61 protein-coding genes and 1 riboswitch (2 of these 62 running past the window's edge) are annotated in these 53,647 nt (G+C 64.2%); of the genes, 43 read left to right on the forward strand and 18 right to left on the reverse strand.

Annotation, left to right across the window (positions count from 1 at the left end):
• The 9 genes from ACIQYU_RS03190 to recX all read left to right on the forward strand — a co-directional run.
• A protein-coding gene (locus ACIQYU_RS03190) for a hypothetical protein (RefSeq protein ID WP_402798248.1) crosses the window boundary here: on the forward strand, nt 1-1,035 show its 3' portion. Its footprint begins 1,032 nt before the window's first position; the window shows 1,035 of its 2,067 coding nt (coding positions 1,033-2,067); the start codon falls outside the window, past its left edge; the stop codon is at nt 1,033-1,035.
• 9 nt (nt 1,036-1,044) lie between these two features.
• Nucleotides 1,045-1,890 carry a phage tail protein gene (locus tag ACIQYU_RS03195; RefSeq protein WP_402798249.1) on the forward strand — a complete coding sequence of 282 codons (846 nt, stop codon included), beginning with the start codon at nt 1,045-1,047 and terminating at the stop codon, nt 1,888-1,890.
• The gene (locus ACIQYU_RS03200; RefSeq protein ID WP_233687932.1) at nt 1,865-2,071 is read left to right on the forward strand and encodes a tail protein X; all 207 of its coding nucleotides are present in this window, start codon (nt 1,865-1,867) and stop codon (nt 2,069-2,071) included. Before ACIQYU_RS03195 ends, ACIQYU_RS03200 begins: the two co-directional genes overlap by 26 nt.
• A 4-nt stretch (nt 2,072-2,075) precedes the next feature.
• The gene (locus ACIQYU_RS03205; RefSeq protein WP_233693950.1) at nt 2,076-3,110 is read left to right on the forward strand and encodes a phage late control D family protein; all 1,035 of its coding nucleotides are present in this window, start codon (nt 2,076-2,078) and stop codon (nt 3,108-3,110) included.
• Nucleotides 3,111-3,134: 24 nt separating this feature from the next.
• Nucleotides 3,135-3,683: a glycoside hydrolase family 19 protein gene (locus ACIQYU_RS03210; protein WP_207829389.1), complete on the forward strand. Its 549-nt coding sequence runs from the start codon at nt 3,135-3,137 to the stop codon at nt 3,681-3,683.
• Nucleotides 3,677-4,162, forward strand: coding sequence for a lysis system i-spanin subunit Rz (locus ACIQYU_RS03215; protein ID WP_402798252.1), 486 nt, complete (start codon nt 3,677-3,679; stop codon nt 4,160-4,162). Before ACIQYU_RS03210 ends, ACIQYU_RS03215 begins: the two co-directional genes overlap by 7 nt.
• A gap of 91 nt (nt 4,163-4,253) precedes the next feature.
• The gene (locus ACIQYU_RS03220; RefSeq protein WP_207829378.1) at nt 4,254-4,736 is read left to right on the forward strand and encodes a CinA family protein; all 483 of its coding nucleotides are present in this window, start codon (nt 4,254-4,256) and stop codon (nt 4,734-4,736) included.
• 103 nt (nt 4,737-4,839) lie between these two features.
• Nucleotides 4,840-5,907, forward strand: coding sequence for a recombinase RecA (recA, locus tag ACIQYU_RS03225; protein ID WP_085626456.1), 1,068 nt, complete (start codon nt 4,840-4,842; stop codon nt 5,905-5,907).
• A gap of 21 nt (nt 5,908-5,928) precedes the next feature.
• Complete coding sequence (gene recX / locus ACIQYU_RS03230; RefSeq protein ID WP_046616639.1) at nt 5,929-6,399, forward strand: recombination regulator RecX; 471 nt, start codon at nt 5,929-5,931, stop codon at nt 6,397-6,399.
• Nucleotides 6,400-6,561: 162 nt separating this feature from the next.
• Here the strand turns inward: recX and ACIQYU_RS03235 are convergent, their stop codons facing one another.
• On the reverse strand, nt 6,562-7,680 hold the full coding sequence (locus ACIQYU_RS03235; RefSeq protein WP_025337997.1) for an LOG family protein: 1,119 nt from the start codon (nt 7,678-7,680) through the stop codon (nt 6,562-6,564).
• A 162-nt stretch (nt 7,681-7,842) separates the two neighbouring features.
• Here ACIQYU_RS03235 and ACIQYU_RS03240 point away from each other — a divergent pair, with 162 nt between their 5' ends.
• Nucleotides 7,843-8,052 carry a hypothetical protein gene (locus ACIQYU_RS03240; protein WP_233687931.1) on the forward strand — a complete coding sequence of 70 codons (210 nt, stop codon included), beginning with the start codon at nt 7,843-7,845 and terminating at the stop codon, nt 8,050-8,052.
• A 5-nt stretch (nt 8,053-8,057) separates the two neighbouring features.
• Here the strand turns inward: ACIQYU_RS03240 and ACIQYU_RS03245 are convergent, their stop codons facing one another.
• Nucleotides 8,058-8,477, reverse strand: coding sequence for a quorum-sensing-regulated virulence factor family protein (locus ACIQYU_RS03245; protein ID WP_333957470.1), 420 nt, complete (start codon nt 8,475-8,477; stop codon nt 8,058-8,060).
• 220 nt (nt 8,478-8,697) lie between these two features.
• On the opposite strand from ACIQYU_RS03245, the gene ACIQYU_RS03250 reads away from it, so the two are divergent.
• From ACIQYU_RS03250 to ACIQYU_RS03260, 3 genes are all read left to right on the forward strand, one after another.
• Nucleotides 8,698-9,408, forward strand: coding sequence for a tRNA-uridine aminocarboxypropyltransferase (locus ACIQYU_RS03250; protein WP_013971344.1), 711 nt, complete (start codon nt 8,698-8,700; stop codon nt 9,406-9,408).
• A 78-nt stretch (nt 9,409-9,486) separates the two neighbouring features.
• The gene (erdR, locus tag ACIQYU_RS03255) at nt 9,487-10,137 is read left to right on the forward strand and encodes a response regulator transcription factor ErdR (RefSeq protein WP_016715442.1); all 651 of its coding nucleotides are present in this window, start codon (nt 9,487-9,489) and stop codon (nt 10,135-10,137) included.
• A gap of 73 nt (nt 10,138-10,210) precedes the next feature.
• A complete protein-coding gene (locus ACIQYU_RS03260) occupies nt 10,211-10,576 on the forward strand; it encodes a diacylglycerol kinase (RefSeq protein ID WP_015269218.1) in 366 nt (121 codons plus the stop codon).
• Here ACIQYU_RS03260 and finR read toward each other — a convergent pair.
• On the reverse strand, nt 10,573-11,499 hold the full coding sequence (gene finR, locus ACIQYU_RS03265; RefSeq protein ID WP_004375481.1) for a LysR family transcriptional regulator FinR: 927 nt from the start codon (nt 11,497-11,499) through the stop codon (nt 10,573-10,575). The genes ACIQYU_RS03260 and finR overlap by 4 nt on opposite strands.
• A gap of 121 nt (nt 11,500-11,620) precedes the next feature.
• On the opposite strand from finR, the gene fpr reads away from it, so the two are divergent.
• Nucleotides 11,621-12,400 (forward strand): ferredoxin-NADP reductase, encoded by a 780-nt coding sequence (gene fpr / locus ACIQYU_RS03270; protein ID WP_003252381.1) that lies wholly within the window; start codon nt 11,621-11,623, stop codon nt 12,398-12,400.
• 187 nt (nt 12,401-12,587) lie between these two features.
• Here fpr and ACIQYU_RS03275 read toward each other — a convergent pair whose 3' ends face one another.
• Together ACIQYU_RS03275 and ACIQYU_RS03280 are read right to left on the reverse strand one after the other, a co-directional pair.
• Nucleotides 12,588-13,082, reverse strand: coding sequence for a SprT family zinc-dependent metalloprotease (locus tag ACIQYU_RS03275; RefSeq protein ID WP_085602071.1), 495 nt, complete (start codon nt 13,080-13,082; stop codon nt 12,588-12,590).
• Between the two features lie 128 nt (nt 13,083-13,210).
• A complete protein-coding gene (locus ACIQYU_RS03280; RefSeq protein ID WP_087501431.1) occupies nt 13,211-13,810 on the reverse strand; it encodes a Yip1 family protein in 600 nt (199 codons plus the stop codon).
• A gap of 262 nt (nt 13,811-14,072) precedes the next feature.
• Between ACIQYU_RS03280 and ttcA the strand changes: the two genes are divergently transcribed.
• Nucleotides 14,073-14,897, forward strand: coding sequence for a tRNA 2-thiocytidine(32) synthetase TtcA (ttcA, locus tag ACIQYU_RS03285; RefSeq protein WP_012270926.1), 825 nt, complete (start codon nt 14,073-14,075; stop codon nt 14,895-14,897).
• Nucleotides 14,898-14,901: 4 nt separating this feature from the next.
• The gene (locus tag ACIQYU_RS03290) at nt 14,902-15,573 is read left to right on the forward strand and encodes a DNA-3-methyladenine glycosylase I (protein ID WP_402798259.1); all 672 of its coding nucleotides are present in this window, start codon (nt 14,902-14,904) and stop codon (nt 15,571-15,573) included.
• Nucleotides 15,574-15,675: 102 nt separating this feature from the next.
• On the opposite strand, the gene ACIQYU_RS03295 is transcribed toward ACIQYU_RS03290, so the two are convergent.
• The 3 genes from ACIQYU_RS03295 to arsC are packed head-to-tail and all read right to left on the reverse strand — an operon-like array spanning nt 15,676 to nt 17,037.
• Nucleotides 15,676-16,089, reverse strand: a complete 414-nt coding sequence (locus ACIQYU_RS03295) for a DUF2069 domain-containing protein (protein ID WP_207829369.1) — start codon at nt 16,087-16,089, stop codon at nt 15,676-15,678.
• A complete protein-coding gene (gene wrbA, locus ACIQYU_RS03300; protein WP_063911533.1) occupies nt 16,082-16,687 on the reverse strand; it encodes an NAD(P)H:quinone oxidoreductase in 606 nt (201 codons plus the stop codon). Before wrbA ends, ACIQYU_RS03295 begins: the two co-directional genes overlap by 8 nt.
• Entirely contained in the window at nt 16,684-17,037 is a 354-nt protein-coding gene (arsC, locus tag ACIQYU_RS03305; protein ID WP_061551299.1) for an arsenate reductase (glutaredoxin), read from the reverse strand. The genes wrbA and arsC overlap by 4 nt, the downstream gene beginning before the upstream one ends.
• Before the next feature lie 85 nt (nt 17,038-17,122).
• Here arsC and ACIQYU_RS03310 point away from each other — a divergent pair, with 85 nt between their 5' ends.
• Nucleotides 17,123-17,587, forward strand: coding sequence for a TlpA disulfide reductase family protein (locus ACIQYU_RS03310; protein ID WP_063911535.1), 465 nt, complete (start codon nt 17,123-17,125; stop codon nt 17,585-17,587).
• Between the two features lie 35 nt (nt 17,588-17,622).
• Here ACIQYU_RS03310 and ACIQYU_RS03315 read toward each other — a convergent pair whose 3' ends face one another.
• The 4 genes from ACIQYU_RS03315 to ACIQYU_RS03330 form a co-directional block, all read right to left on the reverse strand.
• Nucleotides 17,623-18,027: an META domain-containing protein gene (locus tag ACIQYU_RS03315; RefSeq protein ID WP_402798261.1), complete on the reverse strand. Its 405-nt coding sequence runs from the start codon at nt 18,025-18,027 to the stop codon at nt 17,623-17,625.
• The gene (locus ACIQYU_RS03320) at nt 18,024-18,461 is read right to left on the reverse strand and encodes a hypothetical protein (protein ID WP_004375491.1); all 438 of its coding nucleotides are present in this window, start codon (nt 18,459-18,461) and stop codon (nt 18,024-18,026) included. The genes ACIQYU_RS03315 and ACIQYU_RS03320 overlap by 4 nt, the downstream gene beginning before the upstream one ends.
• Nucleotides 18,462-18,492: 31 nt before the next feature.
• On the reverse strand, nt 18,493-19,482 hold the full coding sequence (locus ACIQYU_RS03325) for a 2-hydroxyacid dehydrogenase (RefSeq protein ID WP_233693953.1): 990 nt from the start codon (nt 19,480-19,482) through the stop codon (nt 18,493-18,495).
• Between the two features lie 136 nt (nt 19,483-19,618).
• Nucleotides 19,619-22,375 carry a response regulator gene (locus ACIQYU_RS03330; RefSeq protein WP_207829362.1) on the reverse strand — a complete coding sequence of 919 codons (2,757 nt, stop codon included), beginning with the start codon at nt 22,373-22,375 and terminating at the stop codon, nt 19,619-19,621.
• Nucleotides 22,376-22,568: 193 nt separating this feature from the next.
• Here ACIQYU_RS03330 and ACIQYU_RS03335 point away from each other — a divergent pair, with 193 nt between their 5' ends.
• From ACIQYU_RS03335 to ACIQYU_RS03365, 7 genes are all read left to right on the forward strand, one after another.
• Nucleotides 22,569-23,288, forward strand: a complete 720-nt coding sequence (locus ACIQYU_RS03335; protein WP_402798262.1) for a response regulator transcription factor — start codon at nt 22,569-22,571, stop codon at nt 23,286-23,288.
• Between the two features lie 3 nt (nt 23,289-23,291).
• Nucleotides 23,292-24,683: a sensor histidine kinase gene (locus ACIQYU_RS03340; protein ID WP_207829360.1), complete on the forward strand. Its 1,392-nt coding sequence runs from the start codon at nt 23,292-23,294 to the stop codon at nt 24,681-24,683.
• A 159-nt stretch (nt 24,684-24,842) separates the two neighbouring features.
• Nucleotides 24,843-25,742: a cysteine synthase CysM gene (gene cysM, locus ACIQYU_RS03345; protein ID WP_043936067.1), complete on the forward strand. Its 900-nt coding sequence runs from the start codon at nt 24,843-24,845 to the stop codon at nt 25,740-25,742.
• Entirely contained in the window at nt 25,743-27,101 is a 1,359-nt protein-coding gene (gene rlmD / locus ACIQYU_RS03350) for a 23S rRNA (uracil(1939)-C(5))-methyltransferase RlmD (RefSeq protein WP_233687924.1), read from the forward strand.
• A 96-nt stretch (nt 27,102-27,197) separates the two neighbouring features.
• Nucleotides 27,198-29,438, forward strand: coding sequence for a GTP diphosphokinase (gene relA, locus ACIQYU_RS03355; RefSeq protein WP_207829349.1), 2,241 nt, complete (start codon nt 27,198-27,200; stop codon nt 29,436-29,438).
• Nucleotides 29,439-29,562: 124 nt separating this feature from the next.
• Nucleotides 29,563-30,396: a nucleoside triphosphate pyrophosphohydrolase gene (gene mazG / locus ACIQYU_RS03360; RefSeq protein WP_233687923.1), complete on the forward strand. Its 834-nt coding sequence runs from the start codon at nt 29,563-29,565 to the stop codon at nt 30,394-30,396.
• 26 nt (nt 30,397-30,422) lie between these two features.
• Complete coding sequence (locus ACIQYU_RS03365) at nt 30,423-30,962, forward strand: DUF2058 domain-containing protein (protein ID WP_063911543.1); 540 nt, start codon at nt 30,423-30,425, stop codon at nt 30,960-30,962.
• Between the two features lie 46 nt (nt 30,963-31,008).
• Here ACIQYU_RS03365 and ACIQYU_RS03370 read toward each other — a convergent pair whose 3' ends face one another.
• The 4 genes from ACIQYU_RS03370 to purM form a co-directional block, all read right to left on the reverse strand.
• The gene (locus ACIQYU_RS03370) at nt 31,009-31,191 is read right to left on the reverse strand and encodes a hypothetical protein (protein ID WP_063911544.1); all 183 of its coding nucleotides are present in this window, start codon (nt 31,189-31,191) and stop codon (nt 31,009-31,011) included.
• Nucleotides 31,192-31,395: 204 nt separating this feature from the next.
• The gene (locus ACIQYU_RS03375; RefSeq protein ID WP_063911545.1) at nt 31,396-32,106 is read right to left on the reverse strand and encodes a DUF3108 domain-containing protein; all 711 of its coding nucleotides are present in this window, start codon (nt 32,104-32,106) and stop codon (nt 31,396-31,398) included.
• Nucleotides 32,107-32,114: 8 nt separating this feature from the next.
• Nucleotides 32,115-32,768, reverse strand: coding sequence for a phosphoribosylglycinamide formyltransferase (purN, locus tag ACIQYU_RS03380; RefSeq protein WP_063911546.1), 654 nt, complete (start codon nt 32,766-32,768; stop codon nt 32,115-32,117).
• A complete protein-coding gene (purM, locus tag ACIQYU_RS03385; RefSeq protein ID WP_013971366.1) occupies nt 32,768-33,826 on the reverse strand; it encodes a phosphoribosylformylglycinamidine cyclo-ligase in 1,059 nt (352 codons plus the stop codon). Before purM ends, purN begins: the two co-directional genes overlap by 1 nt.
• A gap of 340 nt (nt 33,827-34,166) precedes the next feature.
• Here purM and ACIQYU_RS03390 point away from each other — a divergent pair, with 340 nt between their 5' ends.
• The 5 genes from ACIQYU_RS03390 (at nt 34,167) to ACIQYU_RS03410 (ending at nt 38,642) form a co-directional block, all read left to right on the forward strand.
• A complete protein-coding gene (locus ACIQYU_RS03390; RefSeq protein ID WP_402798266.1) occupies nt 34,167-35,234 on the forward strand; it encodes a DUF2066 domain-containing protein in 1,068 nt (355 codons plus the stop codon).
• Nucleotides 35,235-35,246: 12 nt separating this feature from the next.
• Complete coding sequence (locus tag ACIQYU_RS03395) at nt 35,247-36,320, forward strand: AI-2E family transporter (RefSeq protein ID WP_207829327.1); 1,074 nt, start codon at nt 35,247-35,249, stop codon at nt 36,318-36,320.
• 162 nt (nt 36,321-36,482) lie between these two features.
• Nucleotides 36,483-37,190, forward strand: coding sequence for a DnaA regulatory inactivator Hda (gene hda / locus ACIQYU_RS03400; RefSeq protein ID WP_003252443.1), 708 nt, complete (start codon nt 36,483-36,485; stop codon nt 37,188-37,190).
• A 125-nt stretch (nt 37,191-37,315) separates the two neighbouring features.
• Nucleotides 37,316-37,969: a C40 family peptidase gene (locus ACIQYU_RS03405; RefSeq protein ID WP_063911548.1), complete on the forward strand. Its 654-nt coding sequence runs from the start codon at nt 37,316-37,318 to the stop codon at nt 37,967-37,969.
• A gap of 139 nt (nt 37,970-38,108) precedes the next feature.
• Nucleotides 38,109-38,642 (forward strand): C40 family peptidase, encoded by a 534-nt coding sequence (locus ACIQYU_RS03410; RefSeq protein WP_207829325.1) that lies wholly within the window; start codon nt 38,109-38,111, stop codon nt 38,640-38,642.
• Between the two features lie 114 nt (nt 38,643-38,756).
• Here the strand turns inward: ACIQYU_RS03410 and ACIQYU_RS03415 are convergent, their stop codons facing one another.
• Nucleotides 38,757-40,064 carry a sorbosone dehydrogenase family protein gene (locus ACIQYU_RS03415; RefSeq protein WP_207829316.1) on the reverse strand — a complete coding sequence of 436 codons (1,308 nt, stop codon included), beginning with the start codon at nt 40,062-40,064 and terminating at the stop codon, nt 38,757-38,759.
• A gap of 712 nt (nt 40,065-40,776) precedes the next feature.
• Here ACIQYU_RS03415 and ACIQYU_RS03420 point away from each other — a divergent pair.
• Together ACIQYU_RS03420 and ACIQYU_RS03425 are read left to right on the forward strand one after the other, a co-directional pair.
• On the forward strand, nt 40,777-41,088 hold the full coding sequence (locus tag ACIQYU_RS03420) for a hypothetical protein (protein WP_402798269.1): 312 nt from the start codon (nt 40,777-40,779) through the stop codon (nt 41,086-41,088).
• 289 nt (nt 41,089-41,377) lie between these two features.
• The gene (locus tag ACIQYU_RS03425) at nt 41,378-41,641 is read left to right on the forward strand and encodes a DUF3077 domain-containing protein (RefSeq protein WP_112252663.1); all 264 of its coding nucleotides are present in this window, start codon (nt 41,378-41,380) and stop codon (nt 41,639-41,641) included.
• Between the two features lie 223 nt (nt 41,642-41,864).
• Here ACIQYU_RS03425 and ACIQYU_RS03430 read toward each other — a convergent pair whose 3' ends face one another.
• Nucleotides 41,865-42,443: a hypothetical protein gene (locus ACIQYU_RS03430; RefSeq protein WP_063911550.1), complete on the reverse strand. Its 579-nt coding sequence runs from the start codon at nt 42,441-42,443 to the stop codon at nt 41,865-41,867.
• A gap of 167 nt (nt 42,444-42,610) precedes the next feature.
• Nucleotides 42,611-42,831, forward strand: a riboswitch (cobalamin riboswitch).
• Nucleotides 42,832-42,950: 119 nt separating this feature from the next.
• Here ACIQYU_RS03430 and cobO point away from each other — a divergent pair.
• The 12 genes from cobO to ACIQYU_RS03490 form a co-directional block, all read left to right on the forward strand.
• Nucleotides 42,951-43,562, forward strand: coding sequence for a cob(I)yrinic acid a,c-diamide adenosyltransferase (gene cobO, locus ACIQYU_RS03435; RefSeq protein ID WP_063911551.1), 612 nt, complete (start codon nt 42,951-42,953; stop codon nt 43,560-43,562).
• Nucleotides 43,559-44,854 carry a cobyrinate a,c-diamide synthase gene (locus tag ACIQYU_RS03440; RefSeq protein ID WP_063911552.1) on the forward strand — a complete coding sequence of 432 codons (1,296 nt, stop codon included), beginning with the start codon at nt 43,559-43,561 and terminating at the stop codon, nt 44,852-44,854. The genes cobO and ACIQYU_RS03440 overlap by 4 nt, the downstream gene beginning before the upstream one ends.
• Nucleotides 44,851-45,501 carry a 5,6-dimethylbenzimidazole synthase gene (gene bluB / locus ACIQYU_RS03445; RefSeq protein ID WP_085593449.1) on the forward strand — a complete coding sequence of 217 codons (651 nt, stop codon included), beginning with the start codon at nt 44,851-44,853 and terminating at the stop codon, nt 45,499-45,501. The genes ACIQYU_RS03440 and bluB overlap by 4 nt, the downstream gene beginning before the upstream one ends.
• Entirely contained in the window at nt 45,498-46,406 is a 909-nt protein-coding gene (gene cbiB, locus ACIQYU_RS03450) for an adenosylcobinamide-phosphate synthase CbiB (RefSeq protein ID WP_207829314.1), read from the forward strand. Before bluB ends, cbiB begins: the two co-directional genes overlap by 4 nt.
• Nucleotides 46,399-47,391 carry a threonine-phosphate decarboxylase CobD gene (cobD, locus tag ACIQYU_RS03455; protein ID WP_402798274.1) on the forward strand — a complete coding sequence of 331 codons (993 nt, stop codon included), beginning with the start codon at nt 46,399-46,401 and terminating at the stop codon, nt 47,389-47,391. The genes cbiB and cobD overlap by 8 nt, the downstream gene beginning before the upstream one ends.
• Complete coding sequence (locus ACIQYU_RS03460) at nt 47,388-48,842, forward strand: cobyric acid synthase (protein ID WP_343587869.1); 1,455 nt, start codon at nt 47,388-47,390, stop codon at nt 48,840-48,842. The genes cobD and ACIQYU_RS03460 overlap by 4 nt, the downstream gene beginning before the upstream one ends.
• 1 nt (nt 48,843) lies before the next feature.
• On the forward strand, nt 48,844-49,365 hold the full coding sequence (gene cobU / locus ACIQYU_RS03465; protein WP_402798276.1) for a bifunctional adenosylcobinamide kinase/adenosylcobinamide-phosphate guanylyltransferase: 522 nt from the start codon (nt 48,844-48,846) through the stop codon (nt 49,363-49,365).
• A 412-nt stretch (nt 49,366-49,777) separates the two neighbouring features.
• Nucleotides 49,778-50,833, forward strand: coding sequence for a nicotinate-nucleotide--dimethylbenzimidazole phosphoribosyltransferase (gene cobT, locus ACIQYU_RS03470; RefSeq protein WP_207829292.1), 1,056 nt, complete (start codon nt 49,778-49,780; stop codon nt 50,831-50,833).
• Nucleotides 50,830-51,396 (forward strand): histidine phosphatase family protein, encoded by a 567-nt coding sequence (locus ACIQYU_RS03475; protein ID WP_207829281.1) that lies wholly within the window; start codon nt 50,830-50,832, stop codon nt 51,394-51,396. The genes cobT and ACIQYU_RS03475 overlap by 4 nt, the downstream gene beginning before the upstream one ends.
• A 1-nt stretch (nt 51,397) precedes the next feature.
• Entirely contained in the window at nt 51,398-52,120 is a 723-nt protein-coding gene (locus ACIQYU_RS03480) for an adenosylcobinamide-GDP ribazoletransferase (RefSeq protein ID WP_241106344.1), read from the forward strand.
• Between the two features lie 231 nt (nt 52,121-52,351).
• Nucleotides 52,352-53,473, forward strand: a complete 1,122-nt coding sequence (locus tag ACIQYU_RS03485) for a glycoside hydrolase family 5 protein (protein ID WP_402798524.1) — start codon at nt 52,352-52,354, stop codon at nt 53,471-53,473.
• A gap of 162 nt (nt 53,474-53,635) precedes the next feature.
• Nucleotides 53,636-53,647 carry the beginning of a MarR family winged helix-turn-helix transcriptional regulator gene (locus ACIQYU_RS03490; protein ID WP_207829276.1) on the forward strand. It continues 393 nt past the right edge of the window, so 12 of the gene's 405 nt are visible here — the first part of the coding sequence; it begins with the start codon at nt 53,636-53,638; the stop codon falls past the right edge of the window.

The raw sequence follows: 53,647 nt of genomic DNA on the forward strand, positions 1-53,647 counted from the left end.
CCTTTGGCGGCCGAGGCGCAAGCTGCTTCCGAGAGGGGGGCTTCGCTACCTTTGATCGCCACAGGCAGGCAGCTGCCATTGGCAGGAACGCTGTTCAAGCGCGCGCCACTGACGGCAGTGCTGGATACCTCGCTGCAGGTGGCCGATATCTACCAGGGCGACGCCACGCCCGAAGAGAAGCTGGAAGGCTATGGCGAGGCTTTCGGCGGGCTGGGTGGCAGCTTGGCCGGCTCTTCGGCCGGATGGCTCGGTGGCGCGGCAGCCGGTGCCATGATCGGTTCGGTGGTGCCCGGTTTAGGAACAGTGATCGGCGGCGCCATCGGCGGCCTGCTGGGGAGCCTGGGTGGTGGTTATCTGGGCGGCATGGGCGGTGAATTCGTCGGCGGCGCGTTAGGCAAGGCTGTGGCATCCGTGGCCGGCTCCGATGCGCCAGGGATGAGCAAGGGCGTTACCGGCTCCCCTGACCAGACAGCCCGATTGCAGAAAAATGTCAGCACTCCGGCAGCGTTGACCGCGACTTCGAGCGCGCAACGGGTCGGCAGCTTGGCCGGTTCATCGGTCGGTGGGCTCGGTGGTGCGGCAGCGGGCGCCATGATCGGCTCTGTGATACCGGGTATGGGTACAGTGATCGGGGGCGCGGTCGGCGGCCTGCTGGGGAGCCTGGGCGGAGGGTACCTGGGCGGCATGGGCGTCAAGTGGGGCGGGGGCGCGTCAGGCAAGTCCCTGGCATTCGTCTCCGGCTTCGATGCGACTGGGGCGAGCCAGGACGTTGCCGGTTTCCCCGACCAGGCAAGCCGATTGCAGAAAAGCGTCACGCCTGCACCGCCAGCTATTTCGACACCGCCATCACCGGCTGTGGCTACGCCCCCCATCAACCAGCAATTCACCTTCACCGCCAACATGCCGGTGACCTTCAACAACAGTTTCGATGACCCGACCACCCTGCAACAACTGGAAGCCATCGCCCGGCGCGTGCTCGACGACTTGATGCGTCAGGCGCGCGCGGTGCAGATGGTCGATCAACCACAGCCATGAGGAGAACCCATGACCTACCTGGAACAGCTGCAAGGTGGCCTGCATGCACTGGTCAAGGCGGGCGAGGCGGGGCGTCGGCGTGCCGACGCCATGCTCGAGCCGATGAACCAGGCGGTCGGCCACACCAGGGAGGCGGCCGCTGAGCTCGAAGCCCTGCCATGGATCGGCCCGGTGATCGGCAAGCGCCTGCAACGCACCCTGCGCGCCATGGACTCGGCCAGGCAGCGCGTCGACAAGGTGATCGCCAAGTACGACCAGACCCTTGATGTGGTGCGCAAGGTGCGCGATCGCGTTGGGGCCTTCACCGAACAGCTGGGCAAGGCCGGAGCGGCAGTGCGGCGGGTGATTGGTGATGTGCGTTCGGTCGCCAGCGGTGTACTGTCGACCTTTGGCCTCGCGCCTGACGCCACACCTGCGGCGCTAGCGATCACGCCGTTCCCGCACCTGCTGGTACTGCAGCCGCTGAAGGCCAACACAGCGCCGTATTACTTCAACCTCGACACCGCAGCCTTCGATCAACTGCGCCGGCAAACGCGCTTTCGCTGGGCTGGGCAAGAACGTTTGAGCCGCGAGAATGCCCAGCAGGCGGTGGGTCTGGGGGAAGAGACCATCAATATCCGTGGCGCGATCTTCCCGGGCTTCAAGGGCGGACTGGGCCAGTTGCAGGCCCTGCGTGGCATCGGCCGCCAACTGCTGCCCCTGTCATTGACCACCGGCTATGGCGAAGTGCTTGGCACCTGGTGCCTGACCCGCATCGAGGAAGAGCAGGGCGCCTTGCTGGCTGGCGGCATTGCGCGCAAACAAGGTTTCTCACTGGAGTTCGTCAGTTATGGACAAGACTTGCAAAACGTCTGAGGGCGACCTGCTCGACACCCTCTGTCACCATTATTACGGGCATCTCGATGGCAGCGTTGAAGCGGTGTTGCAAGCCAACCAGGGGTTGGCCGATGAGTCTCAGCCATTTCGCAGCGGCGTGACGCTCCGCTTGCCGGCGCTGGCGCTGTCACCGGCCAACGCCATACACCTGTGGGGCTGATGCCATGCAGCCACAATTTCGCATCCACGCCGACGGCAAGGACATCACTGCGCTGATCAACGATCGCCTGTTGCTGCTGCGTTCCACTGACAGGCCGGGCATGGAATCGGATGACTTCGAGCTGCGCATCGATGCACGAGACGGCACTGTGGCCGTGCCGGCTCGTGGCGCCCTGATCGAGGTGCATCTGGGTTACGCCGGCCAGCCGTTGACCCGGCTGGGGCGTTACACCGTCGATGAAGTCGAGTTGCTCGGCCCACCCGACACCCTGGTGATCCGTGGCAAGGCCAGCGATCTGCGCGGCAGTGGCCGGACCATCCGCAACGGGAGCTGGGAGGCCGTACCCTTGCAGCGCATCGTCGCCGAAATCGGCGCACGCAATGGCTGGCAGGCAATCTGCCCGGTGTCCACGCTGGTGCCGCGGGTGGATCAGGTCAACGAATCGGACTTCAATTTCATCACCCGCCTGGCGCGCCAATTCGACAGCACCGCCAAGGTGGCAAATGGCCAATTGCTGGTGCTGCCGCGCCAGAGCGGGCAGAGCGCCAGTGGCAAATCCCTGGGCGTGGTCGGCATCGCCCGTGGCGAAGTCAGCCAATGGTACTTCCGCCTCGATGACAAGGCTGCGCGCAAGGCTGTGCGCACCCGTCATCTTGACGTAGCCAGTGGCGAGGTGCGGACCATCGAGCTGGTCAACGATGAGGCCGCTGAGGGGCAACGGCCGGTGCATACCGACCGTCACCTTTACCCCAACCGTGCTGCCGCCGAGCAGGCAGCCAGGGCTCGCTTGGCCAGCTTCAACCGCGATACCGCCCATGTGCGCCTGGACTTGCCCGGGCGCACCGACCTGTTCGCCGAGCGCAGCATCGACTTGCAAGGTTTTGTCGATGGCCTCGACGGGCAGTACCAGATCGACTCGGTGGAGCACGTGTTCACCAGCTCGGGCTGGCGCACCACCGTGCAAGGCAATGGCGGCAAGTCAGGCAAGGTAAAGACCAAGGGCGCAGCGCCCCACCGCCAGGCCGCCATCAAGGCTTGAGGGTGATGCAAAGGAGTGTCAGACATGCTCACTGAAGCGCAATTGCTACACATTTTGCCGAACGCCCGCCCTGTAGCGGGCGTTTTTCTTTCTGCACTGAACCTAAGCCTGCCACGTTGGGAAATTGACAACCCCAAGCGCGTGGCGGCGTTCATCGCCCAGGTCGGCCATGAGTCAGGCCAGTTCCGTCATGTGAAGGAGCTGGGCAATGACCGCTACCTGGCCCGCTATGACACCGGCAGCCTGGCCCTGCGCCTGGGTAATACACCCCAGGCTGATGGCGATGGCCAGCTGTATTGCGGGCGCGGTCTGATCCAGGTTACCGGGCGCAACAATTACCTGGCCTGCAGCCGCGCGTTGTTTGGCGATCAGCGCTTGCTGGCGCAACCGCAACTGCTCGAACAACCACGCTGGGCCTGTGAATCAGCGGCATGGTTCTGGCATTCGCGTGGGCTCAATGCCCTGGCTGACCGGGGCGAGTTCAATCGCATCACGCGCCATATCAATGGTGGGCTCAATGGGCTGGATGATCGCCTCAAGCTTTGGGCGCGGGCCCGCGAGGTGTTGTGTTGAGCCGGTGGCAACTGGTGCTGGGCGGGGGCTTGCTTCTGCTGTCCGCAGCGCTGGCCTGGCAGGTTCAGGGTTGGCGCTATGGCCAGCAGCTGGCGCAACAGGCGCAAGCCCAGGCGGACGCCGAGGCTTCCCGGCTGCTCGCCGAACGTGAGCGGCGTCAGATGTTCGAACGACGCCTGGAAGAAAGTGAAACCCGTCATTTCAAGGAACTTGCCGATGTTCAGCAGTCTCAGGCTCGCCTGCGTGATCGCCTTGCTACTGCCGATCTGCGCCTGTCGGTCCTGGTCGAACGCGACACCCTCCTCGACACAGTGTCTGCCGCCGCCAGCGCCGGCGGCGTGGATCATGCAACCGTACGTGCCGGACTTGAGCCGACGCATGCTCGACGAATTATCGCCATCACCGATGAGGGGGACCGGGGATTGATTGCGTTACGGGCCTGCCAGGCTTATGTGCGGGAGGTGCGTGGTGAGCTTTAGTGCCTGTCTCGACGCGTCTGGCGCCTGTAAGGCTTGCACTCGAAAGCCGCAAAAATGCTACGGTGTCCCACTCCCGTCAAGGAACCCCGACATGGACCCGATCACCGTCCTCGCCACCCGCCTAGGCGAACATTTGCGCCGCTTCAACGCGCAGGTCACCACTGCTGAGTCCTGCACCGGCGGAGGCATAGCCGAAGCCATCACCCGCGTGCCCGGTAGCTCTGCCTGGTTCGAGGCTGGCTATGTGACCTATTCCAATGCCCAGAAAACTCGCCAGTTGAACGTGCCTGCGGCGCTGTTCGCCGAGGTTGGCGCAGTCAGCCAGGAAGTGGTCGAGGCCATGGTCCGTGGTGCCCAGGCAGCCAGCGGCGCGCGCTTTGCGGTGGCGGTGAGCGGGGTTGCCGGGCCGGACGGTGGTTCGCCGGCCAAACCGGTGGGTACCGTGTGGCTGGCCTGGGGTGACGGTAGCCGCGTGTTCAGCGAGCGGCGCCAGTTCGATGGCGACCGCGAAGCGGTACGCCGACAGACGGTGATCGCCGCGTTAGACGGCTTGTTACAGCTTGGTGCCGAGTAAATCGAAGACAGGGGTTTGCGCGGGCGCTTGCCTGTGGAATAATACTGGCTACTTATACAGGTATTCCGGCCGTCAGGGCCAAGTCGAACACGTGAGGATTTCAATGGACGACAACAAGAAGCGCGCCTTGGCTGCGGCCCTGGGTCAGATCGAACGCCAATTCGGCAAGGGCGCGGTCATGCGCATGGGCGACCACGAGCGCCAGGCTATCCCTGCCATCTCCACCGGCTCGCTGGGGCTGGACATTGCCCTGGGCATCGGCGGCCTGCCAAAAGGCCGTATCGTCGAGATCTACGGTCCGGAATCGTCGGGTAAGACCACGCTGACCCTGTCGGTCATCGCCGAAGCCCAGAAAAACGGCGCCACCTGCGCCTTCGTCGACGCCGAACACGCCCTCGACCCTGAATACGCCGGCAAGCTGGGCGTCAACGTCGACGACCTGCTGGTTTCGCAGCCGGACACCGGCGAACAGGCCCTGGAAATCACCGACATGCTGGTGCGTTCCAACGCTGTTGACGTGATCATCGTCGACTCCGTGGCTGCCCTGGTACCCAAGGCCGAGATCGAAGGCGAGATGGGTGACATGCACGTGGGCCTGCAGGCGCGCCTGATGTCCCAGGCGCTGCGCAAGATCACCGGTAACATCAAGAACGCCAACTGCCTGGTCATCTTCATCAACCAGATCCGTATGAAGATCGGCGTGATGTTCGGCAGCCCGGAAACCACCACCGGCGGTAACGCCCTGAAGTTCTACGCCTCGGTGCGTCTGGATATCCGCCGTACCGGCGCGGTCAAGGAAGGCGACGAGGTGGTCGGTAGCGAAACCCGCGTCAAGATCGTCAAGAACAAGGTCTCGCCGCCGTTCCGTCAGGCCGAGTTCCAGATCCTCTATGGCAAGGGCATCTACCGTAACGGCGAGATCATTGACCTGGGTGTTTCCCAGGGCCTGGTCGAGAAGTCCGGTGCCTGGTACGCCTACCAGGGCAACAAGATCGGTCAAGGCAAAGCAAACGCTGCCAAGTACCTGGCTGAGAACCCGGCTATTGGTGCCGAGATCGAGAAGCAGATTCGCGAGAAGCTGCTGACTGCTGGTGCTGTTGCGGCTGCTGGTAAGGCTGCTGCTGTCGAAGCTGATGCCGACGACATGGCCGACGCTGACGCCGGCTATTGATTGCTCGGTAGATAGCCGAACATGTCCGCCGTACTCGACACCCCCGTCGCCATCCGTCGGACAGCCATGGACCTGCTCGCGCGACGTGAGCACGGTCGCGTCGAGCTGACGCGCAAGTTGCGTCAGCGCGGCGCTTCGGACGAGCTGATCGAGCCTGAACTCGACCGGCTCGCCGAAGAAGGGCTGCTTAGCGAAGCCCGCTACCTGGAAAGTTTCATCCGGTACCGTTCCAGCTCCGGTTACGGCCCTGCGCGTATTCGCGAAGAGCTAGGCCAGCGCGGTTTGGCGCGTGCTGATATCGAGCAGGCGCTACGCGAGAGCGAGGTGGACTGGGGCGAGCGCATGCGTGACGTATGGCAGCGCAAATTTGCCGGGCAGCGCCCGCAAGATCCGCGCAGCCGTGCCCAGCAGACCCGGTTTCTGGCTTACCGGGGTTTCCCCATGGACATGATCGGCCGCCTGCTCAGTGGGCGTGATCTTGACGATTACTGAAGGCTGAGGCTGCGGTCTGGCACGGACCCTGTGGGAGCGGGTTTACCCGCGAACACCGGCGTAGCCGGTGCCATGCACCGCGTTGGATTCTTCGCGGCGGTTCGACGCCTCGATGAACCCGCTCCCACAGGGTGAATTGCGCCCCTGACGTTGGGCACGGAATCAACTGACCTTCAACGCCTCCCTGGCCCGCTGCGTGGTATGCATGGGCTGCGGCTTGGCCCAGTTCTCTGGCAGGTTGATGAAATCCACCAGCTCGCGCAGCCTGCCTTGATCCCGGCCATTGAAGGCAAATGACAAACGGGTCAGGTGACTGAAATTGCCCACTTCGTGCTCGGCACTGCTATCAGGTTGCTGGTGATATTTGCCACTCAGGCGCAAGTCGGCAAAGCCTTCCTGGATGTCATACAGCGCCGCCTCGCTGAGCGGGTGGTGCATGCGGATCACGAACTGGCTCTTCAGCCAGCGGCTGGAGTGGTAGTTGCTGTAGAACTGGTTGATTTCCTCCACTGCCTCGTCAGCGCTGTGCACCAGGCGCAGCAATTTCAGGTCGCTGGGCAGGATGTAGCGGTTTTCCTCCAGCTGGCGGCTGATGAAGTCCAGGCAGTCGCGCCAGAAGCTGCCGCCCGGCGAATCCAGCAGCACCACCGGCACCAGCGGGCTCTTGCCGGTCTGGATCAGGGTCAGCACCTCCAGCGCTTCATCCAGGGTGCCGAAACCGCCTGGGCACAGTACCAGGGCATCGGCTTCCTTGACGAAGAACAGCTTGCGGATGAAGAAGAAGTGGAACGGCAGCAGCTTGTCGGTGCCGTCCACCGTGGGGTTGGCGTGTTGTTCGAAGGGCAGGGTGATGTTGAAACCCAGGCTGTGGTCGCTGCCGGCGCCTTCATGGGCTGCAGCCATGATACCGCCGCCGGCACCGGTGATGACCATCAGGTCGGAGCGCGCCAGGGTTGCGCCCAGTTCGCGGGCCAGGGCGTACATCGGGTGTTCCAGCGGGGTGCGCGCCGAGCCGAACACGGTCACCTTGCGCCGGCCCTTGTAGCGTTCCAGGGTGCGGAACGAATGGTCCAGTTCGCGCAGGGCCTGCAGGGTGATCTTGGCGCTCCAGCGGTCGGTGTCGTCATGGGCCATGCGCAGGATGGTCAGCATCATGTCGCGGTACAGCGGCAGGTTGGGGCTGTTCGGTGCTACCAGTTGCAGTTGTGCGTCGATGTTGCTCAGGTCGATGTTGTTGTCGCGGAAGTGGCTGAACAGCAGTTCACTCGATTGGTAAGGCATGCAACGTCTCCTTCTGCACCAATACCTCTGACCTCAATCTAGACCCTTGGGCCCAATCGTGCCGGGGGTGTTCGGCACAGCCGCCCGTCGGCATGCAACCACGGGTGATGCGGGTTTGGTTAACTGGGTAAAGCGAAACGTGTCGATGCAGGAGGTGGCGGTATGCATCGCTTGATCATCGAAGTGGACCGGCAGCTTTACCAGCAGCTGGAGACTGCGGCGCAGGTGCATCACCTGAGCCTGGAGGCCGAGTGCCGGCGCAGGCTGTCTGGGCATGAATGCCAGTCGCGCTACTTGCAGGCGCTGCTGGCAGAGATCCGCGCCGACGCCGCTGAAGGGCGCTGGCGCGCCCGTGAAGACGAGAAGGTGTAGCTTGGTTACTTCTTCTTGTTGCCGGCCAGGCAGCTGGCATTGTCGAACGCCTGGTCCATGATCGGCTGGTTGGTCTTGTAGACCGTGAAGCGGTAGACCATGACCGCGCCTTTGGACATCAGGTTGCGGAACCCGCTGTTGCGGCAGACGCTGTCACCCAGCTGGCTGCGTACCTGTTCGGGGTTGGCCTGCATGCGCACGGCATGGTCCTGGCGCACGCTGAGATGGTTGACCAGTGCCTTGCCTTCCACCGTATAACCCTGGTCGAGGATATCCTCGTTGATGGCTCGCGGGGTGCCGACGCTGCTCTCTTTGGCAACCTTCTGCAGCATGTTGTTCAGGTCGTATTCCTGCTTGGAAGCCGCCTGGGCTGCCAAGGGAAGGGCAAGCAACAGGCTCAGGGCGGGGACGATACGGCGCAGCATGAATCTCTCCTGGTTCGATGACTGGCGCTTTGACATGCGCCGGTCGACGGCGTTCCCTGAAAATCGCGCAGGCGCGAGGCTGGGGTACGGTAAAAACAGCGATTATAGGGTCCGCGCCGCCACCTGCACAGCAATTGTCCCCCGTTCTGGTAGACTGGCAACCTTGTTTTCTCTGAGTCATCCTTGTGTCCATTCCCAACCTTTCCAGAGGCCTGCCGGCATGAGCCATGCGGTAGCGCGCCTGCGCGCCGAACGCCTGGCCCGCAGCAACAAGCCCTTCATCGCCCGTGGTTCGCGTGCCGAACGCTGCCCCGATTGCCGGGTCATCGCCACGCATTGCCTGTGCGCCTGGAAGCCCCGGGTGCAGGCCGAGTCCGGTGTGTGCCTGCTGATGCATGACACCGAGCCGCTGAAGCCTACCAATACCGGCTGGTTGATCGCTGACCTGATCGAGGACACTTCGGCCTTCGGCTGGCTGCGCACGTCGGTCGACGAACGCTTGCTGGCCTTGCTGGACGACCCACGTTGGCAGCCCTACATCGTCTTCCCCGGCGAATTCGTCGCCCAGGAGCGGGTGGTCAGCGAGGTGGTGCGTGAACCGGGCAAGCGCCCGCTGTTCATCCTGCTGGATGCCACCTGGACCGAAGCGCGCAAGATGTTCCGCAAAAGCCCGTACCTCGACCGCTTCCCGGTGTTGAGCCTGCAGGCCGAGCAGATGTCCCGCTATCGCCTGCGCCGCTCCAAGCGCGATGATCACTTCTGCACCGCGGAAGTTGCGGCCATGTGCCTGGACCTGGCCGGTGATACCCAGGCCTCGCAGGCGCTGGACGCCTACCTGGATGTGTTCAGCCTGCATTACCTGAGCGGCAAGCGGCGTCTGCCGCTGGACGAGCAGGACGACACCCACCAGCGTTTGCATACCTTCCTATAGTCCAAGGGGCACAACCCCTGCTTTGGTTCATAATGACCCTTACCCGAGTGCCCGACACAGAACAGGATCCCCAGATCGATGGCCACTTACGAAATCCTGATTGCCGATGACCACCCGCTGTTCCGTGGCGCCTTGCGCCAGGCCGTTACCCTCGGCCTGGGCCCGGATGTACGCCTGGTTGAAGTCGCCAGCATTGCCGAACTGGAAACCCGCCTGAGCGAAAAAGCCGACTGGGACCTGGTGTTGCTGGACTTGAACATGCCGGGTGCCTACGGTTTTTCCGGGCTGGTGCTGCTGCGCGGGCAATACCCGCAGATACCCGTGGTGATGGTATCGGCGCAGGAAGAGGCGGCAGTAGTGGTCAAGTCCCGCGAGTTCGGCGCCAGTGGCTTCATTCCCAAGTCCAGCACCCTGGAAGTGATCCAGGATGCGGTGCGCAAGGTGCTCGACGGCGAGGTCTGGTGGCCGCCGCAGGCGTTCGAAAAGGTCGATGTCTCGGCCGAGGCCAAGGCCGCCAGCGAAGGCCTGGCCAGCCTCACGCCGCAGCAGTTCCGCGTGCTGACCATGGTCTGCGAAGGCTTGCTGAACAAGCAGATCGCCTATGAACTGAACGTGTCGGAAGCGACCATCAAGGCCCATGTGACCGCGATCTTCCGCAAGCTGGGTGTACGTACCCGTACCCAGGCCGCGTTGCTGCTGCAACAACTTGAATCGGTTGCCAGTAACTGAATGCGCGTGGCTTCACGCTTTTTTGACCCGTGCCGGTCTAGTCTGCTGGCCTTTCTGTTGTGAAGTGACTCACATGACATCGCCATTCAAGGGCCAGACCGGTCTCAAACGTATTCTCAACGCCGCCGGCTATTCGCTGGACGGCCTGCGCGCCGCCTTCAAGGGCGAGGCCGCGTTCCGCCAGCTGGTGCTGCTCAACGTGCTGCTGGTGCCGATCGCCTTCTGGCTGCCGGTCAGCCGTGCGGAGCGGGCGATCATGATCGCCGTATGCCTGTTGGGCTTGATCGTCGAGCTGTTCAACTCGGCGGTGGAGGCAGCCATCGACCGCATTTCGCTGGAGCGCCACCCTCTGTCGAAAAACGCCAAGGACATGGGCAGCGCCGCGCAACTGGTGGCACTGACCATGGTGGCGCTGGTGTGGGGTGTGATCCTGCTTTAAGCGATTGGTGGCAACACGATCTCGTCACTGCGGGTGAAGCCCGCAGTGAAGTTGCGGCACAGTTCGAGAAATTCGCGCATGGCCGAGGTCTGGTACTTCTGTTTGTGCCAGATGAAGTAGAACTGGCGCATCAGGTCCAGCTCCGGGGTTTCCACTGCTACCAGGCTGCCGCGGCGGAAGGCGTCGCGCAGGGCCAGGCGCGAGATGCAGCCGATGCCCAGGCCCGACTCCACCGCGCGCTTGATTGCTTCGGTGTGTTCCAGCTCCAGGCGGATGTTGAGGTTGGTGCGGTGGTGGCGCATGGCCTGGTCGAAGGTCAGGCGCGTGCCTGAGCCTTGTTCGCGCAGGATCCATGCTTCCTGGGACAAGGTCTGTACATCGGCGCGGCCCAGCTTGGCCAGCGGGTGCTGCGGCGCGCAGAACACCACCAGTTCGTCCTCGACCCAGGGCTGCACTTCCAGGTCCGGGTGGTTGCAATCGCCTTCGATCAGACCCAGATCAATTTCGTAGTGCGCGACCTGTTGCACGATGTGCGCAGTGTTCTGCACATGTAGCTTCACCTGGCTTTCCGGGTGCACCTGCATGAAACTGCCGATAAGCAGGGTGGCCAGGTAGTTGCCGATGGTCAGCGTGGCACCGACTGCCAGCGAGCCGAAACCGGACTTGCCGTTGAGCAGGTCTTCGATTTCCTTGGCCTGGTCGAGCAGGGCCACGGCTTGGGGCAGCAGTTGCTGGCCCAGGGCATTGAGGCTCAGGCGCTTGCCGGCGCGGTCGAACAGCTGGCAGCTGGACTGACGCTCAAGCTCGGTGATCGAGGTGCTGGCGGCCGACTGCGACAAGGCCAGCACACTGGCGGCGCGGGAAACGCTCTGGTGCTGGGCCACGGCAACGAAGACTTGCAGCTGACGAAGTGTAAATCGCATATCGATATAACCGATAACACATATCTTGATAATCCAGTTAACAGATATTGTCGCTGCCCCTAAACTATCGCGCAACTGCGCGTCTTGCGCGCGCCGCGTCTTTCTTCAGGAGCCCCATTAGATGAGCAACATGAACCACGAACGTGTCCTCAGTGTTCACCACTGGAACGACACCCTGTTCAGCTTCAAGTGCACCCGTGACCCGGGCCTGCGCTTCGAGAACGGTCAGTTCGTGATGATCGGCCTGCAACAGGACAACGGCCGTCCGCTCATGCGCGCCTATTCCATCGCGTCGCCAAACTGGGAAGAGCATCTGGAGTTCTTCAGCATCAAGGTGCCGGACGGCCCGCTGACCTCGCAGCTGCAGCACCTGAAGGAAGGCGACGAGATCATCATCAGCAAGAAGCCTACCGGTACCCTGGTGCTCGACGACCTGAACCCGGGCAAGCACCTGTACCTGCTGAGCACCGGTACTGGCCTGGCGCCGTTCATGAGTGTCATCCAGGACCCGGAAACCTACGAGCGCTTCGAGAAAGTGATCCTGGTGCACGGTGTGCGCTACGTGAACGAAGTGGCCTACCGCGAGTTCATCACCGAGCACCTGCCGCAGAACGAATTCTTCGGTGAGTCGGTTCGCGACAAGCTGATCTACTACCCGACCGTAACCCGCGAACCGTTCGAGAACCAGGGCCGCCTGACCGACCTGATGCGCAGCGGCAAGCTGTTCAGCGACATCGGCCTGCCACCGATCAACCCGCAGGACGACCGCGCGATGATCTGCGGCAGCCCGAGCATGCTCGACGAGACCAGCGAAGTGCTGGACAGCTTCGGCCTGAAGATCTCCCCGCGTATGCGCGAGCCGGGTGATTACCTGATCGAGCGTGCATTCGTCGAGAAGTAAGGCGCAGGCTGAGGCAAAGAAGGCGACCCTTGGGTCGCCTTTCTTGTGCCTGGGATTCATCTATCGCCTGTGCCGGCCCTTTCGCGGGCTTGCCCGCTCCCACAGGGATATCACTGCCCTCAAGCCTTGTGATATCCCTGTGGGAGCGGGCAAGCCCGCGAAGAGGCCGGAACAGGCAAGGCACAATCTACTCGACGCGCGTCTCGCCGCTATACACCAATATTTCCCGACACCGCTTGCACAGGTAGCGCCGCCCCTGGCGCACCAGCTTGTGCCGCTGGGCGGTAAACGGGAAGTCGCTCTGCGGGCACGGGCAGCGGTAGATGTAGCGAGTGGCCACGCGCCGCTGCACTTCGTAGTTGTGGCAACGGTTGGGCGGCAGTTCATACACCCCGCGCATGATCAGCTGCCACTCCTCGCCATGGGCCTGGATACGGTCGCCGAACAGCTGGTGGGCCACCAGATGCGCCACTTCATGGGCCACGGTCTGGCGCAGGAAGTCTTCCTGGTTTTCGCGGTAAAGCTGCAGGTTGAAGCGCAGCAGGTTCTCGTGCAGGTGGGCGACACCGGCTTTTTGCCCGCGCAGCTTGAAGCTGACTTCCGGGCGCGGGAAGGGGCGTTTGAAGAAGGTTTCGGCTTGCTGGTAACAGGTTTCGACGCGTTGTCTGAGCAGCTCGGGCATGGCGGGGTGGTTCTCCTGACCGGGCATTATGCCGCAACCCCGGGCAGCCTGCGAGCCACTGGTCAGCACAGCCAGAGGCCGCCTTGCGGCGGCCTCAGGTTGATGCCCCAGTGTTGGTCGAGTCTGTTCTAGTTGGTGTAGACGGGCCCCACGCCCAGTCCCCAGATGATCACTGTGGCGGCCATGATCGCCACCAGTACCACAAGGCCCACCGCCAGCACCGAGCTGGAGAACAGGAAGCCTTCGTCGGACGGTATGTTCATGAACGTCGGCAAGCCGACGTACAGCAGGTACACCGTGTAGCAGATGGCGGCGGTGCCAACCAGCATGCCCAGCCACAGGTGTGGGTACAGCGCCGCCAGGCCGCCGATGAACAACGGGGTGGCGGTGTAGGTGGCAAAGGCGATGCACTGTGCCATGGATGGGTTGGCATCGTAGGTGCGGGCCATCCAGTGGATGAACGCCCCCATTACCGCCACCCCGGCAAGCATCGCCAGGTACGACATGATGCTCATCCAGATGGCGCTTTCCATGGTCAGCATCACCGCTGGCCGGTCGCCGATCACCCAGCCGACCTGGGTGGTACCGATGAACGCCGAAACGGCGGGGATCGCAGCCAGGATCAGGGTGTGCGTCAGGTACATGTGGCTGATGGTTTCTTCTTCGCCACGAATTTCCCGCCATTCCTGGTCGGGATGGGTAAACAGCCCCACAACGTGATGAATCATGCCGGTCACTCCTCTCAATGTTGCCAAACGCCCCCCAGATGGAGCGCAAGCGGCCCGAGGCCCGAACACCGATGCAAGCGGTAATGTGGCCTTATGTCGCAGTATAGGAAGCCGTTACCCGCATAAACCACGCTTTTTAGAGCAAATTGCGCTGTAAGGCGTGCTGCTGATTACATTGAAGTCTTTATCGGAATGCCTACAGCGGCGCCGCGTTTGTGCGTAAAATAGCCGGCTTTTGTCACACCTCGCGGATCCAAGCGCTATGGGCACCCTCTCGGTCAACCAGAACAAACTGCAAAAACGCCTGCGTCGTCTCGCCGGCGAAGCCATCACCGACTACAACATGATCGAGGATGGCGACAAGGTCATGGTCTGCCTGTCCGGCGGCAAGGACAGCTACACCATGCTCGACGTTCTGTTGCACCTGCAGAAGGTGGCACCGATCAAGTTCGAGATCGTCGCGGTGAACATGGACCAGAAGCAGCCGGGGTTCCCCGAGCATGTGCTGCCGGCTTACCTCAAGGAACTGGGCGTCGAGTACCACATCGTCGAGAAGGACACCTACTCGGTGGTCAAGGAACTGGTCCCTGAGGGCAAGACCACCTGCTCGCTGTGTTCGCGCCTGCGCCGTGGCACCCTTTACACCTTCGCCGACGAAATCGGTGCGACCAAGATGGCGCTTGGCCATCACCGCGACGATATCGTCGAAACCTTCTTCCTCAACATGTTCTTCAATGGCGCGCTCAAGGGCATGCCGCCGAAGCTGCGCGCCGACGATGGCCGCAACGTGGTGATCCGCCCGCTGGCCTACTGCAGCGAGAAGGATATCCAGGCCTACTCGGACATGAAGGAATTCCCGATCATCCCGTGCAACCTGTGCGGTTCGCAGGAAAACCTGCAGCGCCAGGTGGTCAAGGACATGCTGGTGGAGTGGGAGCGCAAGCACCCGGGCCGTACCGAGAGCATCTTCCGCGCCTTGCAGAACGTGGCACCGTCGCAGCTGGCCGACCGCAACCTGTTCGACTTCACCAGCCTGAAGATCGACGAAAACGCCACCCCGCGTTTCCTTGACGTGCTGAACATCTGAGCCCATGCGCGATTACCAGTGGCTGCATGAGTACTGCCTGAACCGCTTCGGCTCGGCCCAGGCCCTGGAGGCCTTCCTGCCGCAGCCGAGCACGCCGGCGCAACTGCGCGATATCAGCGACGACCGCTACCTGTCGACCCTGGCCCTGCGGGTGTTCCGCGCCGGGCTCAAGCACAGCCTGGTGGATGCCAAGTGGCCGGCGTTCGAGCAGGTGTTCTTCGGCTTCGACCCGCAGAAGGTGGTGCTGATGGGCGCCGAGCACCTCGAGCGGCTGATGCACGACGAGCGCATCATCCGCCACCTGGGCAAGCTCAAGAGCGTGCCGCGCAATGCACAGATGGTCCTTGACGTGGCGAAGGAGAAGGGCAGTTTTGGTGCCTTCATCGCCGACTGGCCGGTGACCGATATCGTCGGTTTGTGGAAGTACCTGGCCAGGCACGGCAACCAGCTGGGCGGCTTGTCTGCACCGCGCTTCTTGCGCATGGTCGGCAAGGATACGTTCATCCCTACCGATGACATGGCGGCGGCGCTGATTGCGCAAAAGGTGATCGACAAGCCGCCGACCAGCCAGCGGGATCTGGCCTTGGTGCAGCAGGCGTTCAACCAGTGGCATGCAGAAAGTGGGCGACCGCTGTGCCAGTTGTCGGTGATGCTGGCGCATACCGTCAACCATTGAGATTTGTGTCGACCTCTTCGCGGGTATGCCCGCTCCCACAGGTACAGCGCAGGCCTCAAGTGTGGTGCGATCCCTGTGGGGGCGGGCAAGCCCGCAAAGAATCTAACTGCCTTCGCCCGCCATGCGCCGCTCATGCTGGAACTTCCAGCGTACATACAGCAGCCCGGCAATGAACAGCCCCAGGCTTACCAGCACTTCAACCCAGCCAAATAGTGCCCGCGCCGGGTCGAACGCCGCCAGCACGCCTTTGATGAAATAGATATTCACCACGAAGCAGGTCCAGGCATGAGCCCGGGCGCTGCCCGTCAGCATGCCCGGCAGCAACAGCAGCAAGGGTACCAGTTCGATCGCCAGGATCACCTCGACCCGTGCCCCGTGCAGGTTGGCGAACCACAGGTTGTTCACCACCAGCAGGGCGATCAGGCCGAAGAAGAACGCCAGGCTCAACGCCCGCGTCAGGCGCAGGCGCGGTGCCAGCCACTCCAGCGCCGGCAATACCTTGGGCTTCTTAGCCACGTGCTGCCTCCAGGGCCTTGGCGGTGGTCGCCAGGCGTTGGCCAAGGGCGCGGCACAGGGCTATCTCGTGCTGGTCGAGCTCGCGCTTGCCATCGGCGCCAGCATGATGGCTGGCGCCATACGGTGTGCCGCCGCCACGGGTCTCGAGCAATGCCGATTCGCTGTACGGCAGGCCCATCACCAGCATGCCGTGGTGCATCAGCGGCAGCATCATCGACAACAGGGTGGTTTCCTGGCCGCCGTGCAGGCTGGCGGTGGAGGTGAATACGCCCGCCGGCTTGCCGACCAGCTCACCGCCCAGCCACAGGCTGCTGGTGCCATCCAGGAAGTACTTGAGCGGCGCCGCCATGTTGCCGAAGCGGGTCGGGCTGCCCAGTACCAGGCCGGCGCAGTGGCGCAGGTCGTCCAGGGTGGCGTACAGCGCGCCACTGGCCGGGATGTCCGGGGCTACCGCTTCGCACTCGGTGGAAATCGCCGGCACGGTGCGCAGGCGGGCCTCCATGCCGGCCAGCTCGATGCCGCGGGCGATGTGCCGGGCCATCTCGCTGGTCGAACCATGGCGGCTGTAGTACAGCACCAGGATGTAGGGCTGGTTCACGGCAGGATCTCCAGGACTTTCTCGGGCGGGCGGCCGACCACGGCCTTGTCACCGGCGACCAGGATCGGCCGTTCGATCAGCTTGGGGTGCCGGGCCATGGCCTCGATCAGTTGTGCGTCGGTCAGCGCCGGGTCGGCCAGGTTCAGTTCCTTGTACTCGTCCTCGCCGGTACGCAGCAGCTGGCGCGGGGCGATGCCCAGCTTGCCGAGCAGGGCCTTGAGGGTGGCGGCGTCGGGCGGGGTTTCCAGGTAACGCACGATGGTCGGCGCCAGGCCGCGAGCCTCGAGCAGTTCCAGGGCGCCGCGGGATTTCGAGCAGCGCGGGTTATGATAGAGCGTGAGGTCGGTCATGTCGGGTCGCATCCAGCAGGGTGTGGCGGCTATTCTAACCGCAGCGACTGACCAATTTGCTTTAAAACTCGAGAAGGATTGACCCATGGCAAGGCGTCTGGCAGCAGTACTGGCCATCACCGCGAGCTTGTTGCTCGGTGGTTGCGGTGCCGATTATGGCGTGGACCAACACGGTAATACGGTTAAGGCCGAGCAGATCGACGGGCACTGGCTGGTGCTTAACTACTGGGCCGAATGGTGCGGGCCGTGCCGTACCGAAATCCCTGAACTGAACGCGGCAGCCAAGCAGTGGGCGGCCGACGGTATCAAGGTGGTGGGGGTGAACTTCGATGGCTTGCAGGGGCAGGAGCTGAAACAGGCTGCCGAAACCCTGGGTATCGCTTTCACCGTATTGGCGCAGGACCCGGCCGAGCGCTATGACCTGCCGCGCAGCGAGGCGCTACCGGTGACCTACATCATCGATGACAAGGGCAAGGTGCGGGAACAGCTGATGGGCGAGCAGACCCGGGAAGGGCTGCAGGCGAGGATCAAGGCCCTGAAGGGCGCCTGATGCATTTTGGGGCCGCAAAGCGGCCCCGGCAATATTCAGCCTTCCTCAGGCCAGAAGCGCAGCGGCTTGCCTTCGGCCGGCCAGAAACGCATCTGCTCGATAGGCGACACATCCCAGCGCTGTACCGTTTCCAGCGTCTGCAGGAAGCGCTTCTCCTGCTCCATCAACGCCGGTGTGCACAGCTTGCGGGTCTTGCCGACCTTGCCGAAGCTCAGGTGCTCGCCGTCCAGTGTGTACGGCGCAAACCAGTGGTTGCAGCCGCCATTGCCATAGGCACGGCCATCGCTGGCAAGGGTAAGGGTCAGGTGGCTGTAGTCGATCAGCGGCCGTTCGCCGATCCACTCCAGCACGTAGCTGCGCTCCTGCTGCAGTTTGGGAGGTTCCGCGGCGCAGCCGAGCAGGCCGGTGGCAATCAGCACGCCGGTCAGCAGATTCTTCACTCGGCGCTCTCCTGGCAACGCGGGCACAGGTGCTTCTCGCCACGGCTGGCCCAGCCCAGCTCGGCAACGCGCGCGCTGGCGGCCGGCTGGCGGGCTTTCTTGCCCAGCTTGGCGTCTACCGCGAACTCGAAGTCCAGCACGGCGTCGCAGCTGTCGCAGGCGACCTGCCAGGTGAGGATTTCCAGTTCGTTGAACACCGGGCCGCTGGCCACGGCAACCCATTGGCCGCGCGGGTTGATCAGGTGACGCACGCTCTCCACCGTCAGGCGCATGGACAAGTCCTTGCTGCCCTTGAGGGTGACCAGCAGGGTGTCGCCTTTGTGCATCGAACCGCCATTGCCGGTGACCTGGTAACGGCCCGGCACCAGTGCACGGCACTCGATCAGGGTGTGTTGCGGGTTGAAAAGGGTGTAGCGGAAATCGTGCTCGACCATGGGTCCTCCAGAAATGCCGCGTATCCTAGCACTAACCCGTCACCAGATTCTGTGGATTGCCTGCCGCCCAGCAGTTGATGTTGTCCAGCGTGGTAGCGGCGATGGCATCCAGTGCCTCGCGGGTAAGGAAAGCCTGGTGGGCGGTGATGATCACGTTGGGGAAGGTCAGCAGGCGGGCCAGTACGTCGTCCTGCAGCGGCAGGTCGGAGCGGTCCTCGAAGAACAGCTGGGCTTCTTCTTCGTAGACGTCCAGGCCCAGGTAGCCGAGCTGGCCGCTCTTCAGCGCGTCGATCAGCGCCGGGGTGTCGACCAGCGCGCCGCGGCCAGTGTTGATCAGCATGGCGCCGGGCTGCAGCTGGGCCAGGCTTTGCGCATTGATCAGGTGCCGGGTGTGCTCGGTCAGCGGGCAGTGCAGGCTGATGACGCGGGCTTCGCGCAGCAACTCGGGCAATGGCAGGTAGCGCGCGCCCAGGGCCAGCAGCTCGGGGTTGGGGTAGGGGTCATAGGCCAGCAACTGGCAGCCGAAACCGGCCATGATGCGGGCGAAGGCGGTGCCGATCTGGCCGGTACCGACCACGCCGACGGTCTTGCCGTGCAGGTCGAAGCCGGTCAGCCCGTGCAGGGTGAAGTCACCCTCGCGGGTGCGGTTGTAGGCCCGGTGCAGGCGCCGGTTGAGGGCCAGGATCAGCGCCACGGCGTGCTCGGCCACGGCGTGTGGCGAGTAGGCCGGCACCCGCACTACGGTCAGGCCCAGGCGCCGGGCGGCGGCCAGGTCGACATGGTTGTAGCCTGCCGAGCGCAGGGCGACCAGGCGCGTACCGCCTGCGGCCAGGCGTTGCAGCACCTGGGCGTCGAGTTCGTCATTGATGAAGGCGCAGACCACCTCGTAGCCATCGGCCAGGGCAGCGGTATCGAGGGTCAGGCGGGCGGGCTGGAAGTGCAGGTCCAGGGTGGTGCCGCTGGCGGCTCGGGTGAAGCTTTCCTGGTCGTAGTGCTGGCTGCTGAACAACAGGGCGCGCATGGTGGGTTCCTTTTTCCACTGCAGGAGGTACAGCATACCTTGAATATGGCGCGGGCCACTGTGGGAGCGGGCGTGCCCGCGAAGAAGACTTCGCGGTGGATGGCACGGGCTTCGCCCGCTCCCACAGGGAACTGTGTCAGGCGCTCAATCTGGCCTGCGCCGCCAAGCGATTGATTGCCGCATCCAGTTCATCCAGCGCCTGCTGTGCCTGCGGGTTCTCCTGCTTGAGCAAGGTTTCGCTGCGCTGGCAGGCGGCCCGCAACTGCGGTACGCCGCAATAACGCGAGGCGCCGTTCAGGCGGTGCACCTGCTCGATCAGGCTGCTGCGGTCGTCGGCCTCGCGGGCGGCGCGTATGGCTTGGCGGTCGGCCTCCAGCGAGGTCAGCAGCATGCTCAGCATGTCGGCCGCCAGGTCCGCCTTGCCAGCGGCCAGGCGCAGCCCTTCCTCGGGGTCAAGCACCTTCAGTTCTTCGCCGTTGGCCAGTTGTTCGCCCAGCCGCTCCTGCTGCGGTGCTCCCAGGCTCAGGCCGGTCCATTTCATCACCACCTGGGCCAACTGCCGCTCGCTGATCGGCTTGGTCAGGTAGTCGTCCATGCCACCGTGCAGCAATGCGCGTTTCTCGTTGGCCATGGCGTGGGCGGTGAGGGCGACGATCGGCAGCGGGTTGCCGCTTTGGGTGTTTTCCCACAGGCGGATCTGCTCGGTGCAGGCGCGGCCGTCCATGCCGGGCATCTGCACATCCATCAGCACCAGGTCGAACGGCTCGCTCTGCACCGCCTGCACCGCCGCATAGCCGTTATCGACCGCCAGCACCTCGGCGCCCAGGTCTTCGAGCAGGGTCTGCACCAGCAGCAGGTTGGCGGCGTTGTCGTCGACGCAGAGGATTTTCGGCTGGCGCTGGCCGTTGACGCTGTTCGCCTCGCCATGCGGGCGGCGCGGTTGCACCAGTTCCAGCAACAGGCGGCGCAGTTTGCGTGTGCAGGTCGGCTTGGACAGCAATTGGCCATGGCCGTTGGGCAGGTAAGGGTGGTACAGCGCCTGCTCGGTGGTCGGGCACAGCACCACACACTGGCAATGGTAGCGTTCGAGCTGCTGGTGGTAATGGCCCAGTTGCTCGGGTGACAGGTTGCCCAGGTTGGCCCCGAGCACGGCGAACTCGAACGGCTGGCCGGCCTGGCTGGCGGCCTGCACGCCCTGCAGCAACTGGTCGTAGGAGGCGAACAGGCTGACGCTGAGGCCGCAGTCTTCCAGTTGGTGTTCCAGTGCCTGGCGCGCCAGTTCGTGGCCATCGACGATGGCCGCGCGTCGGCCCAGCAGCGGTTGCAGCGGCATCTCCTCGACACCGTCGTGGGCTTTGGGCAGGTTGAGGCTGATCCAGAACTGCGAACCCTCGCCCGGGGTGCTGTCGACGCCGATTTCGCCGCCCATCTGCTCGATCAGGCGCTTGGAAATCACCAGCCCCAGGCCAGTGCCGCCAGGTTGGCGGGCCAGCGAGTTGTCGGCCTGGCTGAAGGCCTGGAACAGCGTACGCACATCTTGCGGCGACAGGCCGATGCCGGTGTCCTGCACGCTGATGCGCAGCTGCGCGCTGTCTTCGTGCTCGTCGTCGAGCATGGCGCGCACGACGATGGTGCCTTCGCGGGTGAACTTGATGGCGTTGCTGACCAGGTTGGTAAGGATCTGCTTGAGCCGCAACGGGTCGCCGATCAGCGACGACGGGGTATCGCGGTAGATCAGGCTGAGCAGCTCCAGCTGCTTGGCGTGGGCGGCCGGGGCGAGGATGGTCAGGGTGTCCTGGATCAGGTCGCGCAGGTTGAACGGGATGCTGTCGAGCACCAGCTTGCCGGCCTCGATCTTGGAGAAGTCGAGGATCTCGTTGATGATCCCCAGCAGGTTGTCGGCGGACTTCTCGATGGTGCTCAGGTAGTCCAGCTGGCGCGGGGTCAGCTCGCTTTTCTGCAGCAGGTGGGTAAAACCGAGGATGCCGTTGAGCGGGGTGCGGATTTCGTGGCTCATGTTGGCCAGGAATTCCGACTTGATGCGGCTGGCCTCCAGGGCCTCCTTGCGCGCCATATCCAGCTCGATGTTCTGGATCTCGATGGTTTCCAGGTTCTGGCGCACATCCTCGGTGGCCTGGTCGATGCTGTGCTGCAGCTCTTCGTGGGCGTTGTGCAGGGTTTCGGCCATGCGGTTGATACCGCGCGCCAGTTCGTCCAGCTCATGGCTGCCCATGGCCGGTAAGCGTTCTTCGAGGTGGCCGTCCTTCAGCTGGTTGACCGCGTGCTTGATGCGCTTGATAGGGTCGTTGATGGTGCGGCTCATGCGCAGTGCCAGCAGGCCGCTGAGCACCAGGCAGGCAAGGATCAGCAGCAGGCTGGTGAACAGGTTGCGGTAGCCGCGCAGCAGGGTGCCGTCGTGGGACAGCTCGATCTCGACCCAGCCCAGCAGGCGTTCGGCTTCGGCCGGCACGGCATCGGTGGCCAGGTCGCGGTGGTGGCCGAATACCGGCATCAGGTAGCGGGTGGCGTCATTGCCGCTGCGCTGCAACAGCTGGGTGCCGGTGCCGCCGCTGGGCGGCTCGTTGAGCATGCTCGGGCCAGCGTGGGCCAGGCGCGTGCGGTCCGGGCCCAGGAAGGCGACGGCGCGCACATCGGCCTGCTCCAGGGTTTGCGCGGCAATGCGCTCCAGCTGCGCCGGTGCCAGTTTGGCCATGGCGGGCGCGGCCAGCGGCGCCAGTTGCTCGGCGATCATCTTGCCGCGTTGTAGCAGCTGGGTGCGCAGGTCGTTCTGTTGCAGCCAGGTGAAGTAACTACCCAGCACCACGGCCATCAGGCCGGCCGGCAGCAGGGCCAGCAGCAGGACCCGGCTGCGAATTCCCAAGCGATCGAGCACACTCGCCTCCTGTCATGTGCCTGGACGCCGTCAAGCGATGACGGCCAAGCCGGGAAGTTACTCCGCCTGCCGTGCTATTGCACCTTTTAAGTACGTGTTTTGCGCCCTTGCAGGGGCATTGGGCGCAGGGCGGTTGCCTGGCAGGCGCTGCATGCTCAATAATTGCGTAATTGAGAATGTATGGCAGTTGCCAATGAATCCTGTATCTATTCACAGCTCCAATATTCTTGCCATCGAGGATGACCCGGTCCTGGGTGCCTACCTGCACGAAGAGTTGCAGCGCGGCGGTTTCCGGGTGACCTGGTGCCGCAATGGCCTGGAGGGCCTGGAAACGGCAGGGCGCCAGGCTTTCGATGTAGTGCTCCTGGACATCCTGCTGCCCGGGTTCAACGGTCTGGATGCCTTGGCACAGTTGCGCAAGCGCAGCGCCACGCCGGTGATCCTGATGTCGGCGCTGGGCGCCGAGGCCGACCGCATCAGCGGTTTCCAGCGCGGTGCCGACGACTACCTGCCCAAGCCGTTCAGCATGGCCGAGCTGCAGGTGCGCATCGAGGCTATCCTGCGCCGCGTGGCCCTCGAGCGGCGCCATCAAGCCCCGCAGGTGCAGGCCGCCAATGGTGAGTTGCAATATGACGAGGCGCTGTGCGACGTGCGCCTGGATGGCCGCCTGGCCGGCCTGACCCCCAGCGAATACCGCCTGCTCGATATCCTCAGCCGCAACCTCGACGAAGTGCTGAGCAAGCCGTTCCTTTACCAGCAAGTGCTGCAGCGAGGCTATTCGCGGCATGACCGCAGCCTGGACATGCACGTCAGCCAGATACGCCGCAAGCTCAAGGGTATCGGCTATCACGAGCGGCAGATTCGTACCGTGTGGGGCAAGGGTTACGTGCTCAGTGCCAGCGAGGCGGAGTAACCCATGCTCGACCGCCACTCGCTGTTCTGGAAGCTGGCGATCCTGCTGGTGGGCTTTTGCCTGCTGATGATCGGCCTCAGTTACACCTGGGGCCGGCACATGGAGACCCAGAATGCCTTCCTCTCGGAGCCTGCGCGGCAGGCCTTGCGTGGCTATGCCGCCGAGGCCGAGCAGGCCTGGCGCAGTGGTGGGCGGGCAGGGCTGGACCGCTGGGTGGCGGCGATGCACCAGCGCGAACGCGGCTGGATTGGTGTGTTCGACCTCAACCTGCGGCCGCTCGACAGCGCCAGCGTCGGCCCACAGACCATGCAGCGGCTGACCCGCCTGCGCGGTGTCGACTGGCCGATGAGCCGGCGCAGCGTCGAGCAGCCGTGGCTGCGCATACCGTTCCCGGGGGCACCGGAGCAGGGCATGCTGGTGATCGAGCTGCCGCAGCGCTTCAACCCCGGCCAGTACCGGGTGCTGTGGCGTATCGTCACCAACGGCATCATCCCCGGTCTGTTCACCCTGCTGTTGTGCGTGGGGCTGTACCGCATGCTGATCGTGCCGTTGAACCAGTTGCGCGAGCAGGCCAATGCCTGGCGCGCCGACCAGTTGTCCGCTCGCCTCGACCCACGCACCATCGCCCGGCATGACGAGCTGGGCGAACTGGCCCGTGCCTTCGACCAGATGGCCGAGCGGCTGCAGGGCACGGTAGCCATGCAGCAGCAGTTGCTGCGTGACCTGTCTCACGAAATGCGGACGCCACTCAGTCGGCTGCGGGTGGCCTGCGATGGCGAAACCGACCTGCAGCGCCTGCGCGAACGCCTGACACGGGAGGTGGACTGCATGCAGCAACTGGTCGAGGATACCCTGCAACTGGCCTGGCAGGATGCCGAACGTGCGCCGATGAACCTGGAGCCGATCGAGGTGCAGGCGCTGTGGGAGCTGCTGGCCGAGAATGCCAGCTACGAAAGCGGCTGGGCACCGGCGCGGCTGCGCTGCGAAGTGCCGGCCGACTGCTGGGTGCAGGGCAACCTCAACCACCTGGCCCAGGCGCTGGAGAACATGTTGCGCAATGCCATTCGTCACTCGCCGGCCGAGGGTGTGGTGCGCCTTGGTGGGCAGCGTGAGGGCAGTTATTGGTGGCTGTGGCTGGAGGATGAGGGCGGAGGCGTGGCCGAAGAAGACCTGGAGCGGATTTTTGCACCGTTCTCGCGGCTGGACGGTTCGCGCCCAGGGGATGGCGGTTTCGGTCTGGGGCTGAGCATCGCCCGCAGTGCCATCCAGCGCCAGGGTGGCACCTTGTGGGCGCAGAATGGCAAGCGCGGGCTGCGACTGTGGATGCGCTTGCCATTACATGTGCCGGCCCCTTCGCGGGTGAACCCGCTCCCACAGGTTCATCACTACTCTTGAGGCCAGTGGAGTCCCTGTGGGAGCGGGTTCACCCGCGAAAGGGCCGGTACAAGCTATCGATATAGCTTGTAGCTATATCCACCACAGATTGCGTGATATGGCGACGAAGGGTTTGCCGGTATGATAGGCACCCCTGCCGTCCGGATTGTGAAATACGCCATGACCTTGCAGTACCCAACCATCGCCGATTGCGTCGGCAATACGCCCCTGGTTCGCCTGCAGCGTATCGCTGGCGAAACCAGCAACACCCTTCTGCTCAAGCTCGAAGGTAACAATCCCGCCGGCTCGGTGAAGGATCGCCCGGCATTGTCGATGATCACCCGCGCCGAACTGCGCGGCCAGATCAAGCCCGGCGACACCTTGATCGAAGCCACTTCCGGCAACACCGGCATCGCCCTGGCGATGGCGGCGGCGATCAAGGGCTACAAGATGATCCTGATCATGCCCGACAACTCCACCGCCGAGCGCAAGGCCGCCATGACCGCCTACGGCGCCGAGCTGATCCTGGTGACCAAGGAAGAGGGCATGGAAGGCGCCCGTGACCTGGCCGAGAAGCTGCAAGCCGAAGGCCGTGGCCTGGTACTGGACCAGTTCGCCAACGGCGATAATCCGATCGCCCACTACAACAGCACCGGCCCCGAGATCTGGCAGCAGACCCAGGGCACCATCACCCATTTCATCAGTTCCATGGGTACCACCGGTACCATCATGGGCTGCTCGCAGTACCTCAAGGAACAGAACCCGGCGGTGCAGATCATTGGCCTGCAACCAATGGAAGGTTCTGCCATTCCAGGCATCCGCCGCTGGCCCGAGGAATACCTGCCGAAAATCTTCGACGCCAGCCGCGTCGACCGCGTGGTCGACATGTCGCAGCAGGAAGCCGAGGAAACCACCCGCCGCCTTGCCCGTGAAGAGGGCATTTTCTGCGGCGTGTCTTCCGGTGGTGCAGTCGCGGCCATGCTGCGCCTGTCTCGCGAGGTGGAAAATGCCACGATGGTCGCGATCATCTGCGACCGCGGCGACCGTTACCTGTCCACCGGCCTGTTCGACCCGAGCTAAATGTCCAAGAAGAAAAGCAACAGCGGCCTGCGCTTTCAGCCGGCCGGCGGCAACCGCAGCCCCCAGGTCCCCGTGGGCAAGAAGCAGCGCCTGGAAATCGAGCGCCTGGCCGGTGATGGCCGGGGTATAGCCTTCCACGAGGGGCGCACCTGGTTCGTCAGTGGCGCCCTGGCCGGCGAGGCCGTGGAGGCGCGGGTGCTCAATGCCCGTGGCAAAGTGGTCGAGGCCCGCCTGGAGCGCCTGTTGCAGGCCAGCCCCGAGCGCCGTCAGGCACCGTGCCGGTATTACGAGCGCTGCGGTGGCTGCAACCTGCAGCACCTGCCGCACCAGGCGCAGCTGGCGCTCAAGCAGCGCACCCTGGCCGAACAGCTGCAGCGGGTGGCCGGTGTGCAGCCCGACGAGTGGGCTGCACCGCTGAGCGGGCCGGAATTCGGTTACCGGCGCCGCGCCCGCGTGGCCGTGCGCTGGGACGTCAAGGCGCGCCAGCTGGAGGTCGGCTTCCGCGCCGAAGCCAGCCAGGACATCATTGCCATCGACGATTGCGCAGTGCTGGTACAGCCCTTGCAGTCGATTCTGCGCCACCTGCCGACTGTGCTGCGCTCGCTGAGCAAGCCGCAGGCGCTGGGCCATGTGGAACTGTTCAGCGGCACCGCCGAGGCGCTTTTGGTGCGCCATGTCGCACCGCTGCCGGCCGAAGACCTGGCCAGGCTGCAGGCGTTCTGCGAGCAGGCCAATGCCCAGTTGTGGCTGCAGGGCGAAGGTGAGCCGGCGCCAGTGGAGCCGGCCGCGCAACTGGGCTTTGCCCTGGCACCGTGGCAGCTGGAACTGGCCTGGCGCCCAGGTGATTTCGTGCAGGTGAATGCCCAGGTCAACACGGCGATGATCGAGCAGGCCCTGGCCTGGCTCGCACCGCAGGCCGACGAGCGCGTGCTGGACCTGTTCTGCGGCCTGGGCAACTTTGCCCTGCCACTGGCTCGCCAGGCGCGTGAAGTGGTAGCAGTGGAAGGTGTGCAGGCCATGGTCGATCGGGCCGCGGCCAATGCCCGGAACAACAATGTGCATAACGCACGGTTTTTTCAGGCCGATTTATCGCAGCCTTTGGCAGGCGCCGGATGGGCCGCCGAGGGCTTTTCTGCGGTACTCTTGGATCCACCGCGCGACGGTGCTTTCGAGGTGGTGCAAGGCATCGCCCGCCTCAAGGCCAGAAGGCTGGTCTATGTATCGTGCAACCCGGCCACGCTGGCGCGAGACGCCCAAGTGCTGGTCGGCCAGGGGTACCGGTTAAAAAGGGCCGGGATTCTCGACATGTTTCCTCAGACGGCGCATGTCGAGGCCATGGCGTTATTCGAAGCGGGCTAGCTGACTGGCCCCTTGGTGCGGCTTGCACGGAATGGTGGCCGCACGGTGATTGCCAGCGCACCCGCGTGGTGTGCTGTATGGAAAGGTAAAACAAAGATGGTACAGGTGAGAGTGCACCAGCCGGTCAACACCGACGGCAGTATCAATCTCGAAGCATGGTTGGACCATGTGGTAAGCGTCGATTCGGCACTGGATCGCGCAGCGCTGAAAGAGGCCTGCGAGTTTGCCCATGAGGTCGAGAAAAAGGGCAACCCGGCCAAGCATTCCTGGGCGGACGGTACGTCCAGCTTCCAGGCGGGCCTGGAGATCGCCGAAATCCTCGCCGACCTCAAGCTCGACCAGGACTCCCTGGTGGCGGCGGTCATCTACCGCTCGGTGCGCGAGGGCAAGGTCACCCTGGCCGAGGTCAGCCAGCACTTTGGTCCGGTGGTGTCCAAGCTGATCGACGGCGTGCTGCGCATGGCCGCCATCAGTGCCAGCCTCAGCCCACGGCAGTCGCTGGTGCTGGGCTCGCAGGCGCAGGTCGAGAACCTGCGCAAGATGCTCGTGGCCATGGTCGACGACGTGCGCGTGGCGCTGATCAAGCTGGCCGAACGCACCTGTGCGATCCGTGCGGTCAAGGCCGCCGACGACGAAAAACGCCTGCGTGTCGCGCGCGAGGTGTTCGACATCTATGCGCCGCTGGCGCACCGCCTGGGTATCGGCCACATCAAGTGGGAGCTGGAGGACCTGTCCTTCCGCTACCTGGAGCCTGACCAGTACAAACAGATCGCCAAGCTCCTGCACGAGCGCCGGCTGGACCGCGAGCGCTTCATCAGCGAGGTGATGAACCAGCTGCAGAACGAGCTGCTGGCCACTGGCGTCAAGGCCGACATCAGCGGCCGGGCGAAACATATCTATTCGATCTGGCGCAAGATGCAGCGCAAAGGCCTGGAATTCAGCCAGATCTACGACGTGCGTGCGGTACGCGTGCTGGTGCCGGAAATCCGCGACTGCTACACCGCACTGGGCATCGTGCACACCCTTTGGCGGCACATCCCCAAGGAGTTCGACGACTACATCGCCAACCCCAAGGAGAACGGCTATCGCTCGCTGCATACCGCGGTGATCGGCCCCGAGGGCAAGGTGCTGGAGGTGCAGATCCGTACCCACGGCATGCACGAGGAAGCCGAGCTTGGGGTTTGCGCCCACTGGCGCTACAAGGGCACCGACGTCAAGTCCAGCTCCAACCATTACGAAGAGAAGATCTCCTGGCTGCGCCAGGTGCTGGAATGGCACGAAGAGCTGGGCGACATTGGTGGCCTGGCCGAGCAGCTGCGGGTCGACATCGAGCCGGACCGGGTCTACGTATTCACCCCGGACGGCCACGCCATCGACTTGCCCAAGGGGGCCACGCCGCTGGACTTCGCCTACCGCGTGCATACCGAAATCGGCCACAACTGCCGCGGCGCCAAGATCAACGGGCGCATCGTGCCGCTCAACTACAGCCTGCAGACCGGCGAGCAGGTCGAGATCATCACCAGCAAGCACGGTAACCCCAGCCGTGACTGGTTGAACTCCAACCTGGGCTACGTCACCACCTCGCGGGCGCGGGCCAAGATCGTGCACTGGTTCAAGCTGCAGGCACGCGACCAGAACGTCGCCGCCGGCAAGACCTTGCTCGAACGCGAGCTCAGTCGCCTGGGCTTGCCGCAGGTGGATTTCGAGCGCCTGGCCGAGAAGACCAACGTCAAGACCGCCGAGGACATGTTCGCCTCGCTCGGTGCCGGCGACCTGCGCCTGGCGCATCTGGTCAACGCCGCCCAGCAGTTGCTGGAGCCCGAGCGCATCGAGCAGATCGAACTGGTACCGCGCAAACCTACCGGGCCGCGTACCGGCAAGCGTGGTGACATCCAGATCCAGGGGGTCGGTAACCTGTTGACGCAGATGGCCGGCTGCTGCCAGCCGCTGCCGGGCGACGCCATCGTCGGCTACATCACCCAGGGCCGCGGCGTGAGCATCCACCGCCAGGACTGCGCCTCGGTGCTGCAGTTGGCGGGCAAGGAGCCGGAGCGCATGATCCAGGTGAGCTGGGGGCCGATCCCGGTGCAGACCTACCCGGTCGACATCGTCATCCGTGCCTACGACCGCCCGGGGTTGCTGCGCGACGTGTCGCAGGTATTGCTGAACGAGAAGATCAACGTGCTGGCGGTGAACACCCGCTCGAACAAGGAAGACAACACCGCGCTGATGTCGCTGACCATCGAGATTCCGGGCCTGGATGCGCTGGGGCGCCTGCTGGGGCGGATCTCGCAGTTGCCGAACATCATCGAGACGCGGCGTAATCGTACCCCTTGAGACCGCGGTGCCTGCTTCGCGGGTAAACCCGCTCCCACAGGGATGGTGCAAATCTTCAGATGTGCACTTTATCTGTGGGAGCGGGTTTACCCGCGAAGAAGCAACCGCCGAAGGACCTGCTTACATGATCTACACCCTCGAAGACCTGCTGCACCTCATGGCCCGCCTGCGCGACCCGCAGTACGGCTGCCCGTGGGACCTGAAGCAGAACTACGCGAGCATCGTCCCGCACACCATCGAAGAGGCCTACGAGGTTGCCGACACCATCGAGCGCGGCGATTTCGAGCACTTGCAAGGTGAACTGGGCGACCTGCTGTTCCAGGTGGTCTACTACAGCCAGCTGGCCCGCGAGGAGGGGCGTTTCGAGTTCGATGGCGTGGTCGACAGCATCACCCGCAAGCTCATTCGCCGTCACCCGCACGTGTTCCCCACCGGCGAGCTGTACGCGCCGGTAGACACCCCCAGCCTGAGCGAGGCCCAGGTCAAGTCACGCTGGGAAGAGATCAAGGCCGAAGAGCGCGCGGAAAAGAGCCAGCCCGAACAGCTGTCGCTGCTCGACGACGTGCCGGCAGCATTGCCGGCGTTGTCGCGGGCAGCCAAACTGCAAAAGCGCGCGGCCACGGTCGGTTTCGACTGGCCTGCGGCATTGCCGGTGCTGGACAAGGTCCGCGAAGAGCTGGATGAAGTGCTGCAGGCCATGGCCAACGGCGATGCCGATGCGCTCGAGGATGAAATCGGCGACCTGTTGTTCGCCACCGTCAACCTGGCCCGCCACCTCAAGCATGATCCGGAACATGCCCTGCGCCGTGCCAATCGCAAGTTCGAGCGGCGTTTCCGCTTCATCGAACAGGCATTGCGCGACAGTGGCCGACCCATCGAAGATTGTAACCTTGACGAACTGGATGCCCTTTGGGGTGAAGCCAAACGTCAGGAAAAGAACCTGCCCAGCTGCGGCTGAGCTGTTGCATAAGTGAGTGAACATTCATGAGCCTTTCCCTTCGCGACCAATTGCTCAAAGCCGGTCTGGTCAACCAGAAACAGGTTTCCCAGGCCAACAAGGCCGAGAAGAAACAGAAACGCCTGGAACACAAAGGCCAGGTCGAGGTGGACGACAGCCAGCAGCGTATGGCCAAGGAAGCCATGGCCGAGAAGGCCAAGCGTGACCAGGAACTGAACCGCCAACAGCAGGAAAAAGCCGAACAGAAGGCGCGGGCCGCGCAGATCAAGCAACTGATCGAAGCGACTCGCCTGCCGAAGCTGAGCACCGAGGACTACTACAACTTCGTCGACGACAAGAAGGTCAAGCGCATTGCCGTCAATGCCCTGATGCGCACCAAGCTGAGCAATGGCGCGCTGGCCGTGGTGTCGTTTGCCGGTGGCTACGAGGTGATCCCTCGTGAGGCGGCGCTGAAGATCCAGGAGCGCGACCCCAACCGTATCCTGCTGCTGAATACCCATGTCGAGGAAGCGGACGAGGACGACCCGTACGCGGCCTACAAGATCCCTGATGATCTGATGTGGTAAACACGAAAAACCCCGCTTTGGCGGGGTTTTTCATTTGAAGATCGAGTCATTGCGTGGCGCGCTGGTTTTCCAGGTTTTCCAGCTCTATACGGTACTGGTGCGCTTCGTGTTCGTTGTGGAACATCCCTACCAGCTGGCCTTGTTGATGCACATCCCAGATCCGCACGCCAGCGGCCAGGCCTTCGTGGGACATTTTCGATTCGTCGCGTTCGGTTACTTGGACTGTCATCGCTAAACTCCACTGCTTCAGTTGGCTGCGACACTGTGTCGCACAACCTCTTTATAGAGTTTGTTAGCAGGCTAAGTAAATAAAACGGGCATGAAACAAGTTTCATGGAAACCGGAGCGCAGTCAAATGTGGGGGCGCGCCTTCTCCAGTGCAGAAAAAAGCCCCGCACCAGGCGGGGCTTCGGGTACTGCTGGCAGCGCTGGCTCAGTTGCCCTTCACCGGCTTGCCATCGACCGTGCCATCCTGCAGCACGATCACGTATTCCTTGCCATCGGTCTCGACCTGGCGCAGTTGCACCAGCAGGTAGTCCCAGTTCTTGGCGAACCACAGCTCGGTGATGCGCTTGCTCTGGCTTGGGTCGCGCACGCGCTCGACCTTCACCGCATCGACCTGGCCGGTCTTGGTGGTGACTTTCTCAGTGCCCAGCACGCGGAAGTCGTAGGTGTCGATCTCGTCACCGTCGACCACCTGGTAGGTCATGCTCTTCTTGCCGGCGGCCACGTCATGCTGCAGGGCCAGCTGGTAGGACGACTTGTCTAGCACGCCGCGGTTCAGCGGCAGGCTGACGGCGTCGCCACGGTCGCTGCCGGTGACCTTCTTGCTGTTCCAGTCGAAGGTCAGGTCGACCTTCTTGGCCTTGCCCAGGCCGCCACGCTCGAAGTGGTACTTCTGCGGCAGCAGGGTGTCGTTGTCCATGCGCAGGGAGCTTTGCTCGGTCAGGCTGGCGATCATCATGGAGGCCTTGAAGTTAAGGTCCCAGGTACCGTTGGCATTCTTGACCAGGCTGCGTTCGGCGGTGCCGCTCATGGGCAGCTGCTTCCAGTCGGCGGTATAGCTGGCCGAGAAAGGCTTCAGATCAGCTGCCTGGAGGGGCAGGGCGAGCACGGCGAGAGCCAAGAGCAGGGCGCGACGCATAAATTCTCCTAGGATCGAATCAAGTGACCGCTGGCCGCCAGGGGTTGGCCATCCAGTAATGCACCCTGTTCGCCAAGACGCAAGCGCCCTTCAGCGAACCAGCGCACCGCCAGCGGGTAAATCAGGTGCTCCTGGCGGTGTACCCGCTGTGCCAGGCTTTCGATGGTGTCGTCAGACGCCACCGGTACCACAGCCTGTACGACCAGTGGGCCGCCATCGAGTTCCTCAGTCACGAAGTGTACGCTGCAGCCATGCTCGGCGTCGCCTGCCTCCAGTGCCCGGCGGTGGGTATGCAGGCCCTTGTATTTGGGCAGCAGCGACGGGTGGATGTTGAGCAGGCGGCCCTGGTAGTGGCGCACGAAGTCGCCACTGAGGATGCGCATGAAACCGGCCAGCACCACCAGGTCCGGGGCAAAACCGTCGATGCGCGCCATCAGCGCGGCATCGAAGGCTTCACGGCCGTCGAACTGGGTGTGCTCGAGCACGACGCTGTCGATGCCGGCCGCCGCGGCGCGTTGCAGGCCGTAGGCATCGGCACGGTTGGAAACCACCGCACGGATGCGCACCTGGCTGTCCTGGCCTTGGCAGCTGTCGATCAGCGCTTGCAGGTTGCTGCCGGAGCCCGACAGCAGTACCACTACATTGCAGGTCTTGCTTGGCATCAGTGTGCCTTGAGGTTCTGCAGCTCGACCTGGGCAGCGCCCTCGGCGGCTTCGGCGATGTGGCCGATCACCCATGGCTGCTCGCCAGCGGCGCGCAGTTCGTTCAGGGCGGCTTCTACCTGATCCTGGGCCACGCAGATGACCATGCCGACGCCGCAGTTCAGCACGCGGTGCATTTCATGCTCGTCGACGTTGCCTTTTTCCTGCAGGAAGTCGAACACCGCCGGGCGCTGCCAGCTGGCCACGTCGATGACCGCCTGGGCGTTGGCCGGCAGTACGCGCGGGATGTTGTCCAGCAGGCCGCCACCGGTGATGTGGGCCATGGCCTTGACCGCGCCGGTGTTCTTGATCAGCTGCAGCAGCGGCTTGACGTAGATGCGGGTCGGCGCCATCAGCAGGTCGGTCAGCGGCTTGCCGTCCAGCTGGGTGTTCTCGATGTCGGTGGCGGACACTTCGAGGATCTTGCGGATCAGCGAGTAGCCGTTGGAGTGCGGGCCCGAGGACGGCAGGGCGATCAGTGCGTCACCGGTGGCAACCTTGGAGCCATCGATGATCTCGGCCTTTTCCACCACGCCGACGCAGAAGCCGGCCAGGTCGTAGTCTTCGCCTTCGTACATGCCTGGCATTTCGGCGGTTTCACCACCGACCAGCGAGCAGCCGGCCAGTTCGCAACCGGCACCGATGCCGGTGACCACGGTGGCGGCCACGTCGACGTTCAGTTTGCCGGTGGCATAGTAGTCGAGGAAGAACAGCGGCTCGGCGCCGCACACGACCAGGTCGTTGACGCACATGGCGACCAGGTCCTGGCCGATGCTGTCGTGCTTGTTCAGGTTCAGTGCCAGGCGCAGCTTGGTGCCGACGCCGTCGGTGCCGGAGACCAGCACCGGCTGCTTGTAGCCGGCCGGGATCTCGCAGAGGGCGCCGAAGCCGCCCAGGCCACCCATGACTTCAGGGCGTGCGGTGCGTTTTGCCACGCCCTTGATGCGTTCGACCAGTGCTTCGCCGGCGTCGATGTCTACACCGGCGTCCTTGTAGCTCAGGGAGGGTTGCTTGCTCATTGATCCAGGCCTTTAGGAGGGAGGGATTCTTAAAAAACGACCATGACGGCCAAGGCCGGCTGATAAGCGGCGGCTGCCTGAAACGTCAGTGGTCTGTGAAGGCGCGCGATTTTATCAGGGTTGCCGGGCAGCGGCCATCCTCAGGCCGACGGGCAGGGCATGAAAATGGGTAAAAAGTTGGGGGTGCTCGCTACAAGGGCTGCGTCATGCAGGCGACACCTGCCAGATCCATCACAACTTCCCGGCAATCTCCGCAACCAATCTTTCATCCTCGCGACTGGTTACCTTGCGCCCCCGTGTATAAGGTATAGGCATTGCGGTAAGTGGACAGGAATCCTCCATGCGTCTCTTCAATATTCTGGCGGTCGGTTGCCTGGCCCTGATCTCGGCCACTGCCCAGGCTGAAAGTGTCTCCGGCCTTTACCAGGTGCGCGAGCCGGTCACCGGGCAGGGCGCCGAAGCCCGTGCCGAGGCCACCGCCAAGGCCCTCGATACCCTGGTAACGCGCCTGACCGGCGACCCCAGGGCGGCGCAAAGCCCGGCATTGGCCGGGTTGCGCAAGGACCCGCAGCAAATCATCAACCAGGTTGGCAGCGAAGCCGGGCCACCCGAGTCGGTGCTGGTCGAGTTCGACCCTGGCAGTACCGAGCGGGCCTTGCGCAAGGCCGGCCTGGCCTTGTGGGGCAGCAACCGCCCCTCGATCCTCGGCTGGTGGCTGAACGACAGTGCCGAGGGCAGTTACCTTGTCGGTGACGGCCAGGCCAGCGCCCAACCCCTGCGCCGTGCCGCCCAGCACCGTGGCCTGCCGTTGCGCCTGCCGCTGGCCGACCTGCAGGAGCAACTGGTGGCCAATGCCGAGCACATCGACGGCAGCGACCCGGCCCCGTTACGGGAAGCCTCCGAACGCTACGGGGCCGATGCCTTGCTGGCGGTGCATGCCCGGGAAGCCGATGGCAAGTGGCAGGGCAATTGGCAGCTGTGGCTGGGCGACCAGCGTGAGCAAGGCACTGCCGAAGGCGCCGATCCGGCAGCGCTGGCTGACTCCGTGATGCTGGCGCTCAGCAGCCGCTTGGCGCCGCGCTACGTCACCCGCCCGGGTGCCAGCAGCCAGTTGCAGGTGCAAGTGCAGGGGATGAACCTGCAGCGCTACGCCGAGCTTGCCCGCGTGCTCGAACCCTTTGGCCCGCGCCTGCAAATGGCTGAAGGCGGCACCCTGACCTACGGTGTCACCGCCAACCGCGATCAGCTGCGCGCCCAGCTCGGCCTGGCCAAGCTGCAGGAAGTACCGGTAGAGCAGGTGCCTGCGGTGCCGGCCACGCCAGCTCCGGCAGACGCTGCCGGGGGCGGGCAACCAGTGCCGGCCCAGCCTGCACCCAAGCCGTTCGACGGCTTGCGTTTTCGCTGGTAAGGGGAGCACACCGTGACCGACGTACGTCGCTGGATCTGGCTGGGTGTTGCCCTGCTGGTCGCTGTGCTTCTTTATAGCCTGCACAACATTCTTACCCCGTTCCTGGTCGGCATCCTGCTGGCCTACCTGGCCGACCCGCTGGTGGATCGCCTGGAACGCCTGGGGCTTTCGCGCACCTGGGGCGTGGTGGTGGTGTTCGGCCTGTTCACCTTGCTGTTGCTGGCCTTGCTGCTGGTGCTCGTTCCGCTGCTGGCCAAGCAGCTGGTGCGCCTGTACGAGCTGGCGCCGCAGATGCTCGACTGGCTCGAACACGTGGCATTGCCCTGGGTGCAGAGCCGCCTGGGCCTGGCTGACGGCTTCTGGAAATTCGACAAGATCAAGGCCGCCATCGGCACGCACATGGGGCAGACCACCGATATCGTCGGTGTGCTGCTGTCCCATGCCACCGCTTCGGGCCTGGCGCTGATGGCCTGGCTGGCCAACATGGTGCTGATCCCGGTGGTGGGTTTCTATCTGCTGCGTGACTGGGACCTGATGATGGCCAAGCTGCGCGGCCTGCTGCCGCGCCAGCGTGAGCCGCAGGTGATGGGCCTGGCGGGCGAATGCCATGAAGTGCTGGGGGCGTTCGTGCGCGGGCAACTGATGGTGATGGTGGCCCTGGGCATCATCTATTCGGCCGGGCTTATGCTGGTGGGGCTGGAACTGGGGCTGCTGATCGGCATGCTCGCCGGGCTGGCTGCCATCGTGCCGTACATGGGCTTCATCATCGGCATTGGCGCAGCCTTGGTGGCGGGCCTGTTCCAGTTTGGCGGCGACCTGTACCCGATGCTGGGCATCATCGCCGTGTTCATGGTCGGGCAGGCACTGGAGGGCATGGTACTGACCCCTCTGCTGGTGGGAGACCGCATCGGTCTGCACCCGGTGGCGGTGATTTTCGCCATCCTGGCCGGCGGTGAGCTGTTCGGCTTTACCGGGGTGCTGCTGGCGCTGCCGGTGGCGGCTGTGATCATGGTGCTGCTGCGGCATGTGCATGACCTGTACAAGGAATCGGACATGTATGCCGGGGATATCGACCCGGAGTTGTGATGGAAGGGCTGCAAAGCAGCCCCAAAACAGCGCAAAAAAAGCGCAACTCGTTGATTTTGCTTGTGCTATCCGCTGCCGTGATTGTGCACCCCGCGTTGCGGGTATAGACTTTGCAGATTGTTCACCAAAGGCCCCCTGCGGTCCTGTCGACCGCCCGCGAGCATGAAACCACCGATCCAGTTGCCCCTGGGTGTGCGCCTGCGCGATGACGCCACCTTCATCAACTACTATCCGGGCGCCAATGCTGCGGCATTGGGCTACGTCGAGCGGCTATGCGAAGCCGACGCCGGCTGGACCGAGAGCCTTATCTACCTGTGGGGCAAGCAAGGTGTTGGCCGTAGCCATCTGCTGCAGGCCGCCACCCACCGCTTCCAGCAACGCGGCGAGCCAGCCGTCTACCTGCCACTGGCGCAGTTGCTCGATCGTGGCGTAGAGCTGCTCGACTACCTGGCCCAGTACGAACTGGTGTGCATTGACGACCTGCATGTGATCGCCGGCAAGGCGGACTGGGAAGAGGCCATGTTCCACCTGTTCAACCGCCTGCGTGACAGCGGCCGGCGCCTGCTGCTGGCTGCCTCGGCATCGCCGCGCGAGCTGCCAATCAAGCTGCCGGACCTGAAGTCGCGGCTGACCCTCGCCCTGGTGTTCCAGATGCGCGGCCTGTCCGACGAAGACAAGCTGCGTGCCTTGCAACTGCGTGCTTCGCGTCGTGGCCTGCACCTCACCGACGAAGTTGGCCACTTCATTCTTACCCGCGGTGCACGCAGCATGAGTGCGTTGTTCGACCTGCTCGAACGCCTCGACCAGGCCTCGCTGCAGGCACAACGCAAGCTCACCATTCCTTTCCTCAAGGAAACCCTGGGCTGGTAACCCCGAAAACGCGGGGCCAGAGCGGCAAAACAAAAAAGTCACATCTTTTTCGATAAAATTTGCAAATGGCCATGATAGAGGGCATAGTTTCACCCTTCTAAAGGATTACAGACACGGTCGTGCCCATGCTGAAGCGCTTCGCACCCCTCGTGCCACTCGCACTCGTGACCCTGCTTTTTGGCTGCGCGGCCCAAGGCCCGGCTTCTCATTCAGAGCAGCAGCCTCAGGATCACAACCCCATCGCCGCACAATCGGCGTTCAAGGCCAAAGCCTCGTCCTCGTCGGTATTCGGCGAGCCGGAAGAACTGGCCACCGAAGATGACCTGGAGGCCTTCTCCAGCAGCAAGCCTTACCAGCTGCCAGCTCTGGCTGACAGCGTTCTCGAGCGCGGCATGTCGCTGATCGGCACCCGCTACCGCTTCGGTGGTACCTCGGAGCAGTCCGGCTTTGACTGCAGTGGCTTCATCGGCTACCTGTTCCGCGAAGAGGCGGGTGTGACCCTGCCGCGCTCCACGCGTGAAATGATCAACGTCGATGCCCCGAAAGTGGCCCGCAACAAGCTCAAGCCAGGTGACCTGCTGTTCTTCAGCACCAACGGCCGCGGCCGCGTCAGCCATGCCGGCATCTACCTGGGTGACAACCAGTTCATCCACTCCAGCAGCCGCCGCAGCGGTGGCGTGCGCATCGACAGCCTCGGTGACCGTTACTGGAGCAAGACCTTCATCGAAGCCAAGCGCGCCTTGGCCATGGCGCCGACCACCAATATCGCGCGCAACTGATAGCAAAATGATATATCCTGCCGCGGCGGCGATGCTTTGAAAAAAGCTCGCCGCCGTGCGCATTTATAGAAAGCGTCTAATCTAATTTCTCAACTCTTTTCGGCTGCGGCCCAGCGGTCTCAGACAGGATGTTCTGGCCATGGTAAAGATGGCGCGCTTCGCATTTATCTCCTTGGCAGCCTTGCTGGCTGCCTGTTCCAGCCGTGCTCCTGCGCCGGCCCCTGTGGTACAGCCGCAGGTTACCTATAGCCAGCCCAGCCCTTCACCGATTGCCGATGACGTGTTGATGCGAGCCATCGGCCTGGTGGGCACGCCTTATCGCTGGGGCGGCAACACCCCGGACTCCGGTTTCGATTGCAGTGGCCTGATCAAGTACGTCTACCGTGATGCTGCCGGCATAAGCCTGCCGCGTTCGACGCGGGAGATGATCGTCATGCGCGCGCCGACCGTGGATGCCAAGTCGCTGCAGTCCGGTGACCTGGTGTTCTTCGCCACCAGTGGCGGCTCGCAGGTCAGCCACGCCGGCATTTATGTCGGGGAAGGGCGCTTCGTGCATGCCCCTTCCAGCGGTGGCACGGTGCGCCTGGACTACCTGTCCAACAGCTACTGGGCCAAGGCTTACCTGCAGGCCAAGCGCGTGATTCCGCAAGGGCATCTAGCGCAGAACCCCTGACGGATATTCCTGTGGGAGCGGCTTCAGCCGCGAACATCGGCAATGCCGGTGCCATGCACCGCGGTGTCCGCTTCGCGGGTAAACCCGCTCCCACAGGGCGCGCGCTGGCCGGGCTCATGGCGCCTTGCTCACTCGCCAGACCACATTACCGACATCATCGGCCACCAGCACGCCACCACGCCCATCGTTGATTACGCCGACCGGGCGACCCTTGGCCTTGCCATGCTCATCCAGAAACCCGGTAAGCAGGTCCACAGGCTTGCCCGAGGGTTTTCCTGACGGGTCGAACGGCACGAAAATAACCTTGTAGCCACTGTGTGGCTTGCGGTTCCACGACCCGTGCTGGCCCACGAATGCCCCTTGGTCGAAGGGCGCTGGTAGTCCATTCGGTTCGGCGAATGCCAACCCCAGCGATGCCGTGTGTGGGCCCACGGCATAGTCGGGCACCAGCGCCTGGGCCACTTTTTCAGGCGCTGGTGGTTGCACGCGCTCATCCACGTGACTGCCATAGTAGCTGTAGGGCCAGCCATAGAAACCGCCGTCCTTCACGGAGGTGATGTAGTCGGGTACCAGATCGCTGCCGATCTCGTCACGCTCGTTGACTGCGGTCCACAATGCACCGCTGTTTGGCTCCCAGGCCAGGCCGTTAGGGTTGCGCAGGCCTGTGGCGAACAGGCGGTGCTGGCCGCTGGTGGGGTCCACTTCCCAGATCGCGGCGCGCCCCTGTTCCTTGTCCAGGCCGTTTTCGCCGACGTTGCTGTTGGAGCCGACCGTCACGAAAAGCTTCTTGCCATCGGGGCTGGCGATCACGTTCTTGGTCCAGTGGTGGTTGAGCGGTCCGCCGGGCAACTCGACCACCGGCTGGCCTTCATTGCGAATTTGCAAGGCTCCGGGCTCGTAGTGAAAGCGCAGCAGCCTGTCTGTGTTGGCGACAAAGAGGTCCTTGCCGACGAGGGCCATGCCGAACGGTGAGTTGAGCTCTTCGATGAAGGTCGTGCGGATTTCAGCCACGCCGTCGTGGTCGGCGTCACGCAGCAGGGTGATCCGGTTGGCGCTGGGCACGCCTGCACCTGCCCGCTTCATCACCTTCTTCATCACCCAACCGCGCAGGCCCTTGCCATCTTCGGGCTTGGGCGGGGCATTGGTTTCGGCTACCAGCACGTCGCCGTTGGGCAGCAGGTATAGCCAGCGAGGGTGGTCGAGCCCGCTGGCGAACGCTTTCACCTGGGTGCCTGGTGCTGCTTCGGGCTTGACGTCCTTGGGCCAGCCCACTGCTGGAGCGATATTCACGGTGGGGAGGGTAGTCTTGACCGGAGCAGGCAACTGGGGGGTTGGGCCACTGCCATCGAGTACATCCAGCCGCGCGGTTTCGCCGCAGGCAGTCAGGCTGGCGGCCAATAACCAAGGCATCAGGTGTTTCATGGGCGGTGTCCTCCTAACAGGGCCTATGGAACTGAGAGGTCGGCGATATTCGCCAGGTTCCCGGCAGCCATCCAACTGTCGTAGCTTTTGCTTTTGCTTTTGCTTTTGCTTCTAAGCGCGCGATAGTTCAGGCGCCGCCGATTGCGACTTCAGGAGGCCGAGCGAAGGGCTTGCGGAGGGAGGTGACGGGCATGGATGCCCGTCAAGCGCTGAGGCCCCATGGATGGGGCCTGCGGCGCGTACTCCCGGGAGCAAGCCCGTAGCGAGGGGACCCCGTAGCGCAGCGGAGGGGCCGGATGATAGGAGCCAGCGTTTTTTGGTTACTTTTTGTCGCGTTTGACAAAAAGTGACCCGCCGTAAGGGCGGAAGGGTGAATAAGCGCCACCTTCGAAAATGAATGTTGACCCTGTTGTTGATGCCCACGCTTGAAAGCGAAGAGCGAAGAGCGAAGAGCGAAGAGCGAAGAGCGAAGAGCGGAAAAGTGCTGGTTTTGATCTCGCGCATAGTCCATTTACGATGGCGACGCTTACTCACCTTTTCGCCCTTACGGCGAGTCACTTTTTGTCAAACGCGACAAAAAGTAACCAAAAAACGCTGCGCTCCCATCATCCGGCCCCTACGCTGCGCTCCGGGGTTCCCTCGCGCCGGTCTTGCTCCCGGGAGTACGCGCTGCAGGCCCCATCCATGAGGCCTCAGCGCTTGACGGGCATCCATGCCCGTCACCTCCCTCCGCAAGACCTCTGCTCGGCCTCCTGAAGTCGCGAAGATCAAGATCAAGATCAAGATCAAGATCAAGATCAAGATCAAGATCAAGATCAAGATCAAGATCAAGATCAAGATCAAGATCAAGAGCAAGAGCAAGAGCAAGAGCAAGAGCAAGAGCAAGAGCAAGAGCAAGAGCAAGTGCAAGAGCAAGAGCAAGCAGGTCTGGTGGTGGCTCAATGTGCCAGTGAGATGCGCCGCTGCTGTTGCAAAGGTGGCGTGGGGGCGAGACCAAGAATCAGATTTAACACCTTTCTTGTAGGCCGTTTCCCAAAGATACTCTCAACACCTATTCTCCGTTGCGCGCGCCAAATGCGGTCTCTAGTCTCGGCATGTCGTTGACCTTCAATGACCGGGTTAGCCGCCCGAAATCGTCAGACATCGCAGCTGAGCAATACCGAGTAATCGGCATTGGCGCCTTATGGCGGCTGTGCGTGGGGCACCTGCGGGTGCGCCGGGTGCCTGACGTCCCGGTCGGCTAACCCACGTACAGCTGCCACCATACTGTTTAGCCGCGGTTGGTGGTCGCTTCACTACGACAGGAGCCTTAAATGACCACCGAAGACACGAAATGCACAGTTGGCAAAACCATATTCTTTCAAGGTGAAAACCAGACCCACCCCCTGTTCCGCATCGAACCCGGCATCTCCTGCCAGAACGCCCGCGAACAAGCCTCGGAATTGATCGGCTATGCACGGGACCTGACCATCGACGGCCTGATGGAAGACAAGCCAAAGCTGATCTGGGCCGCGCACTACCTTTGCGCCTTGGGCAAAGCGCTGCTGGATGATGCCGAACTCGGCATGATGCGTTAAAGCCTGAAAGGCGCGCAGACCATTCGCGGCATGGGCCGCGCTCTCATGGAGCCGCATATAACTGAAAGGGTTAGCAGGGGCTCTGTGGGAGCGGGCGCGCCCGCGAACACCGGCGCAGCCGGTGCCAGCCACCGCGTTGGATTCTTCGCGGGCACGCCCGCTCCCACAGAAACCACGTCGCGCTTGCTAACGCGTTCCGGCCCCGGCCCGAGCCGAAGTTGCTTCAAGCCTGCTTGAGCAACAACGCCACCCCCGGGAAATACTGCCCCAGCTCGTTGTGCAACTTGCGGTAGGCATACGGGAAGTACCAGGCGATGGCACAGGCGGTATGTTTCTGCAGATCGTCGACCAGGTCCTGCAGTTCCTCGGGACTGGCGTGCTGGCCGGCCTTCCACGGGCTGATGAACAGCGCTCCGGCCTTCAACTGGCTGGGGTAGGCCACCTGGCGGGCGAGGGCAGCGGTCTGCTGCAGGGCGTCGGCCATGTCCAGCCGGGCGATTTTCGGCCAGCGCTGGCTGGCACTGAGGTATAGCGCTTCACCGGCACTGCTGAGCAACAGGTCGCAGCGCCCTTCGTATTCACCTTCATCGCGCTGCTTCTTGCCGGCAAACTGCTGCAGTGCCGCCAGCTCGGCCTGCCAGGCCGCCGCGGCAAGCAACCCGGTATTGGCGGCTGCCCCATGCCAGTACGGTGCTTCGGCATCGCCGGCAAACTGGTTGAAGCGGTCTATGCAGTCGCCCCAGCGCTCCAGCACCGGGGCAAGAAACTCCAGGCGCGGGTTGTTGATGATCTGGCCTCGCATGCTGCGCTCTCCTGTTGTCGTTGTGATCGCGTTCAGCTGAAAGTGATGGCTATGTGATATCACTGTATCCAGTGTGGCACAACCGGGTGAATTGGCCATTACCCGGGCGGTGACTGTTCGGCTGCAAAGCGGCCCGCTTCGATTGACGCTCCCGGTGCAACCCTCTAACCTTCGCGCGTGTTTCAGGTGCCCTGCCAGCCCCGTCTGGGCAGGGTGAAACTGGGAAGCCGGTGGGTGCCAGCATGGCGCGATTCCGGCGCTGCCCCCGCAACGGTAGGTGAGTCGCGGCCGCGCAGGGCCACTGGGTGCCAGCACCCGGGAAGGCGCGCAGGCCTGGGCCCAGGCCCGCTCACAAGCCCGGAGACCGGCCTGATACTGCCAACGGCATCACGGAGGGTGATGCGCGGTGCACCGTGGCCTACGGCCACGGCCCCTGCGCGTTCTCCGTCTGCCCGCCTATTACCTGTCGCCTCGCGTTGCCGTGGCGCCAGCCAGCGGAGAACCCTGATGAGCGAATCCACCGAACGCGACGAACGCCACCTGGCGCGCATGCAGCGCAAGAAGGCGATCATCGACGAACGCATCGCCAATTCCCCCAACGAGTGCGGCCTGCTGCTGGTGCTGACCGGCAATGGCAAGGGCAAGAGCAGCTCGGCCTTCGGTATGCTCGCGCGCGCCCTGGGCCATGGCATGCAGTGCGGTGTGGTGCAGTTCATCAAAGGCCGCAACAGCACCGGCGAAGAGCTGTTCTTCCGCCGCTTCCCCGAGCAGGTGAGCTACCACGTGATGGGCGAGGGCTTTACCTGGGAAACCCAGGACCGCCAGCGCGACATCGCCGCCGCCGAAGCGGCCTGGGCCGTGTCGCGCCAGTTGCTGCAAGACCCGAGCGTGCAGTTCGTGGTGCTCGACGAACTGAACATCGCCCTCAAGCATGGCTACCTCGACCTTGACCAGGTGCTGTCCGACATCCAGGCCCGCCCACCGATGCAGCATGTGATCGTCACTGGCCGTGCCGCGAAACCCGAGATGATCGAACTGGCCGACACCGTGACCGAGATGGGCATGCTCAAGCACGCCTTCCAGGCCGGCATCCGTGCACAGAAGGGCGTCGAACTGTGAGCCAGCCGCGCCACTGCCCCGCCGTCCTGATCGCGGCACCGGCCTCTGGCCAGGGCAAGACCACCGTCACCGCCGCCCTGGCCCGGCTGCACCGCAACCTCGGGCGCAAGGTGCGGGTGTTCAAGTGCGGGCCTGACTTTCTCGACCCGATGATTCTTGAGCGGGCCAGCGGCGCGCCGGTGTACCAGCTCGACCTGTGGATGATCGGCGCCGAGGAAAGCCGCCGCCTGCTGTGGGAAGCAGCCGGTGAGGCCGACCTGATCCTGATCGAAGGGGTGATGGGGCTGTTCGACGGCACGCCGTCCAGCGCCGACCTGGCGCGTCACTTCGGCGTGCCGGTGCTGGCGGTAATCGACGGCACGGCCATGGCCCAGACCTTCGGCGCCCTGGCCTTGGGCCTGGCACGCTACCAGGCGGACCTGCCGTTTGCCGGTGTGCTGGCCAACCGGGTAGGCAGCCTGCGCCACGCACAACTGCTGGAAGGCAGCCTGACCGAAGGCCTGCGCTGGTATGGCGGTTTGTCCCGTGAGCGCGGTATCGAGTTGCCCAGCCGCCACCTGGGGCTGGTCCAGGCCAGCGAGCTGAACGACCTGGACGCCCGTCTGGACGCCGCTGCCGAGGCGCTGGGTGCCAGTTGCGATGCTGCCTTGCCGCCGCCAGTGACCTTTGCCGAACCCGATCCGCAAGCCAGTGCTGCGTCGTTGACCGGTGTGCGCATCGGCGTGGCGCGGGACGAGGCGTTTGCCTTCACCTATGGCGCCAACCTCGACCTGCTGCGCAACCTGGGCGCACAGCTTGAGTTCTTCTCGCCGCTGCATGACCACGAATTGCCGGCAGTGGACAGCCTGTACCTGCCGGGCGGTTATCCCGAGCTGCACCACCACGCCCTGGCCGCCAACGCGCCGATGAGCGAAGCGATCCGCGCCCATCACGCCCAAGGCAAACCGTTGCTGGCCGAATGCGGCGGCATGCTGTACCTGCTCGATGCCCTGACTGACGTAGCCGGCGAGCGTGCCGAGCTGCTCGGCCTGCTGCCGGGTGAAGCGACCATGCAGAAGCGCCTGGCGGCCCTGGCGCTGCAGGCGGTGGAAATGCCGGAAGGCATCCTGCGCGGTCACACCTATCACCATTCACTGACCAGTACCGCACTGGAACCGATCGCCCGTGGCCTGAGCCCCAACGGTGGTCGCGGCAACGAAGCGGTGTACCGCCTGGGGCGGTTGACGGCTTCCTACGTGCACTTCTACTTCCCCTCCAACCCGGATGCGGCGGCGGCGCTGTTGCGACCATGAGTGAACACGCCTACAGCGACGCCGAGCGCGCCGCGATCTACCGGGCCATCGGCGAACGCCGTGACATGCGCCATTTCGCCGGTGGCGAGGTGGCCCCGGAACTGCTGGGCCGCCTGCTGGCCGCCGCGCACCAGGCGCCAAGTGTCGGGCTGATGCAGCCCTGGCGCTTCATCCGCATCACCCAACGCGACCTGCGCGCCCGTATCCAGGCCCTGGTGGAAGCAGAACGGGTGCGTACCGCCGAAGCCTTGGGCGAGCGCTCCGACGCCTTCATGAAACTGAAGGTGGAGGGTATCAACGACTGCGCCGAACTGCTGGTGGCCGCCCTGATGGACAACCGCGAGCCGCATATCTTCGGCCGCCGCACCCTGCCGGAAATGGACCTGGCCTCGCTGGCCTGCGCCATCCAGAACCTGTGGCTGGCAGCCCGTGGCGAAGGCCTTGGCATGGGCTGGGTGTCGCTGTTCGACCCGCAGGCGCTGGCAGCGCTGCTGGGCATGCCGGCCGGGGCCAAGCCGGTCGCGGTACTGTGCCTGGGGCCGGTGACCGAGTTCTACCCGGCACCGATGCTGGTGCTGGAAAACTGGGCTGAGGAACGGCCCTTGAGTGAAATGCTCTTTGAGAACCAATGGGGAGAACGCCAATGAGCGTGGCCTTGCTGACCGTGGCCGGCGTGGCCCTGGATGCTCTGTTGGGCGAACCGCAGCGGCGCCACCCGCTAGTGGCCTTCGGCAACATGGCCAGTAACCTCGAGCGCCGCCTGAATGCCGGTGGGCGCGGCTGGCGCAGCCACGGGGTGAGCGCGTGGTTCCTGGCCGTGGTGCCGCTTACTTTGGTGGTGCTGATCCTGTCCTGGCTGCCGTACATCGGCTGGCTGGTCGACGTGCTGGCACTGTACTGCGCCGTCGGGCTGCGCAGCCTGGGCGAACACGTGTTACCGGTGGCCAGTGCCTTGCGCCAGGGCGACCTGCAGGAAGCGCGGCGCCGTGTGGGCTACCTGGTCAGCCGCGAAACCCGCGAACTGGACGAGCCCGCCGTGGCCCGGGCGGCCACCGAATCGGTGCTGGAGAACGGCAGCGACGCGGTGTTCGCCGCGCTGTTCTGGTTCGTGCTGGCCGGTGCGCCGGGCGTGGTGCTGTACCGCCTGAGCAATACCCTGGATGCCATGTGGGGCTACCGCAACGAACGCTTCGAACGCTTCGGCTGGTGCGCGGCGCGCGTCGACGATGTGCTCAACTATATTCCCGCCAGGCTGGTGGCATTGACCTACGCGCTGCTGGGCAAGACCCGCCTGGCCCTGGCCTGCTGGCGCAAGCAGGGCCCACTGTGGGACAGCCCCAATGCCGGGCCGGTGATGGCCGCCGGTGCTGGCGCGTTGGGGGTGGAGCTCGGTGGCCCGGCGGTGTACCACGGCGAACTGCATGAGCGGCCACGCCTGGGTGACGGGCCCATGGCCGACGCCGACGCCATCGAGCGTGGCTGGAGCCTAGTGCAGCGCGGCGTGTGGCTGTGGCTGCTGGTGATCTGCCTGGGGGCCTATATCAATGCTTGAACACGGAGGCCGCCTGCTGCGGGCGGTACGGCAATACGGCATCGCCCGTGAGCAGTGGCTCGATCTGTCCAGCGGCATTGCGCCATGGCCTTTCCCGATCCCACCGATTCCCATGGAGGCCTGGGCTCGCCTGCCGGAGACGGAGGATGGCCTGGAGGACGCCGCGCGCGCGTATTACGGCGCCCGCCAATTGCTGCCGGTGGCCGGTTCCCAGGCTGCGATCCAGGCTTTGCCGCTGTTGCGCGCAGCCGGCCGGGTTGGGGTGCTGACGCCGTGCTATGCCGAGCACCCATACGCCTGGCAACGGGCGGGGCACCAGTTGCTGGAGCTGGACGAAGCGCAGGTCGAGGCGACGCTCGACAGCCTCGACGTGCTGGTGCTGGTCAACCCCAACAACCCCACCGGCCGCCGGGTGCCGCGAGAACGCCTGCTGGATTGGCACGCACGCCTGGCCGCCCGTGGTGGCTGGCTGCTGGTCGACGAAGCGTTCATGGACAACACCCCGGCGGATGGCGTGGTTGATTGTGCCGAGCGCCCGGGGCTGATCGTGCTGCGCTCGTTCGGCAAGTTCTTCGGCCTGGCCGGCGTACGCCTGGGGTTCGTTGCCGCCGAACGCAGCCTGCTGCTGCGCCTGGCCGAGTTGCTTGGCCCGTGGACCGTCAATGGCCCGACCCGGGTGCTGGCCCAGGCCAGCCTGGCCGACCACGCCGCCCAGCGTGTGCAGGTCGAACGCTGTGCTGCCGCCAGCCAGCGGCTGGCTATGCTGTTGCGCAGCGCTGGCTTGGCGTCCAGCGGCGGTTGCGACCTGTTCCAGTACGTGCGCAGCGAGCATGCTGCGCAACTGCATGACTTTCTCGCTCGCCGCGGCATCCTGGTGCGCCTGTTCGAGCAGCCGCCGGCGCTACGCCTTGGGCTGCCGGCCTGTGCGGCGGACGAACAGCGCCTGGCCCAGGCTCTGGCAGCCTATCAAAAGGAAATGGCATGACCACTCTCATGGTGCAAGGCACCACCTCCGATGCGGGCAAGAGCACACTGGTGACCGCGCTGTGCCGCTGGCTGTTGCGCCAGGGTGTCGGCGTGGTCCCGTTCAAGCCGCAGAACATGGCGCTGAACAGCGCGGTGACCGCTGACGGCGGTGAAATCGGCCGGGCCCAGGCGGTGCAGGCCCAGGCCTGCCGGCTGGAACCACACACCGACATGAACCCGGTGCTGCTCAAGCCCAACAGCGACACCGGCGCCCAGGTGATCATCCATGGCCGTGCCGTCACCAGCATGAACGCAGTGGCCTACCACAACTACAAGGCTATCGCCATGCAGGCGGTGCTGGCTTCGCATCAGCGCCTGAGCGCTGCCTGGCCGGTGGTCATGGTCGAAGGCGCGGGGTCGCCGGCGGAGATCAACCTGCGTGCCGGTGACATCGCCAACATGGGCTTTGCCGAAGCGGTGGATTGCCCGGTGATTCTGGTCGCCGACATCAATCGCGGTGGCGTGTTCGCCCACCTCGTGGGCACGCTGGAGCTGCTGTCACCCAGTGAGCAGGCGCGGGTAAAGGGCTTTGTCATCAACCGCTTTCGCGGCGACATCGCCTTGCTGCAGCCGGGGCTGGACTGGCTGGAGCAGCGCACCGGCAAGCCGGTGCTGGGCGTGCTGCCATATGTCACCGATCTGCATCTGGAAGCCGAAGACGGCATTGACGCGCGCCAAGGGGCAAAGGCCGAGCGCGTGCTCAAGGTGATCGTCCCGGTGCTGCCGCGCATCAGCAACCACACCGACTTCGACCCACTGCGCCTGCACCCGCAGGTGGACCTGCAGTTCATCGGCCCGGGCCAGGCGATTCCGGCTGCCGACCTGATCATCCTGCCGGGCTCCAAGAGTGTGCGCGGCGACCTGGCACAACTGCGTGAGCGCGGTTGGGACCAGGCCATTGACCGGCACCTGCGTTATGGCGGCAAGCTGATCGGCATCTGCGGTGGCCTGCAGATGCTGGGCCGCGAAGTGCATGACCCGCTTGGTCTTGAAGGGGCCGCAGGCTCCAGCCCGGGGCTTGGCCTGTTCGATTACGCCACGGTGCTCGAAGCCGAGAAGCAACTGCGCAACGTTGCCGGCACCCTGAACCTCGAAGCAGTACCGATTGCCGGTTACGAAATTCATGCCGGCGTCACCACGGGGCCAGCCCTGGAGCAGCCTGCCGTGCAACTTGCCGATGGCCGTTGCGATGGTGCTGTCAGTGCCGATGGCCAGATACTTGCCACCTACCTGCACGGCCTGTTCGAAGGCAGCCAGTCGTGCGCGGCGTTGCTGCGCTGGGCTGGCCTGGAGGAGGTGCAGGTCATTGATTACGAGGCCCTGCGCGAACGCGACATCGAGCGCCTGGCCGACCTGGTGGAAAAGTACCTGGACACCGCGCGCCTGCGCCAGCTCTGTGGGGTGGCCTGACATGCGCAACCTGATCCTCGGCGGCGCCCGCTCGGGCAAGAGCCGGCTGGCCGAACAGCTGGCCAGCGCCAGTGGCCTGCCGGTGACCTACATCGCCACCAGCCAGCCGCTGGATGGTGAAATGAACGAACGGGTGCTGCTGCACCGCCAGCGTCGCCCCGATGACTGGGGATTGATCGAAGAACCCCTGGCACTGGCCGCGGTATTGCGCGCCGAAGCGGCCGAAGGGTGCTGCCTGCTGGTGGATTGCCTGACCCTGTGGCTGACCAACCTGCTGATGCTCGAAGACGACCAGCGCCTGGCCGAGGAGCGTGATGCGCTGCTGGCCTGCCTGGAACAGTTGCCGGGCACGGTCATCCTGGTCAGTAACGAAACCGGCCTGGGCGTCGTGCCCATGGGCGAGCTGACCCGGCGCTATGTCGACCTGGCCGGCTGGCTGCACCAGGCTGTGGCCGAACGCTGTCAGCGCGTGGTGCTGACCGTGGCAGGGTTGCCCTTGATGTTGAAAGGGCCTGCGTTGTGAGGGTGGGGGCTAGTTCAAGATTGTATTGGGGCGTGCAGGTGTCTGCCTTGGGTTATGTGGTGCCTGGAAGATCGAGCGCCGCCCGCGCGGCGCTTCGCGGGGCAAGCCCGCTCCCACATCTGTTTCGGGCCAGTCTCTCCTGTGAAGCTACCTCTGTCTGCCTTGTTTGTTCCATTCGATATCGAGGGCGAGGCGCGACTGCTCTTCATCAATCCTTAGCCATGCACCAAGGCTGCAACCCATCTGGTACAGGAGTAATTGGCCCGAAACAGATGTGGGAGCGGGCTTGCCCCGCGAAGCGCCGCGCGGGCGGCGCTCGGTCTCAAGCGCGCAGAAGGTCTCCTGCCAAGCAACTGCCAGCCCCAACACGCCCTGATAACTCCCATTACCCAACCCAGACAGGCCCATGACCATGACCCAACCCTGGTGGCAAAGCCCCTGCCAACCCCTCGACAACGCCGCCATGGACCAGGCCCGCGCCCGTCAGCAGCAGCTGACCAAACCTGCCGGTTCGCTCGGCCAGCTGGAAGGCCTGGCCATTCAGCTGGCCGGGCTGCAGGGGCGTGAGCGGCCAACGCTGGATCACGCTGCAATCAGCATTTTTGCCGGTGACCACGGTGTGGTCGAGGAAGGCATCTCGGCCTACCCGCAAGCGGTGACCGGGCAGATGCTGCGCAACTTCGTCGGCGGTGGCGCGGCGATCAGCGTGCTGGCGCGCCAGCTGCAGGCCAGCCTGGAGGTCGTCGACCTGGGCACCATCGACCCGCACCTGGAGCTGCCTGGCGTGCGTCATCTGCGCCTGGGCGCCGGTACCGCCAACTTTGCCCGCCAGCCAGCGATGACCGAAGGCCAGCTGCAGGCCGCCCTGCAGGCCGGTCGCGATAGTGCCCTGCGCGCCGCCGAACAGGGCGCGCAGCTGTTCATCGGTGGCGAGATGGGGATTGGCAACACCACGGCAGCCGCCGCCCTGGCCAGTGTCCTGCTGGGCTGCCCGCCGGCTGAATCGAGTGGCCCGGGTACCGGCCTGGACCACGCCGGGGTGCGGCACAAGGCCGAGGTTATCGAGCGCGCGCTGAGCCTGCATGGCCTCAGCGCCAACGATCCCTTGCAGGCGCTGGGCTGTGTCGGTGGTTTCGAGATCGCGGCCTTGGCCGGTGCCTACATGGGCTGCGCGCAGGCGGGTATCGCAGTGCTGGTGGACGGCTTCATCTGCAGCGTCGCCGCGCTGCTGGCGGTGCGCCTCAACCCGCAGTGCCGGGCCTGGCTGCTGTTCGCCCACCAAGGTGCAGAGCCTGGGCACAAAGCCGTGCTCGACACGTTGCAGGCCGAGCCGTTGCTGGCCCTGGGCCTGCGCCTGGGCGAGGGCAGTGGGGCTGCCCTGGCCGTGCCGCTGTTGCGCCTGGCCTGTGCGCTGCACGGGCAGATGGCGACCTTCGCCGAGGCGGCGGTGGCGGACCGCCCGGCATGATCCTCGACCTGCTGCGCCATGGTGAAACGGAGCAGGGCGGCCTGCGTGGCAGCCTTGATGATGCCCTGACCGACAAAGGCTGGGCGCAGATGCGTGACGCCGTGGCCGAGGCCGGCCCGTGGGAGGTGCTGGTCAGTTCGCCGTTGCAGCGCTGTGCACGTTTTGCCGAGGAACTGGGCGAGCGCCTTAACCTGCCCGTACAGCGCGAAGCGGCGTTGCAGGAGCTGCATTTTGGCGACTGGGAGGGCCGTAGTGCGGCGCAGATCATGGAAGACCAGGCGGACGCGCTGGGGCGCTTCTGGGCGGACCCTTATGCGTTTACGCCGCCCAATGGCGAGCCGGTCGAGGCGTTCGCCGAACGTGTGCTGGCGGCTGTCGAGCGCCTGAGCCGTCAGCATGCTGGCAAGCGTGTGCTGCTGGTCACCCATGGCGGCGTGATGCGGCTGTTGCTGGCCCGTGCTCGTGGCCTGCCGAGGGCGCAGTTGCTGCAGGTCGAAGTTGGCCACGCTGCGCTGATGCGACTGGTGCCGGGTGATGACGGCCAGTGGGTGGAGGGGCGCTGAGATGTTGCCGTTGTGGATTGCCTTGCAGTTTCTCAGCAGCCTGCCGGTGAGCCTCCCGGGCATGCCGGCGCCACGTGAGGTGGGGCGTTCGCTGCTCTGGTACCCGTTGGTCGGGTTGTTGTTCGGCTTGCTGCTGTGGCTGGCCAGCCATTTCCTGCAGGGCACGCCGGCGCCGCTGCACGCGGCCCTGCTGCTGACGTTGTGGGTGTTGCTCAGTGGCGCCTTGCACCTGGATGGCCTGGCGGACAGTGCTGACGCCTGGCTGGGCGGTTTTGGTGACCGCGAACGCACTTTGCAGATCATGAAAGACCCGCGTAGCGGGCCGATTGCCGTGGTCACCCTGGTGCTGGTGCTGTTGCTGAAGTTCTGCGCCTTGTGGGTGCTGGTCGAGCAGGGCATTGGCATGCAGTTGCTGCTGGCACCGCTGATCGGGCGGGCGGCGATGCTCGGGCTGTTCCTGAGCACGCCTTATGTGCGACAGGGCGGTTTGGGGCAGGCGCTGGCCGAGCACCTGCCTCGGCCTGCGGCCGGATGGGTGCTGCTGGGCTGTGCGCTCTTCTGCCTGGTCCTGGGTGGATGGATCGTGGTGCTGGCATTGGCGGTGTTTGCCTGGTTGCGGCAATTGATGTGCCGGCGCCTGGGCGGGACTACCGGCGATACCGCTGGTGCAATGCTGGAGTTGCTCGAACTGACCGTGATGCTGGGGTTGGCGTTGGGCCTCTGAGCCTTTGCTCAGGACGCTGGCCCTGTAGGAGCGCAAGCAGGATGTTCCTGTAAGGGGTTTCTGAGCCTAACGTGCTGGCAAATTCCTGAAAAACTCAGCAAGAGCCGGCATTTTGTCACTGGCGTATGCTTGCCCCTTCGCTAACTGTCGAGGAGTGTTCGCACCATGCGTCATGTCATTCTCGCCGCGTTGTTGGTGGCCATGGGGCCTGCAGCCCTGGCAGCCGATCTCATGGATTTCTGGAACACCCCACGCCACGGCGGCAACAGCTTCAACCGGCTGCCACCCGAGCAAGCCTATTTCGACGCCCTGAGCGGCTATGGCGCGACCTGGGTGCGGCTGTCCTACGACAAATGGCAGCCGGCAGAACGCGACTTCCTCCTCGGCGATGCCGATGCCTACCAAGGCCTGCCTGCCGCCGACCTGGCCACGCTGCGAGCCACCCTCGACCGTGCCCATCAGGCCGGCCTCAAGGTGGTCATAGCACCGCTTTCGCTACCCGGCATGCGCTGGTCGCAAAACAACCAGGGCCAGTTCGACGACCGCCTCTGGCAAGACAAACGCTACTGGTTGCAGGCTGCGGCCTTCTGGCGGGATCTGGCCCGTGAGCTGAAAGGTCACCCGGCCATTGCCGCCTACAACCTGGTCAACGAGCCCGCGCCGGAGAAGCAAGGTGGCCTGGCCGAGCATGCCGACCCTGGGCAAATGCAGCAGTGGTATGCACGGCAGCAGGGCACTGCGCGTGACCTGCCCGCCCTGTATCGGCAGTTGATAGTGGCCATTCGCGAGGAGGATGCGAACACGCCGGTCATGCTCGATGCCGGCTGGTTCGCCGCCGCCGACGCCTTCGGTTACTGGCCGGCACCTGTGGAAGACCAGCGGGTGCTGTACAGCGTGCACATGTACGAGCCCTATCTGGTGACCAGTGCACCGAACATGACGCGCAAGCAACCCATCGCCTATCCCGGCCCGGCACCGTTCGCGGGGCAAACGCAGCAGTGGGATGGCCAGCGTGTGGCGCAGTACCTGCACCAACCGCTGGACTGGGCCGAGGCCATGAAGGTGCCCCGCTCGCGGCTGGTGGTGGGTGAGTTCGGCTGCATGCGCAGGTTGCCGGGCTGCCGGCAATACCTGGAAGACGTGCTCAGTGTGCTGGATCGCCACCGGTTGCATTGGGCCTTTTACAGCTTCCGTGAAGATAACTGGGACGGTATGGACTACGAGCTGGGCTCGGCCAAGGTGCCGTGGCGCTATTGGCAGGCCATCGAGCAGGGCGCTCCAGACCCGCTGGCGCGCAAGGCTACGGTGGAGTTCGAGCCGATTCTCAGGCGCTTGAACCCAGGCAGAGGGTAGTGCCTGCCAGCTAAGTCATTGGGGGCCGCTTTGCGGCACATCGCCGGCAAGCCAGCTCCCACAGAGTCCCGTCAACGCAATCTGACAGACTTTAGGGCTGAGGGGCGTCGGTAATCATGAAATCTCTTGCAACACACATGATGCGGGTATATACACGTATCCATGCTGACCAGT

It is taken from the genome of Pseudomonas sp. NPDC096925 (assembly GCF_044762545.1).
In the GTDB taxonomy this organism is placed as follows: Bacteria; Pseudomonadota; Gammaproteobacteria; order Pseudomonadales; family Pseudomonadaceae; genus Aquipseudomonas.

Coding starts and splice junctions, on each gene's coding strand:
- ACIQYU_RS03195 (WP_402798249.1), top strand. CDS start 1,045: ATGACCTACCTGGAACAGCTGCAAGGTGGCCTGCATGCACTGGTCAAG.
- ACIQYU_RS03200 (WP_233687932.1), top strand. CDS start 1,865: ATGGACAAGACTTGCAAAACGTCTGAGGGCGACCTGCTCGACACCCTC.
- ACIQYU_RS03205 (WP_233693950.1), top strand. CDS start 2,076: ATGCAGCCACAATTTCGCATCCACGCCGACGGCAAGGACATCACTGCG.
- ACIQYU_RS03210 (WP_207829389.1), top strand. CDS start 3,135: ATGCTCACTGAAGCGCAATTGCTACACATTTTGCCGAACGCCCGCCCT.
- ACIQYU_RS03220 (WP_207829378.1), top strand. CDS start 4,254: ATGGACCCGATCACCGTCCTCGCCACCCGCCTAGGCGAACATTTGCGC.
- recA (WP_085626456.1), top strand. CDS start 4,840: ATGGACGACAACAAGAAGCGCGCCTTGGCTGCGGCCCTGGGTCAGATC.
- recX (WP_046616639.1), top strand. CDS start 5,929: ATGTCCGCCGTACTCGACACCCCCGTCGCCATCCGTCGGACAGCCATG.
- ACIQYU_RS03235 (WP_025337997.1), bottom strand. CDS start 7,680: ATGCCTTACCAATCGAGTGAACTGCTGTTCAGCCACTTCCGCGACAAC.
- ACIQYU_RS03240 (WP_233687931.1), top strand. CDS start 7,843: ATGCATCGCTTGATCATCGAAGTGGACCGGCAGCTTTACCAGCAGCTG.
- ACIQYU_RS03245 (WP_333957470.1), bottom strand. CDS start 8,477: ATGCTGCGCCGTATCGTCCCCGCCCTGAGCCTGTTGCTTGCCCTTCCC.
- ACIQYU_RS03250 (WP_013971344.1), top strand. CDS start 8,698: ATGAGCCATGCGGTAGCGCGCCTGCGCGCCGAACGCCTGGCCCGCAGC.
- erdR (WP_016715442.1), top strand. CDS start 9,487: ATGGCCACTTACGAAATCCTGATTGCCGATGACCACCCGCTGTTCCGT.
- ACIQYU_RS03260 (WP_015269218.1), top strand. CDS start 10,211: ATGACATCGCCATTCAAGGGCCAGACCGGTCTCAAACGTATTCTCAAC.
- finR (WP_004375481.1), bottom strand. CDS start 11,499: ATGCGATTTACACTTCGTCAGCTGCAAGTCTTCGTTGCCGTGGCCCAG.
- fpr (WP_003252381.1), top strand. CDS start 11,621: ATGAGCAACATGAACCACGAACGTGTCCTCAGTGTTCACCACTGGAAC.
- ACIQYU_RS03275 (WP_085602071.1), bottom strand. CDS start 13,082: ATGCCCGAGCTGCTCAGACAACGCGTCGAAACCTGTTACCAGCAAGCC.
- ACIQYU_RS03280 (WP_087501431.1), bottom strand. CDS start 13,810: ATGATTCATCACGTTGTGGGGCTGTTTACCCATCCCGACCAGGAATGG.
- ttcA (WP_012270926.1), top strand. CDS start 14,073: ATGGGCACCCTCTCGGTCAACCAGAACAAACTGCAAAAACGCCTGCGT.
- ACIQYU_RS03290 (WP_402798259.1), top strand. CDS start 14,902: ATGCGCGATTACCAGTGGCTGCATGAGTACTGCCTGAACCGCTTCGGC.
- arsC (WP_061551299.1), bottom strand. CDS start 17,037: ATGACCGACCTCACGCTCTATCATAACCCGCGCTGCTCGAAATCCCGC.
- ACIQYU_RS03310 (WP_063911535.1), top strand. CDS start 17,123: ATGGCAAGGCGTCTGGCAGCAGTACTGGCCATCACCGCGAGCTTGTTG.
- ACIQYU_RS03320 (WP_004375491.1), bottom strand. CDS start 18,461: ATGGTCGAGCACGATTTCCGCTACACCCTTTTCAACCCGCAACACACC.
- ACIQYU_RS03325 (WP_233693953.1), bottom strand. CDS start 19,482: ATGCGCGCCCTGTTGTTCAGCAGCCAGCACTACGACCAGGAAAGCTTC.
- ACIQYU_RS03335 (WP_402798262.1), top strand. CDS start 22,569: ATGAATCCTGTATCTATTCACAGCTCCAATATTCTTGCCATCGAGGAT.
- ACIQYU_RS03340 (WP_207829360.1), top strand. CDS start 23,292: ATGCTCGACCGCCACTCGCTGTTCTGGAAGCTGGCGATCCTGCTGGTG.
- cysM (WP_043936067.1), top strand. CDS start 24,843: ATGACCTTGCAGTACCCAACCATCGCCGATTGCGTCGGCAATACGCCC.
- rlmD (WP_233687924.1), top strand. CDS start 25,743: ATGTCCAAGAAGAAAAGCAACAGCGGCCTGCGCTTTCAGCCGGCCGGC.
- relA (WP_207829349.1), top strand. CDS start 27,198: ATGGTACAGGTGAGAGTGCACCAGCCGGTCAACACCGACGGCAGTATC.
- mazG (WP_233687923.1), top strand. CDS start 29,563: ATGATCTACACCCTCGAAGACCTGCTGCACCTCATGGCCCGCCTGCGC.
- ACIQYU_RS03365 (WP_063911543.1), top strand. CDS start 30,423: ATGAGCCTTTCCCTTCGCGACCAATTGCTCAAAGCCGGTCTGGTCAAC.
- ACIQYU_RS03370 (WP_063911544.1), bottom strand. CDS start 31,191: ATGACAGTCCAAGTAACCGAACGCGACGAATCGAAAATGTCCCACGAA.
- ACIQYU_RS03375 (WP_063911545.1), bottom strand. CDS start 32,106: ATGCGTCGCGCCCTGCTCTTGGCTCTCGCCGTGCTCGCCCTGCCCCTC.
- purN (WP_063911546.1), bottom strand. CDS start 32,768: ATGCCAAGCAAGACCTGCAATGTAGTGGTACTGCTGTCGGGCTCCGGC.
- purM (WP_013971366.1), bottom strand. CDS start 33,826: ATGAGCAAGCAACCCTCCCTGAGCTACAAGGACGCCGGTGTAGACATC.
- ACIQYU_RS03390 (WP_402798266.1), top strand. CDS start 34,167: ATGCGTCTCTTCAATATTCTGGCGGTCGGTTGCCTGGCCCTGATCTCG.
- hda (WP_003252443.1), top strand. CDS start 36,483: ATGAAACCACCGATCCAGTTGCCCCTGGGTGTGCGCCTGCGCGATGAC.
- ACIQYU_RS03405 (WP_063911548.1), top strand. CDS start 37,316: ATGCTGAAGCGCTTCGCACCCCTCGTGCCACTCGCACTCGTGACCCTG.
- ACIQYU_RS03410 (WP_207829325.1), top strand. CDS start 38,109: ATGGTAAAGATGGCGCGCTTCGCATTTATCTCCTTGGCAGCCTTGCTG.
- ACIQYU_RS03415 (WP_207829316.1), bottom strand. CDS start 40,064: ATGAAACACCTGATGCCTTGGTTATTGGCCGCCAGCCTGACTGCCTGC.
- ACIQYU_RS03420 (WP_402798269.1), top strand. CDS start 40,777: ATGCCCGTCACCTCCCTCCGCAAGACCTCTGCTCGGCCTCCTGAAGTC.
- ACIQYU_RS03425 (WP_112252663.1), top strand. CDS start 41,378: ATGACCACCGAAGACACGAAATGCACAGTTGGCAAAACCATATTCTTT.
- ACIQYU_RS03430 (WP_063911550.1), bottom strand. CDS start 42,443: ATGCGAGGCCAGATCATCAACAACCCGCGCCTGGAGTTTCTTGCCCCG.
- cobO (WP_063911551.1), top strand. CDS start 42,951: ATGAGCGAATCCACCGAACGCGACGAACGCCACCTGGCGCGCATGCAG.
- bluB (WP_085593449.1), top strand. CDS start 44,851: ATGAGTGAACACGCCTACAGCGACGCCGAGCGCGCCGCGATCTACCGG.
- cbiB (WP_207829314.1), top strand. CDS start 45,498: ATGAGCGTGGCCTTGCTGACCGTGGCCGGCGTGGCCCTGGATGCTCTG.
- cobD (WP_402798274.1), top strand. CDS start 46,399: ATGCTTGAACACGGAGGCCGCCTGCTGCGGGCGGTACGGCAATACGGC.
- ACIQYU_RS03460 (WP_343587869.1), top strand. CDS start 47,388: ATGACCACTCTCATGGTGCAAGGCACCACCTCCGATGCGGGCAAGAGC.
- cobU (WP_402798276.1), top strand. CDS start 48,844: ATGCGCAACCTGATCCTCGGCGGCGCCCGCTCGGGCAAGAGCCGGCTG.
- cobT (WP_207829292.1), top strand. CDS start 49,778: ATGACCCAACCCTGGTGGCAAAGCCCCTGCCAACCCCTCGACAACGCC.
- ACIQYU_RS03475 (WP_207829281.1), top strand. CDS start 50,830: ATGATCCTCGACCTGCTGCGCCATGGTGAAACGGAGCAGGGCGGCCTG.
- ACIQYU_RS03480 (WP_241106344.1), top strand. CDS start 51,398: ATGTTGCCGTTGTGGATTGCCTTGCAGTTTCTCAGCAGCCTGCCGGTG.
- ACIQYU_RS03485 (WP_402798524.1), top strand. CDS start 52,352: ATGGATTTCTGGAACACCCCACGCCACGGCGGCAACAGCTTCAACCGG.